The 56052-nt window shown below is 66.8% G+C and carries 53 protein-coding genes and 7 pseudogenes; 24 read left to right on the top strand and 36 right to left on the bottom strand.

The features are described from left to right. Positions 1-115 precede the first annotated feature (115 nt). Together ACZ3IC_RS30880 and ACZ3IC_RS30875 are read right to left on the bottom strand one after the other, a co-directional pair. Positions 116-574 carry a hypothetical protein gene (locus tag ACZ3IC_RS30880; RefSeq protein WP_467421568.1) on the bottom strand — a complete coding sequence of 153 codons (459 nt, stop codon included), beginning with the start codon at positions 572-574 and terminating at the stop codon, positions 116-118. Continuing rightward, positions 571-1179 carry a hypothetical protein gene (locus tag ACZ3IC_RS30875; protein WP_467421566.1) on the bottom strand — a complete coding sequence of 203 codons (609 nt, stop codon included), beginning with the start codon at positions 1177-1179 and terminating at the stop codon, positions 571-573. Before ACZ3IC_RS30875 ends, ACZ3IC_RS30880 begins: the two co-directional genes overlap by 4 nt. Positions 1180-1732: 553 nt before the next feature. On the opposite strand from ACZ3IC_RS30875, the gene ACZ3IC_RS30870 reads away from it, so the two are divergent. Beyond that, positions 1733-2134 (top strand): PDDEXK family nuclease, encoded by a 402-nt coding sequence (locus ACZ3IC_RS30870; RefSeq protein WP_467421563.1) that lies wholly within the window; start codon positions 1733-1735, stop codon positions 2132-2134. Between the two features lie 197 nt (positions 2135-2331). Here the strand turns inward: ACZ3IC_RS30870 and ACZ3IC_RS30865 are convergent, their stop codons facing one another. Next, positions 2332-2520 carry a hypothetical protein gene (locus tag ACZ3IC_RS30865; RefSeq protein ID WP_467421561.1) on the bottom strand — a complete coding sequence of 63 codons (189 nt, stop codon included), beginning with the start codon at positions 2518-2520 and terminating at the stop codon, positions 2332-2334. A 295-nt stretch (positions 2521-2815) separates the two neighbouring features. Between ACZ3IC_RS30865 and ACZ3IC_RS30860 the strand changes: the two genes are divergently transcribed. The 4 genes from ACZ3IC_RS30860 to ACZ3IC_RS30845 all read left to right on the top strand — a co-directional run bounded on the left by ACZ3IC_RS30860 (position 2816) and on the right by ACZ3IC_RS30845 (position 6171). Beyond that, positions 2816-4060, top strand: a complete 1245-nt coding sequence (locus tag ACZ3IC_RS30860) for an LLM class flavin-dependent oxidoreductase (RefSeq protein WP_467421559.1) — start codon at positions 2816-2818, stop codon at positions 4058-4060. A 31-nt stretch (positions 4061-4091) separates the two neighbouring features. Beyond that, positions 4092-5123, top strand: a complete 1032-nt coding sequence (locus ACZ3IC_RS30855; RefSeq protein ID WP_467421556.1) for a fumarylacetoacetate hydrolase family protein — start codon at positions 4092-4094, stop codon at positions 5121-5123. Beyond that, positions 5120-5674 (top strand): type II 3-dehydroquinate dehydratase, encoded by a 555-nt coding sequence (locus ACZ3IC_RS30850; protein ID WP_467421554.1) that lies wholly within the window; start codon positions 5120-5122, stop codon positions 5672-5674. Before ACZ3IC_RS30855 ends, ACZ3IC_RS30850 begins: the two co-directional genes overlap by 4 nt. 188 nt (positions 5675-5862) lie before the next feature. Further along, the gene (locus tag ACZ3IC_RS30845; RefSeq protein WP_467421593.1) at positions 5863-6171 is read left to right on the top strand and encodes an acetyl-coenzyme A synthetase N-terminal domain-containing protein; all 309 of its coding nucleotides are present in this window, start codon (positions 5863-5865) and stop codon (positions 6169-6171) included. 498 nt (positions 6172-6669) lie between these two features. On the opposite strand, the gene ACZ3IC_RS30840 is transcribed toward ACZ3IC_RS30845, so the two are convergent. Continuing rightward, complete coding sequence (locus tag ACZ3IC_RS30840) at positions 6670-6855, bottom strand: hypothetical protein (protein WP_467421552.1); 186 nt, start codon at positions 6853-6855, stop codon at positions 6670-6672. Here ACZ3IC_RS30840 and ACZ3IC_RS30835 point away from each other — a divergent pair. Continuing rightward, positions 6827-6988: pseudogene (locus ACZ3IC_RS30835) on the top strand (IS256 family transposase); the annotation flags it as partial. The gene ACZ3IC_RS30840 and the pseudogene ACZ3IC_RS30835 overlap by 29 nt on opposite strands. A gap of 66 nt (positions 6989-7054) precedes the next feature. Here ACZ3IC_RS30835 and ACZ3IC_RS30830 read toward each other — a convergent pair. From ACZ3IC_RS30830 to ACZ3IC_RS30790, 9 genes and pseudogenes are all read right to left on the bottom strand, one after another. Beyond that, positions 7055-8884 carry a helix-turn-helix domain-containing protein gene (locus ACZ3IC_RS30830; protein WP_467421550.1) on the bottom strand — a complete coding sequence of 610 codons (1830 nt, stop codon included), beginning with the start codon at positions 8882-8884 and terminating at the stop codon, positions 7055-7057. Between the two features lie 13 nt (positions 8885-8897). Next, positions 8898-9614, bottom strand: a complete 717-nt coding sequence (locus ACZ3IC_RS30825; protein ID WP_467421547.1) for an ABC transporter permease — start codon at positions 9612-9614, stop codon at positions 8898-8900. 161 nt (positions 9615-9775) lie between these two features. Continuing rightward, the gene (locus tag ACZ3IC_RS30820) at positions 9776-10642 is read right to left on the bottom strand and encodes an ABC transporter ATP-binding protein (RefSeq protein ID WP_467421545.1); all 867 of its coding nucleotides are present in this window, start codon (positions 10640-10642) and stop codon (positions 9776-9778) included. A 100-nt stretch (positions 10643-10742) separates the two neighbouring features. Beyond that, positions 10743-11792, bottom strand: a complete 1050-nt coding sequence (locus ACZ3IC_RS30815) for an ABC transporter substrate-binding protein (protein WP_467421591.1) — start codon at positions 11790-11792, stop codon at positions 10743-10745. 48 nt (positions 11793-11840) lie between these two features. Then, on the bottom strand, positions 11841-13601 hold the full coding sequence (locus tag ACZ3IC_RS30810; protein WP_467421589.1) for a helix-turn-helix domain-containing protein: 1761 nt from the start codon (positions 13599-13601) through the stop codon (positions 11841-11843). Between the two features lie 231 nt (positions 13602-13832). After that, complete coding sequence (locus ACZ3IC_RS30805; RefSeq protein ID WP_467421543.1) at positions 13833-14345, bottom strand: flavin reductase family protein; 513 nt, start codon at positions 14343-14345, stop codon at positions 13833-13835. Between the two features lie 452 nt (positions 14346-14797). After that, positions 14798-15953 (bottom strand): annotated as a pseudogene (locus ACZ3IC_RS30800) (IS3 family transposase); the annotation flags it as partial. A gap of 197 nt (positions 15954-16150) precedes the next feature. After that, positions 16151-17295 (bottom strand): annotated as a pseudogene (locus ACZ3IC_RS30795) (transposase); the annotation flags it as partial. 95 nt (positions 17296-17390) lie between these two features. Continuing rightward, on the bottom strand, positions 17391-18320 hold the full coding sequence (locus ACZ3IC_RS30790; RefSeq protein WP_467421541.1) for a Rieske (2Fe-2S) protein: 930 nt from the start codon (positions 18318-18320) through the stop codon (positions 17391-17393). On the opposite strand from ACZ3IC_RS30790, the pseudogene ACZ3IC_RS30785 reads away from it, so the two are divergent. Further along, positions 18270-18901 (top strand): annotated as a pseudogene (locus tag ACZ3IC_RS30785) (iron-containing redox enzyme family protein); the annotation flags it as partial. The gene ACZ3IC_RS30790 and the pseudogene ACZ3IC_RS30785 overlap by 51 nt on opposite strands. Here ACZ3IC_RS30785 and ACZ3IC_RS30780 read toward each other — a convergent pair. The 4 genes from ACZ3IC_RS30780 to ACZ3IC_RS30765 all read right to left on the bottom strand — a co-directional run bounded on the left by ACZ3IC_RS30780 (position 18881) and on the right by ACZ3IC_RS30765 (position 20476). Continuing rightward, entirely contained in the window at positions 18881-19066 is a 186-nt protein-coding gene (locus ACZ3IC_RS30780) for a CDGSH iron-sulfur domain-containing protein (protein ID WP_467421539.1), read from the bottom strand. The pseudogene ACZ3IC_RS30785 and the gene ACZ3IC_RS30780 overlap by 21 nt on opposite strands. A 58-nt stretch (positions 19067-19124) precedes the next feature. Then, the gene (locus ACZ3IC_RS30775) at positions 19125-19787 is read right to left on the bottom strand and encodes a HemK2/MTQ2 family protein methyltransferase (protein ID WP_467421537.1); all 663 of its coding nucleotides are present in this window, start codon (positions 19785-19787) and stop codon (positions 19125-19127) included. After that, positions 19784-19942, bottom strand: a complete 159-nt coding sequence (locus tag ACZ3IC_RS30770) for a hypothetical protein (protein ID WP_467421535.1) — start codon at positions 19940-19942, stop codon at positions 19784-19786. The genes ACZ3IC_RS30775 and ACZ3IC_RS30770 overlap by 4 nt, the downstream gene beginning before the upstream one ends. Before the next feature lie 150 nt (positions 19943-20092). Continuing rightward, a complete protein-coding gene (locus ACZ3IC_RS30765) occupies positions 20093-20476 on the bottom strand; it encodes a hypothetical protein (RefSeq protein WP_467421534.1) in 384 nt (127 codons plus the stop codon). A 529-nt stretch (positions 20477-21005) separates the two neighbouring features. Between ACZ3IC_RS30765 and ACZ3IC_RS30760 the strand changes: the two genes are divergently transcribed. The 8 genes and pseudogenes from ACZ3IC_RS30760 (at position 21006) to ACZ3IC_RS30725 (ending at position 25818) form a co-directional block, all read left to right on the top strand. Next, positions 21006-21437, top strand: coding sequence for an Asp23/Gls24 family envelope stress response protein (locus ACZ3IC_RS30760; protein WP_467421532.1), 432 nt, complete (start codon positions 21006-21008; stop codon positions 21435-21437). Positions 21438-21475: 38 nt separating this feature from the next. Next, complete coding sequence (locus ACZ3IC_RS30755; RefSeq protein ID WP_467421529.1) at positions 21476-21685, top strand: hypothetical protein; 210 nt, start codon at positions 21476-21478, stop codon at positions 21683-21685. 182 nt (positions 21686-21867) lie between these two features. Beyond that, entirely contained in the window at positions 21868-22152 is a 285-nt protein-coding gene (locus ACZ3IC_RS30750) for a hypothetical protein (protein WP_467421528.1), read from the top strand. Then, complete coding sequence (locus ACZ3IC_RS30745) at positions 22149-22832, top strand: DUF6286 domain-containing protein (protein WP_467421527.1); 684 nt, start codon at positions 22149-22151, stop codon at positions 22830-22832. Before ACZ3IC_RS30750 ends, ACZ3IC_RS30745 begins: the two co-directional genes overlap by 4 nt. Positions 22833-22840: 8 nt before the next feature. Next, positions 22841-23437 carry an alkaline shock response membrane anchor protein AmaP gene (gene amaP, locus ACZ3IC_RS30740; RefSeq protein ID WP_467421526.1) on the top strand — a complete coding sequence of 199 codons (597 nt, stop codon included), beginning with the start codon at positions 22841-22843 and terminating at the stop codon, positions 23435-23437. 99 nt (positions 23438-23536) lie between these two features. After that, positions 23537-24010: a hypothetical protein gene (locus ACZ3IC_RS30735; protein WP_467421525.1), complete on the top strand. Its 474-nt coding sequence runs from the start codon at positions 23537-23539 to the stop codon at positions 24008-24010. Between the two features lie 45 nt (positions 24011-24055). Next, positions 24056-24978: pseudogene (locus tag ACZ3IC_RS30730) on the top strand (IS5 family transposase). Between the two features lie 684 nt (positions 24979-25662). Further along, positions 25663-25818 (top strand): DUF6131 family protein, encoded by a 156-nt coding sequence (locus ACZ3IC_RS30725; protein ID WP_383059705.1) that lies wholly within the window; start codon positions 25663-25665, stop codon positions 25816-25818. Positions 25819-25932: 114 nt separating this feature from the next. Here the strand turns inward: ACZ3IC_RS30725 and ACZ3IC_RS30720 are convergent. Both ACZ3IC_RS30720 and ACZ3IC_RS30715 read right to left on the bottom strand, forming a co-directional pair. Continuing rightward, positions 25933-26365: pseudogene (locus tag ACZ3IC_RS30720) on the bottom strand (IS30 family transposase); the annotation flags it as partial. Positions 26366-26665: 300 nt separating this feature from the next. Then, entirely contained in the window at positions 26666-26854 is a 189-nt protein-coding gene (locus ACZ3IC_RS30715) for a hypothetical protein (protein ID WP_467421524.1), read from the bottom strand. Between the two features lie 149 nt (positions 26855-27003). On the opposite strand from ACZ3IC_RS30715, the gene ACZ3IC_RS30710 reads away from it, so the two are divergent. Next, the gene (locus ACZ3IC_RS30710) at positions 27004-27867 is read left to right on the top strand and encodes a histone protein (RefSeq protein ID WP_467421521.1); all 864 of its coding nucleotides are present in this window, start codon (positions 27004-27006) and stop codon (positions 27865-27867) included. Positions 27868-27873: 6 nt separating this feature from the next. Next, positions 27874-28932 carry an SRPBCC family protein gene (locus tag ACZ3IC_RS30705; RefSeq protein ID WP_467421520.1) on the top strand — a complete coding sequence of 353 codons (1059 nt, stop codon included), beginning with the start codon at positions 27874-27876 and terminating at the stop codon, positions 28930-28932. 542 nt (positions 28933-29474) lie between these two features. Here ACZ3IC_RS30705 and ACZ3IC_RS30700 read toward each other — a convergent pair. After that, positions 29475-30935: a M56 family metallopeptidase gene (locus ACZ3IC_RS30700; RefSeq protein ID WP_467421518.1), complete on the bottom strand. Its 1461-nt coding sequence runs from the start codon at positions 30933-30935 to the stop codon at positions 29475-29477. 71 nt (positions 30936-31006) lie between these two features. Further along, positions 31007-31462 (bottom strand): hypothetical protein, encoded by a 456-nt coding sequence (locus tag ACZ3IC_RS30695; protein ID WP_467421515.1) that lies wholly within the window; start codon positions 31460-31462, stop codon positions 31007-31009. 96 nt (positions 31463-31558) lie between these two features. Between ACZ3IC_RS30695 and ACZ3IC_RS30690 the strand changes: the two are divergent. Then, a pseudogene (locus tag ACZ3IC_RS30690) lies at positions 31559-31699 on the top strand (ISAs1 family transposase); the annotation flags it as partial. A 662-nt stretch (positions 31700-32361) separates the two neighbouring features. Continuing rightward, positions 32362-32802, top strand: coding sequence for a hypothetical protein (locus ACZ3IC_RS30685; protein WP_467421514.1), 441 nt, complete (start codon positions 32362-32364; stop codon positions 32800-32802). 49 nt (positions 32803-32851) lie between these two features. Here ACZ3IC_RS30685 and ACZ3IC_RS30680 read toward each other — a convergent pair whose 3' ends face one another. Beyond that, a complete protein-coding gene (locus ACZ3IC_RS30680) occupies positions 32852-34165 on the bottom strand; it encodes an LGFP repeat-containing protein (RefSeq protein WP_467421513.1) in 1314 nt (437 codons plus the stop codon). Positions 34166-34252: 87 nt separating this feature from the next. On the opposite strand from ACZ3IC_RS30680, the gene ACZ3IC_RS30675 reads away from it, so the two are divergent. After that, entirely contained in the window at positions 34253-34387 is a 135-nt protein-coding gene (locus ACZ3IC_RS30675; RefSeq protein WP_467421511.1) for a hypothetical protein, read from the top strand. A gap of 101 nt (positions 34388-34488) precedes the next feature. Here the strand turns inward: ACZ3IC_RS30675 and ACZ3IC_RS30670 are convergent, their stop codons facing one another. The 5 genes from ACZ3IC_RS30670 to ACZ3IC_RS30650 form a co-directional block, all read right to left on the bottom strand. Continuing rightward, complete coding sequence (locus tag ACZ3IC_RS30670) at positions 34489-35016, bottom strand: hypothetical protein (RefSeq protein ID WP_467421510.1); 528 nt, start codon at positions 35014-35016, stop codon at positions 34489-34491. A 37-nt stretch (positions 35017-35053) separates the two neighbouring features. Next, complete coding sequence (locus tag ACZ3IC_RS30665; RefSeq protein WP_467421508.1) at positions 35054-35368, bottom strand: hypothetical protein; 315 nt, start codon at positions 35366-35368, stop codon at positions 35054-35056. A 625-nt stretch (positions 35369-35993) separates the two neighbouring features. Further along, entirely contained in the window at positions 35994-37226 is a 1233-nt protein-coding gene (locus tag ACZ3IC_RS30660) for a cytochrome P450 family protein (protein WP_467421506.1), read from the bottom strand. A gap of 503 nt (positions 37227-37729) precedes the next feature. Then, positions 37730-38554, bottom strand: a complete 825-nt coding sequence (locus ACZ3IC_RS30655; protein ID WP_467421586.1) for a sigma-70 family RNA polymerase sigma factor — start codon at positions 38552-38554, stop codon at positions 37730-37732. Between the two features lie 20 nt (positions 38555-38574). After that, positions 38575-40872: an AAA family ATPase gene (locus ACZ3IC_RS30650; protein WP_467421505.1), complete on the bottom strand. Its 2298-nt coding sequence runs from the start codon at positions 40870-40872 to the stop codon at positions 38575-38577. 297 nt (positions 40873-41169) lie between these two features. Here ACZ3IC_RS30650 and ACZ3IC_RS30645 point away from each other — a divergent pair, with 297 nt between their 5' ends. After that, on the top strand, positions 41170-41505 hold the full coding sequence (locus tag ACZ3IC_RS30645) for a hypothetical protein (protein WP_467421502.1): 336 nt from the start codon (positions 41170-41172) through the stop codon (positions 41503-41505). A gap of 90 nt (positions 41506-41595) precedes the next feature. Here the strand turns inward: ACZ3IC_RS30645 and ACZ3IC_RS30640 are convergent, their stop codons facing one another. From ACZ3IC_RS30640 to ACZ3IC_RS30620, 5 genes are all read right to left on the bottom strand, one after another. After that, positions 41596-46266 (bottom strand): outer membrane protein assembly factor BamB family protein, encoded by a 4671-nt coding sequence (locus ACZ3IC_RS30640; protein ID WP_467421500.1) that lies wholly within the window; start codon positions 46264-46266, stop codon positions 41596-41598. A 61-nt stretch (positions 46267-46327) separates the two neighbouring features. Then, a complete protein-coding gene (locus ACZ3IC_RS30635) occupies positions 46328-47458 on the bottom strand; it encodes a HupE/UreJ family protein (protein ID WP_467421584.1) in 1131 nt (376 codons plus the stop codon). A gap of 168 nt (positions 47459-47626) precedes the next feature. Continuing rightward, positions 47627-47830: a hypothetical protein gene (locus ACZ3IC_RS30630; RefSeq protein WP_467421498.1), complete on the bottom strand. Its 204-nt coding sequence runs from the start codon at positions 47828-47830 to the stop codon at positions 47627-47629. Positions 47831-48092: 262 nt separating this feature from the next. Then, entirely contained in the window at positions 48093-48761 is a 669-nt protein-coding gene (locus ACZ3IC_RS30625) for a formylglycine-generating enzyme family protein (RefSeq protein WP_467421495.1), read from the bottom strand. A gap of 184 nt (positions 48762-48945) precedes the next feature. Continuing rightward, positions 48946-49326: a DUF4180 domain-containing protein gene (locus tag ACZ3IC_RS30620; RefSeq protein ID WP_467421494.1), complete on the bottom strand. Its 381-nt coding sequence runs from the start codon at positions 49324-49326 to the stop codon at positions 48946-48948. A 605-nt stretch (positions 49327-49931) separates the two neighbouring features. Between ACZ3IC_RS30620 and ACZ3IC_RS30615 the strand changes: the two genes are divergently transcribed. The 3 genes from ACZ3IC_RS30615 (at position 49932) to ACZ3IC_RS30605 (ending at position 52619) form a co-directional block, all read left to right on the top strand. Continuing rightward, entirely contained in the window at positions 49932-51296 is a 1365-nt protein-coding gene (locus ACZ3IC_RS30615) for an MFS transporter (RefSeq protein WP_467421582.1), read from the top strand. 4 nt (positions 51297-51300) lie between these two features. Then, positions 51301-51852: an isochorismatase family protein gene (locus ACZ3IC_RS30610; protein ID WP_467421491.1), complete on the top strand. Its 552-nt coding sequence runs from the start codon at positions 51301-51303 to the stop codon at positions 51850-51852. Between the two features lie 380 nt (positions 51853-52232). After that, positions 52233-52619: a recombinase family protein gene (locus ACZ3IC_RS30605; RefSeq protein WP_467421489.1), complete on the top strand. Its 387-nt coding sequence runs from the start codon at positions 52233-52235 to the stop codon at positions 52617-52619. A 134-nt stretch (positions 52620-52753) separates the two neighbouring features. Here ACZ3IC_RS30605 and ACZ3IC_RS30600 read toward each other — a convergent pair whose 3' ends face one another. From ACZ3IC_RS30600 to ACZ3IC_RS30585, 4 genes are all read right to left on the bottom strand, one after another. After that, a complete protein-coding gene (locus tag ACZ3IC_RS30600; protein ID WP_467421579.1) occupies positions 52754-53719 on the bottom strand; it encodes a CehA/McbA family metallohydrolase in 966 nt (321 codons plus the stop codon). Positions 53720-54148: 429 nt separating this feature from the next. Then, on the bottom strand, positions 54149-54541 hold the full coding sequence (locus ACZ3IC_RS30595) for a VOC family protein (protein ID WP_467421487.1): 393 nt from the start codon (positions 54539-54541) through the stop codon (positions 54149-54151). Beyond that, the gene (locus ACZ3IC_RS30590; RefSeq protein ID WP_467421484.1) at positions 54538-54840 is read right to left on the bottom strand and encodes an ArsR/SmtB family transcription factor; all 303 of its coding nucleotides are present in this window, start codon (positions 54838-54840) and stop codon (positions 54538-54540) included. Before ACZ3IC_RS30590 ends, ACZ3IC_RS30595 begins: the two co-directional genes overlap by 4 nt. 32 nt (positions 54841-54872) lie before the next feature. After that, a complete protein-coding gene (locus tag ACZ3IC_RS30585) occupies positions 54873-55034 on the bottom strand; it encodes a hypothetical protein (RefSeq protein WP_467421482.1) in 162 nt (53 codons plus the stop codon). Positions 55035-56052: the final 1018 nt, after the last annotated feature.

Below are 56052 nucleotides of genomic sequence, written 5' to 3'. Positions count from 1 at the left end.
ATGTCCTCTGACACCTGATCTTGACCGATTGCCATGGGAGTTTGACCGGCCTGTCGGCCTGCCGCCGGGACTCAGCGGTGAAAGTCGTTCGTGTCCGGGTCAGCCGGAAGGCGACTCAGTCGGTGCGGCTGCCCGGCGGGGGCCACGGCCCGTCGACAGCCGGCCCGCAATCCAGGGGTAGGTGAGCGACCACCACCGCGCCAGGGTCCGGGGCGAGGCGGCGGGCGGTCCGCGGACGCGCGGCCTCGATGAGGCAGCGGGCGAGGAGGGTGATCTGGTGCGGGGCCCGCCGCAGGCCGGTGGACCAGCGGCGGGAGGCGAAGACCCGACGGCCGGCCGCCGAGAGGACCGCCGCGGTGTTCGCCGCGACGAACAGCACCCGGGCCGCCGTGCCGACCGGCCCGGCGACACATGCCCCCGCCGTACGCAGAGCCGTGTCGGCTTCGGCCCCGACCCCGTACGGGGCGACCACCATGGCGTCGGGGCCTGTCCCGGCGAGTGCGACCAGGGCGTGCTGGTGGTGGCCGCCGAGCCGGTGGGCGTACGGCTCGATCAGCACTAGCGGCCCGGTCATCCGGCGACCGCCTGCTCGCCGTGCGCGGTGGTGAAGCGTTCCAGGAGCCAGGCCGGATCGTTCAGCGTCTCGAACCGCCCCGGCTCGCGGGCCGCGTCGCCCGCGAACGCGACGCCCTCGCGGGCGCCGGCGGTGGCGTAGTCGGCGAACTCGCCCTGCCCGCCGGAGGTCCAGGCCGCGATCCGCTGGGTGCTCTGTGCGTCGTCCATCCCGTACTCACTGCCACGCGCGAGCATCGCGCACTCGCGGAAACCGACCTTCCACGCGTGATACGGACTCTGGTTGATCCGCGTCGTCCCGGCCACCTCCTTCGAGAATTTGATCCGACCCGGAAGCGCGGCCAGCACGTCGACGGCCTCGCCGAGCTCCCGCAGTGCGGAGCGGCGGACCAGCTTGAGCCCGCCGTAGCCGTAGACCAGGCCGTTGAGCGGGTTCACCGCCCGCCACACCCGCAGCGACACCCCTTCGGCCAGCGGCTCGATGGCGCAGACGGCGAACTTGGTGTCGATGCGCCCTCCCAGGCCGGCCGACAGTACTGCTCCACCGCCTGTTTCCGGTCGCAGCAGGCCGAGGACACCGTATGGACGACGCGCGAATGCGTTCAATGCGGCACAGCGTTCCGTGTACGTGGGAAGGAGCACCGGGCCGGGAGCCGCTCCTACTGCTCGCGCGCCTGCCACCTCGCCGCGACTGCGGCGCCCTCCCACGCCTGCGCACAATGCGGGACCGAGTTCCGTCCGAAGAACGCCAGCAATCCGGCCGGCTCCCTCGGGGGCGCGGTTCTGCTCCAAGATCTGCTCGGGGCTTGCCCAGCGCACCCGTATCACCCGCACCTGTCTCCAGTGCAGTGCCCAGTTTGAGATCAAGCTGTCCCGTGTCGAGAACGGCCGCGGCTCGTATTGCAGCAAGGTGTGTCAGACGCTTGCCGAGGGGGCCCTCGACCGAATCTGCCGGGGCTGCGGCCAGCCGTTCCGAGCGCCGCGCAGCGTCATTGAGAAGGGCTGGGGCGCCTTCTGCTCCCAGCCCTGCACGGCCCGACGGGCCACCCGTAAGTGCCGCGTCTGCGGTGTCGAGTTCACCGTGAAGCAGTCCGTCGCCGACGAAGGTCGCGGAACCTGCTGCTCCAATGCATGCCGCCACCTCGCCAAACAGAATCGGGTGCGCAAGACGTGCCCTCACTGCGGTATCGAGTACACGGTTCCCGCGTCCCTCAAGGACAAGCGGCGTGTCTGCTCCTGTGCCTGCTGGGTGAAGATCATGGGCACCGATCCGGGACGATCGGCGATCCTCGCTCGCGCCCGCCACGACCAGCTCACCACCCGGGCCCCAACGCGCCCAGAGCGCATCCTGTACGCCCTTCTCGACGAGATGACGGCAGCCCATGCTCCGGATGCCCGATGGGAGCGCCAGTACCGACTCCTGGGCCGGTGGACCGTCGACGCGGCTATCCCGTCGCTCCGTCTCGTGCTCCAAGTCGACGGCGACTACTGGAACGGCCTCCTACCAAAATACCGAGAAGACCCGCGTGTTCTCGGCAACATGGCCAATGACGCCTACTAGGACCGCAAGCTCACCGAGGCTGGCTGGATCGTGCTCCGCTTCTGGGAATCTGACCTGATCCACGAACTGCCCACCTGCACCGAGCGCCTGCGGGCAGCCATCGCGGAGCGTTGAGCTACGGGCTGGCCTCCACCGTCGCCGCTTGCCGGGCTCTGGCCCGAGCGCCGACGCTGCCGACCCGGGGTTGGCCTGCGCTATCAGAGTTGGATGGACTCCGCAGGGGAGGGCAGGCGGCTCTGGATCAACAGGCTGAGCCGCCTCCTGCCAGCGTCGCCGCTGAATCCCGAGGCAACCGAGCCGACCTTCCAGAAGTCGGCGCCCGAGCGAGTCGACAGATGGCCGTCGTTGTCGACGGACTCACCTTCCAGGGTGGGAAGGTCCTTCATGACCCCCGCGTACGCTCCGGGCTGGCCGAGCCGTCCGCCATTGCTCCGGACGACTTCGGCTACTTGGGGCAGTACGCGGTGCAGTCTCGGTCACGGTCTGGTCGGAGGTGGCGCCAGCCCCACCGCCTCGCGCTTGAACTCCGTACATGCAGGCACGCGGTCACATGTGTGGGACACCAGATACGTGGCGAAAACCCTATGTTGGCGCCCAAAGAATCCATGCCGTCGCGAATCTAGGTTCTCGTGTCGAACCCACTGCCCACGTGCGGCAGACCATGAAGGGAACCGCATCGCCATGGTCAACGTCATTCTCCAGCTCTACCCCCAACTTGCCGCAACTCGCGAGGAGCGCGTCGCCAAGGCGCCGCTCGGCCGTGACTCGGGCCTCTACCAGCAGGCGGTCCGGGACATGACCGACATCGTCCTCGCCGCCGAAGAGCTCGGACTCTGGGGCGTGTCGGCGATCGAGCACCACTTCCACTCGGAGGGCTACGAGGTCGGCCCCAACCCCGGCCTCCTCAACGCGTACTGGGCCAGCTTCACCGACAGGATCCGGGTCGGCCAGCTCGGCTACACCATCACGACCCACAACCCGCTCCGGGTGGCTGAGGACATCGCCATCATCGACCATCTGACCCAGGGCCGGACGTTCGCCGGCTTCTCCCGCGGCTACCAGCAGCGCTGGACAAACGTCATTGGTCAGCACTACGGGAGCAAGGCGACCAAGTCGCCGACCGGCCTGACCGAAGACCAGCTCGCGGCCATGACGGACGCTGAGAAGCGGGCGCAGTTCTCCGACGACGCCATCAACCGGAGTCTGTTCGAGGAGAACGTCAAGCTGGTGATCGACTCGTGGACCCAGGACAGCGTGGAGCGCAAGGAAGGACGCTGGCAGGTCCCGTTCCCGTACGCCGACGGTATCGAGTGGGGGATGTCGGCCACCCGTGAGCTCGGCGCTCCTGGCGAGATGGACGACGACAACCGCATTCGTCGGGTCAGCGTCGTGCCCAGCCCGTATACCAAGCCGCACCCGCCCGTGTTCGTCGCGAGCAACGCGAGCATCGAGACCGTGACCTTCTGCGGTCCGAGGGGCTACATCCCGTCGTACTTCTCAGCCATCAGCACGGCGGAGCGGTTCGGCCAGGCGTACGTCGACGCGGCCGCCGAGGCAGGCCGGACCTACGCGCTGGGCCAGAACCAGGCGCTGTGCCGCTGGCTGCAGGTGGCTGAGACCGAGGCTGAGGCTCGCGAGAACATCGTGAAGTACGACCTCGACATCTTCCGAGACCTCTATACCGGGACGACTCCACTCAAGATCGGCGACGACCCGGTCGACTCGGTCATGAACTGTGGCATGTGGGTCGCCGGATCTATCGACCGGGTGCGCGACCAGTTCGTCGAGCAGTGGAGGCGGCTGCCCGCCGAGTACCTCGTGATGCCGTCGCACTTCGCGCAGCAGCCCAAGGAGGAGGTCATCAAGCAGCTCGAGATCTTCATGACCCAGATCAAGCCGGCGCTCGACGAGCTGACGCAGTACTGAGCAGCAGACAGACGGCAGGAGGGTCACGACGATGAAGTGGTGCACGTACAAGTCGCCGGAGGATGCGTCGCTGCGCACGGGCGTGCTCAGCGATGGCGGCGACTACATCTTCGGCCTCGACGCAGGCGTCACCCTGCTGGGCCTTCTGGAACGCGGCGCACTGGTACAAGCTGGGCGGGACGCGCTCCGCAACCCGGCTGGTGTCGTGGAGGTGGGGGACGTCGAGTTGGCGCCCCCCGTCCCCCGGCCGCCCTCGTTCAGGGACTTCATGTCCTTCGAGACGCATCTGCAGAACTCGGCGCGGGCTATGTGCGTCGACGTACCGGACGTCTGGTACCGCGCTCCTGCTTTCTACTTCTCCAACCCCGCGGCGCTGCTCGGGCCGCACGTACCAATGAAGCGGCCCCCTGGGACCGAGGCGCTCGACTACGAACTGGAGGTGGCCGCCATCGTCGGCCGTCCGGGCTCGGATCTCGGCCCGGATGAAGCAGAGGACCACATCGCCGGCTACGTCGTCCTCTGCGACTGGAGTGCGCGCGACGTCCAGAGTGAGGAGATCCCACTGACGATGGGGCCGTCCAAGAGCAAGGACTTCGCAACCAGCGTCAGCGGCTTCCTGGTCACGCCGGACGAGCTCGGTGGCCCAGGTGTCGGAGGACGGTACGGGCTACGGATGACCGCGCAGGTCAACGGGACTCTTTACAGCGAAGGGAATCTCGCCGACCTGCATTGGAGCTTCGCCGACATGCTCGCGGCCGCATCGAGGAACACGACCATTCTGCCGGGCGATCTCATCGGCAGTGGCACGGTCGGCACGGGCTGCATCCTCGAACTGTCCGGACTGCACGGAACTGATGCGTATCCGTTCCTCGCGACGGGCGACAGGGTACGCCTCAGCGTCGACGGCATCGGTGTGATCGAGACCGAGATCTGCGACTCCGGCGACGTGATCCCAGGATGTGGACTCTCCGCACCGAGGAAGGCTCCTCTCTTGACTCGAACGGAAGGCGACAAGTGGGATACGCCCGGGACTCGCACGACGAGATATGAGGAGACACAGTGAATCAAGCATCGACCGCCTACGACCCCAGCCGCTGGTCTTCGATCCGCACCGGTGACCAGAGGTACCGCATCGGTGTCATCGACGGACCCAACATGTCCAACATGCACAACCGGGACCGCAGTGTGTACGGCGGTGCCTCGATCCAGGAGCTCCAGAAGTTCGTCCAGGCGTTCGGTGAGAGCATCAACGTCGAGGTCGTGTCGATAGTCTCGAACCACGAGGGCGAGATCGTCGAGTGGATCCACGAAACCGCACCGACGGTTGACGGGTTCCTGATCAACCCCGCCGGGCTGACCTTCACGGGTGAGCCGACGAAGTGGGCGCTGGCCGACAGCAACAAGCCGTTCATCGAGGTGCACTTCCGCAACGTCGTCGCCGGCAAGGCGATGGCTCCGCTCGGCCACGAGCGGCGGTTCGTGTTCACGACCGCGGCGCGGGGCGAGGTTTTCGGGTTCCAGCAGTACAGCTACACGGCTGCGTTGCTCGGTCTTGTCTGGGTTCTGGACGACCCTGACCTCACGAACGAGCTCTCCGTCGGTCAGATCTGCTGAGCCAGCAGCCCTGCACGGGACCGTACGCACGGCGCCGCCTGTCCCGAAAGGGCGTGGCGGCGCCGTTGCCATGTGGGTCACCCCAACGCCATTACCCGACATCCGAAAGGACCGCGACAAGTCGGAACGCACAGCGGAGCGCTCGTCCTCCAACATGACGAACTTCTGCGCCTGGTTGGACGCGGAGCATCGACTCCGCTTCGACGACTACCAGTCGTTGCACCGGTGTCGACGGCCGCCCCGAGACGTTCTGGGACGTGGTGGCGGAGCACTTCGACGTGCCGATGAAGCGTGATCCCGCGGGCCCTGTTCTGCTCGACGCGAAGTTGCCCGATGCCCGTTGGTTCCGCGGGGCACGGCTCAACTACGTCGATCAGGTCATGCGGCACGCGGACCGCGACGGCGACGCCGTCGTGAGCCTCGACGAGTCGGGTGACCGCGACGAGTCACCTGGCGTGACCTCCGGGATCGTGTGGGTGCCCTGTCGGGCTGGTTGAGGGCGCAAGGTGTCGGCCCCGGGGGACGCCGTCGCGGCCTACCTCCCCAACATTGCCCAAACCGTCGTTGCCTTCACGGCGAGCATCGGCGCGACCTGGACCGCCTGCTCCCCCGAGTCCGCTCCCGCAGCCGCTGCGGATCGTTTCGCTCTTGTGCCGCCCGCCTGTTCACGGCCGACAGCTATCAGTACGCCGGCCGGACGTACCTCCGGGCTCGCGAATCGCGGGACCTGGCGAGGATGTTGCCGTCCGTCACGACGCACGTGATGGTCCGCCGCAGCAGCACCGACCTCGAGCAGGAGCACGACTTCGACCGAATCGTCGCGGGTGCGGCTGCGCTGACTGTCAGGCACCGACATACTCAACAACTTGACAGCGCCCTTCGGCGTCTCCGGCCGGGCGATGCTCGAAGCCCTCATCGCCGGGGAACGCAGCCCCAAGGCCCTCGCGGACCTGGTTCACGGCACCATCAAGGCCAGCCACGCCACCCTGGCCGAATCACTGACCGGCCGCTTCGAAGAACACCACGCCTTCATGTGCCGGATGCTGCTGGACACCGTCGACTACCTCACCATGCAGATCGACAAGCTCACCGCCCGCATCACCCTGCGCCTGGCCGGGCTGTCCACCACCGAGGACGACGAGGCCCCCGGACCACTTCCCCAACGAGACCGCCGCCCTCAAACGCCTCTACCTGGCCACCCTCGCCCTCGACCCCACCGGCCGCGGCCGCCAGCGCTGGAACAACCGCTGGAAGTCCGCCCTCAACGAGTTCGATGTCCTCTTCGATGGCCGCCTTACCGCCGGACGAGTGTAGGCCGAACAGCCCACCAAAGAACTTGTAGGCCAAACAGACGAATCACACCTAATGCCTGATAGACCCTCAGGCGAGGCCCAGTTGGTTGAGGCGGCGGTAGAACGTGGAACGGGACAACTCGAGCTCCTGCGCCGCTGCTGCCTTGTTGCCGTCGTGGGCGAGCAGTACGGCGGTGATCGCGTCGCGTTCTACACGCTCGAGCGGCGTCAGTCGGCGATGGGAGGGACGAACACGGGGCCGCAGCGGCAACTGGGTCGGCGTGATCGGTCCTTCGCCGGCAACGGCGCGAGCTCGAAACAGGACGCGCCTTAGCTGCTCGACGTTGCCTGGAAGCGACCGTTCCTGGATCGCCCGGACCGCGTCGTTGTCGATGACCGAGCCCAGCTGGGTGATATCGACGCCCATGATGTCGGCGATCAGCGCCGGAAGGTCCTGGGAGATCTCCGACACCGACGGGACCCTGAGGTATGCATCGAATGCCGGCTCGAGCCAGGTGGGGAGCTCACCGGGTGCCGGCGCGAGCCGGTAGGTGCCGATCACGGCCCCGAATTGTCGCGATGCCGTGTTCAGGGACCCTTCCATGAGCGGGATGTCGCACTCGGGAATCGCCTCGAGGTGGCGGACGAGCAGGCAGGCACGACCGTTCGCGTCAGGCGCGACAGCGTCCACGAAGGACCCGTCGACGAGCTGGCTGGCTTCGCAGGTGTGCACGTCGTACCCCAGCTTGTTGAGCACGCGCCGTGACACTGTGCTCTTCCCGGCGTGCCGCGGGCCGTATACGAGGCACGCCGGTGCGGTCTTCAGTATCCGCTCGGCCTCGTAGTAGAGGGCGTTGATTGGGCGCGAAGCGGCTGACGAGCCGCCCCGGCCGGTTGCCGACCGGGTTGGGGCCGTTGATCCCGTCGTGCGCGGTGGGCATCCGTCATGCGGGCTACAGAGCTGGACGACCCCTCCGATGAGTTCCTTGCTGGAGCGAACAGGGCGGACCGCGAGCCGCAGCCCTTGCGGCGTCTCGATTTCGTGGACACCGGTGCCCGTCGGTTCACCTTCGTCGGCTGACCTCTGGATGCATTCCCACAGGTCAGCGTGGCTTGGATACCCGCCGCGGGCTGACGCCTCCATGTTCGAGAGATACAGGCGCGCGTTGATGGCGATGACCGGTCGCCGAGGCCCCCTTCGCTCCACCTGGAGGTAAGCGTCCAGTAGCTCGCGATCAGCGCGGCTGTAGCCAGTGACCAGCGCCGCGCTGATGTCTCGGGCCGCCTGGTTCACCAGCGACGACACCAAGCCCAGCGGAATGGTCAGATCGCATCCGACCGACACCACCCCCTGGAGCACACCCGCTCCCGGATGGACGATCGGCGCGCCGGCGCCTGACAACAGGCTCAGATTCTCGTGGTAGTGCTCAGGCCCCCAGACTGTGATGGGTCGCTTTTCCTCCTTCACGGTCGCGAGGACGGTGGTGCCGACGAGGCTTTCGTCGATGACTGAGCCGACCTTGCAGATCCCTTCCAGCATGGCCTCGAAAGACTGCGAGGCCACCCAGCGACCGACGATCTGCGCATTGCGGTCTAGCAACTGTATCGAGACCTGGGCTTCTCCGAAGTCGTCGAGGAGCGAACGTACGACGGGGCGCGCGGCACGCAGCAGGGAGCTGTCCGGGTTGACGGCAGGCCCCGGGTGCAGGTCGAGGGGAGCTGTTGGGGACACGCCCGCCATCAACGACCGGTACCATGAGCGCAGGATCTCCGGCCGGACGACATCACTCGGATCATCGCCTCGAAGAAATGCCTCTCGCGCGCGACGTAGTCGCCGCAGCAGGTTGTCCTGTGCCGCGACCGCGACCCGATCAGGCATAGCCACCTCGCCAACTACAACGCGCACCACGCCCTGCATGCTCGCTCGTTGCTCACCGCTGCCAGCGCAACAGCCAGCGTTCGATCGAGGACATCAGGCCGTTGAGCATCAGGGCGAACACGAGCACAACCACCAGCACTGCGAACACCGAACCCGGCTGGAAGCTCTGCGACTCCAGAGCGATCTTCCGGCCCCATCCGTGGTCGGCCGCCAGCATCTCACCGAAGATTGCGGCCAACAAGGCGTACACCGCACCGAGCTTGAGCCCGGAGAACAGGGAGGGCACCGATGCCGGCAACACGATCTTGAGGAACATGTCCCGTTCGCTGGAGCCGATTGCGCGCCCCATCATGATGAAGTCCGGGTCGATGGTCCTGATGCCCGACTCGGTGGCGACCATGACGATGAAGAAGACGACGCTCGCGACCAGGTACACCTTCGAATCGGGACCGATGCCGAACCACAGGATGAACATCGGCGCCAGTGCAACCCGAGGCAGCGCGTTGAGTGCGGTGAAGAACGGCGTACTCACGGCACGGAACATCGGGTACCGCCCCAGCATCAAGCCCACTGGCACGCCGAGCACCGCACCCAGCGCGAATCCGAGCAGTGTTTCGCTGATCGTGGTCAGGCTGTCGGTGACGATCTCCGAACTCGTCACGTACGCCACGAGCTGGTCCCAGATGGTGCTCGGCCTGGAGTAGAAAACTTCCTTGCCCCAGCTGCGGCGAACGGCGATCTCCCAGAAGGCCAGGAAGCCACCGAGCACGCACAACTGGATCGCGAGGACCGAAGCGTTGCGTGCCGAGAGCCATGCGGGACGACGCCGGCGATCCTTCCTTACCGCACTGTCCCGAGGTCGCCCGATCGCGGCGGGACCGGGCCGTTGGATTTCGTCTTGGAGTGATGTCGTCATGTCCGTGACTCCGATCAGATCTGTGCGATGTCGAGCTGAGCGATCTCACCGCGGAGAAGTTCCCATACGCCCTGAGTGATCTCGCGGAAGCGCGGGTCATAGCGGATCTCCGCCGCATCCCGGGGACGAGGCAGATCCACGCGGATGTCCGCGATGACTCGGCCGGGCCGGTGCGACAGCATGACGACTCGATCAGCCATCGCAACCGCCTCTTCGATGTCGTGGGTGACCATGACGACCGTGCGATGCGCCTTCTCCCAGATCTCGATGAAGGTGGTCTCCAGGAGCATCTTCGTCTGCTGGTCCAGAGCGGAGAATGGCTCGTCGAGGAGCAGCAGCTCCGGATCGGTCGCAAGGGTTCGGGCAATTGCCACTCGCTGGCGCATGCCTTGGGAGAGCTGGGACCGGTAGGTCTTCTCGAACCCGGCCAGCCCGACCACTTCGAGCATGCGACGCGCGGTGGCCAGGCGATCCCGCTTCGGAACGCCGCGGACCTCGAGTCCGTAGGCGACGTTCGCCACTGCCGTACGCCATGGCAGAAGCGAGTCACGGGCCGAGATGTATCCGACCTGCCGGCTGGGCTTTTCGACGCGATCCCCCCGGACTTCGATCATTCCGTCTTGCAGGGGAATCAGTCCGGCGACGAGGTTCAGCAGGCTGGTTTTCCCGCAACCACTCGGACCGACGAGTGCGATGTACTCGCGTTCGCCGACGTCGAGGGAAACGCCATCGATCGCGAGCGTCGGCTCGGAGCCCCGTCGGACGAATTGGTGCGTCACGTTGCGAACCGAGATGGCGGGGATGGTCGAGCTTGCTCCACCAGCCGTGGGACGCCCCTCCAGCGAGCTGCGCTGTCGTCCAGCATCGGTGCCCGATGACATGCAATCAGAGTCAGTCACGTTCTGTCTCCCATTCCTGCCGGTCTGAGGCTCCTCCGTGCGGGGTCAGCGCTGGAGGAGCCCCAATGGTTCGCTGGCGTCACTACGAGAGCCCAGCGGTCTTCCATGCGATGTCGTGGCACGTGGCTGGACCCTTGCCGGCCGCCATCTGGTTCGTCTTGGTCAGCCACTCGGTGATGTTGTCAATACTGCTGCAGGTCGCGGTCGTGCCGAAGTAGCCCTTGCTCATCGAGATCACGGCATCGATAGTGGCGTCACTCGTGATCGGCGAGTTCTTCTTGTAGATGGCTCTCGCCTCGGCGGCGTTGGCCGGGTCGTCGATCCAGACCACGGCATCCGCTATAGCGTCGGCGAACTTCTGGAACTTTTCGGGCGACTGCTTGAGCTGGGGCTCGAGAGCCCAGGCCCCGTTGCCGAACCAGTCGGAGAACCTTCCGTCACGCTTGAGATCGACGAGCGGACGGCCGACCTTGATGATCTGCGTGGTGTAGGTGGCGGCAGTGTCCTCGGCGAACATAATGTCGATCTGCTTGGCCTTCATTGCGCTGCCGATCATCTCGCCGGCGCTGGCCGGCACGAAGGTCACGTCGGATTCCTTGAGTCCGGCTTCCTTGAGGACGGAGATGCCGGCAATGTGGCTCTCGGCTCCGAGGCCGACGACCCCGATCCGCTTGCCCTTCGCACAGAGGATCGGCTTCGGGTAGGGATCGTTGACGTAAGGGCAGGAGTCCATCACTTCGTTCGAGGCGATCATGTTGTAGATGGACTTCGGAATCGTGGTGGTGACCAGCTTGATCGGCTGGCCGGTGGCACGGGCGGTCTCTGCGATTGTTGCGCCGCTCAGCATCACGTCGATGCTCTTGGAGTTCAGCGCCGAGATCATCGTCGGCCCCGCAAGGATCGTCTTCAGTTCGACGTCGAGCCCGTGACTCTTGAACAATCCCTGTTCCTCGGCAGCCCAGACCGGCATGCTGACGTACAACGGGAAGACGCCGACCTTGAGCTTGTTCGACGACGCGCTGCCTGATCCGCCGTCGCAGGCTGAGAGTGCGATCGCCAGCACTGAGCACAGGCCGAACGCCATGGCGCGTCTGACGCGCCCACTGAATGCGAAGGTTTCGCGAGTGTACATGTTCACAACAGATCCATCCTTGTGCACTCCGAGTTATCCGGTGCCGTGCTACCCGAGCTGTTCGTCGTCCATCGATGCGTCGAGAGGAACCTCGTGCACCGGCGGTTCCGAGTCCGACCAGGCGGACCGCGGTACGAGTCGGTCGATGGACATGGCGAGCTCAAGGCGTAGCAGGACCTTGGGCTCGCTCAGACTGGAGAGCCCCAGAATCTGGCTGATGCGCTTAAGCCTGTAGCCGACCGAGTTGTGATGGAGGTGGAGTCGCTTGCCGGTCTCGATGGCGCTGCAGTCCGAGTCCAGGTAGGTGCGCAATGTATCGACCAGGTCGGACCGACGCTTGGCGTCGTAATCGCGAAGCGGGCCCAGAGTCCGTTCCGCGAAGTGAACGAGATCGCGCGGCTGCTTCACTGCGAGCAAGAGACGAAAGATGCCGAACTGCTCGACCGTCACTGTGCGATCCGGCTCAGCAGAATCGCTGACGAGGTCCAGCAGTGCGACCGCGTGCCGGTAGGCATCGCGGTGCCCCTCGACGGTGTCGCTCGGATCGGCGACGGCAACCGTCATCGTCGAGCCACCTGCGTAGGCGCTGACCTCGCGCCGTAGTGCGTCTGCGAATTCCCGGGCCGCCTGGAGCGGTCCGTCGGCGAGCAGGACGACGAGCTGCTGGTCGAACTCGGCGACGAGGTGCGCGTCGGGCGTGCGCCGGACCAGGTCCTCAGCTGCGGCGAGCAACGAGCGATGGATCCGGCGCGGAGCCTCGGCAGACCCGACCGCCGACGCACCGGTGATGCGGCCAACGACCAAACGGTTGCTGACAGTCAGGTCGATCCCCCACCGGCCGCGCGCATGTGCAGCGAGTGCCAGTTCCCCCACTCCCGGCGCCGCGAGCAGCTCCTCGACGAGATCACCGCGGAGCCTGGCCTCGGCGTCGAGCGCCGCCCATCGGCGCATTAACATCATCGCGACCAGGACGGGAGCCATGTGCAGCATGCTGGCCACCTCCGGACGCGAGGCATCGGCTTCGGCACAACGGATCAGCAGTGTTGCCACGACTTCGTCGTCGAGCACGACGTCGCGCAGTGCCTTCAGCCCGTCCCCCTCGTCAGTCGGCGCCTCGCCGGCCAAGGAACGCTCGAACGCGTCCGACACGTGCAGACGGGCGCCAGTCATCTGCTCGAGGCGCCCGAGCAACCGGTCGAGGCCGGCTTCCTGGATCACGAGGCCGTGGAGTTCATCGAGGTTGGCCTGAGCGACGCGCATCGCATGACACTTCGTCTGGAGTGCGTTGATCTGGCGACGCTGAGCATCGGCTTCGGCCTGCTGGGCACGTGCTGCGAGGTGGTTGTCAAGCAACAGGCTGATGAGGTTCGCGAAGTTCTCCATCGTGAGGACTGTCGCGTCGTCGAAGCAAGCAACGTCGGAGCAGTACACGTTGACGACGTACCCGGCGTCCTGCCCAACCAGCAGCGGTAGCGAGAGCATCGAGCCGATGCCTTCGCGCGAGGCCGGTCGGCCCCAAACGACGGGCAGGTTCTCCTTGGGTCCGGTGGCCACGACAGGACGTCGCGAACGGAAGGCGCGGCTCGTCGGAGCTTCGCCTCGGTCCCCGGTGCTCGTCATCACCGGGTGCCGCGTGATCGTGTCGATGTAGGTGGCGGAGACTCCGTGCGCGGCGACGACGTCGAGCGCCGCGGTGACGTCGTTGGGCTGCATCACCAGGGCCATCGTGTGCCCGGTCGTCTGGGCGACCTTGGCAGCAGCCAGCTCCAGGAGTTCGATCGTGGCGATGCCCCGATTGACTGCCCCCATGAGTTCGGCGAAGGCGCTGACAGTCGAGTTGACGGTCGGGGCCTCCGAGGTGTCGGTCCGCCGGTTGGGTGCGGCGGGGTGGGCTAGGACGGTCATCGGCTCTACCTCCTTTCGATGGCTCCGGTGTGATTCCCTGAAGGCAACAGGGTTCCTGTGCGCCTTCGGGGCAGCACTCTCGAATGCTGGGACCGGTGCACCAACGGTGTGGTATCCGGCTCTCAGACTCGACGCTCAGCGCTCAGAGGCCGCTCGCAACTGTCGTCGGTGGAAGATCAAAGGGGTGTCGGCTGCCTCGCCTCCCAGGGCAACGACCCTGCCGATGACGACTGCGTGATCGCCGATGATGTTTGTCTCGTCCAGAACACATTCCAGGTAGGCATCCGCTTCGGCCAGGACCGGGCCGCCGGTCGACCCAGGCCTGTGGAGCACGCCGGCGAATCGGTCGACTCCGGAAGCTGCGAACGTCTGCGCCAACTCCATGGCACGGTGCGAGATGAGGTTCACCACGAAGCGTTCGGCACTGCGGATCTTGGGCCACGTCGACGAGGTCAGCGCAGCGCAGAACAGAACCATCGGGGGTTCGAGGGAAACGGAGGTGAACGAGTTCGCCGTCATGCCGACCGGGCCCGCATCCGTCTTCGCGGTTATGATCGTGACCCCGGTCGGGTAGGCAGCCATCACCCTCCGGAACTGTCCAGGATCGACAATCGGGGCTCGATCCATCTCAAGGTCACTGGCAGTCATGGGGTGTTCCTCCCTGTTCGGCAAGCTGCCCAATCGAGCTGGAGGGCCGCGCCGCCCACTGTCCTCGACTTGGTGGCGTACATCACGCTAGGTCGCTCCAGCAGGGCCGATGTGTCTCAATTGTGGGACGCTCGTCAGAGCCCGAACGACCCTGGCACCGCTCGCGCAGGCAGGTCTGCATCCAGCGCTCCATGACAGATTTCACTCGGGTATCTGGATGCCGGTGATGACGACCTTCAATCCGGCGTCGGACAGCAGGGCGTCGAAGGCGGCCGTGACCTTGGAGTCGCGATCGGGCCGCCCGCCCACCATCCGAGCCCTGGTGCTGCGCCTGGCCAGAGAGAACAGCTCGTGGGGCTACCTGGCATCGGGCCTTGACCCCGGAGTTTGAACACGTCTATGCGGCTCGGGTCAGGGTAGTTGATGTTGTGTGGAAGGCGTCCTCGTAGGCAGACGGGGATCGCTGGGCCGAGGCGGGAGTGTCGGCGTCGTGTGTTGTATCGATGGAGCCAGCGGAAGGCGTCGAGTCGGGCTTCGCGCTCGTTTGACCAGCCCTTTCGTCCTTTCAGCGTCTCTCTTTTGAAGGTTGCGTTGAACGATTCCGCAGCGGCGTTGTCCGTGCTGCTGCCGATCGCGCTCATGCTCTGACGGACACCGGCGAGGCGGCAGGCTTCGGTGAACGCCCGACTCGTGTACTGGGCTCCGTGATCGGTGTGCATCACGGCTCCGGCGAGGCTGCCGCGGGTCCGGATCGCGGCGGCGAGGGCGTCAGTGACGAGTTCGGAACGCATGTGGTCGGCGATCGCCCACCCGGCCAGACGCCGTGAACACAGATCGATGACGGTCGCGAGATAGCAGAACTTCCCGCCGCCGACGCTCAGGTAGGTGATGTCGCCGACGTACTTCGTGTTCACCTCGGTCGCGGTGAAGTCGCGGCCGATCAGGTCCGGCGCCTTCACTGCGACCGGGTCGGAGATGGTGGTGCGATGCCGGCGCCTCAGGCGGACCCCTTCGAGGCCGATGGTCCGCATGATCCTTGCCACGCGCTTGTGGTTGACCACCTGGCCGCCCTCGTCGCGGAGCTCGGCGGTGATCCTTGGGGCGCCGTAGGTGCCGTCGGAGTCGCGGTGGGCCTTGCGTATCCGGGCCGCAAGGCGGTCGTCGGCGGCCTGGCGGGCCGCCCGGTCCGGGGCGGTGCGGCGCCAGTAGTAGAAACTCGAGCGCGCGATCCCCAGGATCGAGCACAACCGCTTCACGCCGGACCGGCGCTGGTGATCGTCACGAACTGGCAGCGGTTCACCAGCGCGTCTCCCCTGCGAAATACCGAGCCGCTTTGCGGAGAATGTCCCGCTCCTCCTCGAGCTCCCGGATCCTCTTCCGTGCGGCGGCCAGCTCCGCCTGAACCGCGTCACCGTCAGGCTGCGGCGCCACCGCGGGTACGGAGTGGGCACCGGGGCGACGTCCGTCGGCGGCCCGGATCCAGTTGCGCAGCGTCTCGGTGTTCACCCCGAGGTCGGCGGCGAGCGACTTGATCGTCGCTCCCGGACGGGACCGGTACAACGCCACAGCGTCCGCCTTGGACTCGGCGGGGTAGTGCTTCATCCCCACGGGGACTCCGTTCTCCTGGACCATCAAGATCCAAGTCTCTCCGGTGTCCAAACTCCGGGGTCAGGGCCCGCCCTGGTCGCACTCCTTACCGGATCACGCGAGGCGGACGACGGTCCATTCAGAAGATCGCCGGGCCCGCCAGCGCAGGAATGCCGCGGCGCCGGTCAGGCTGACGGCAAGGCCGGCGGTCACGATGCCTTCGGGGCGGTCCAGCCGAGGGTCTGCTTCATCAGCCTGAAGGTGTGCTCGAGGTCGAATCTGCGAAGGAACGACTGCCACCAGCGGTCGACGTCCGCAGGAGTGGCGGCGGTGGTCGAGCACCACAGCCAGACCGGTTTCGGGTTGCGGTCGCCCGGTAGGCGCGCGACCCTCAGCCGCACCAACGTGCCGTGCAGGATGGGCAGTTCCTCCTTCGCGTGTTCCAGCCAGGGCCACGGTGGGTGAGCCGGGGGTGCATCCGGTTCCAGGCCATCGCCTCGGCAGTGCCGTAGCGGGTGGTGTCGGTGACCGTGGTGACGTCGGGCTGGTGCCAGCTTTCGGGCTTGGCGAAAGTGAGGACACCGCCATGGCGGCGGGGGCGTCCGCCCTTGGGTCCGGGGCGGACCGGGCCGGGGTCGCGGAGCATGACACGGTCCGAGCGCAGGCGCCCGATCAGTACGACCGGCAGGTCGGCCAGAGCGTGGGAGAGGTAGGCGACGTCGTAGCCGGCGTCCATCACGATCCCGATCTCCGGGTCGCCCGGCCGCCAGTGCCCAGCCTGCTTCAACCGCTCGACAACACAGCGGAGTTGGGCAGCGGTCACGATGGTGGCGTCGTCCTCGGGCCCCATGCGTGCGGCATCGAGCCGCGCGGTCCACGAGGTGCGGCCGGATTCCAGCGCGGCGACGAAGGAGTAGGGCCAGCCCGGCACGAACTGGTCCGTCTTGCGGTCACCGCGCCCGTGAACGTGACAGAACAGCCTCTCGTCGCTGGTCGGAGCGTCGGGACGAAGCCAGTTCGAGACGTCCACGGCCAGCACGATCCGCCCATCGGCCGCCCTCGACAGCGGCAGTTTGGCCAACACGCGGCGCAGCCGGGCCGGCTCGGCCCAGCCTCGCTCCAGCGCTTGGTAAAGAGCGCCGTGCCCCCTGCGGTGCTCGACCGCCAGCCACAGCTCGACCAAGGTCTTGACCGGTCCGTCTGTACACAACACCGCGTCCGTGAGCTCGAAGAGCGCATCCGCCCGTTTGTAGAGGCACTCGTAGAACTCAACCCGAAAGCGGGACAAGACGCGCCCAACGCCTCGCCTGCGGGCCCAGAGACGGGGAGACTCATACACAGCGGCCGTTCTCTCGTGCTTCATGACTCGACATCTCGAAGCGTGGAGAAACGGCCGCCTCCGCTGTCGCGGGAAGAACCGCAGATCAGCAGGTCGAGTGACAGGCGAGGTTAACGCCATTAGCCGGCGTCGGGCAGCTGTACGTGGACGGTGCCGTCGCTGTCCACGCTCACCTGGAAGGACGGCTGCGGTGCGGTGGCCGGCCCGCGTACGTTCGCGCCGTCCGACAGTCGGAAGACACTGCCGTGCCAGGGGCATTCCACGCAGCCGTCGGCGATCTTCCCGTCCGACAGGGGTCCTGACAGGTGGCTGCATCGCTCCGCGATGACATGAATGCGGCCGCCCGGCTGACGGAACACCAGCAAAGGCACCTCGCCCAGCTCCCGCCGCACGGCCTCGCCGACTGGGAAGTCCTCCACTCTGCCGACCGGGTGCCAACCCTCTTCCAACAGGTGCGGGACCGCTGCCGTCTTGTTGGCGCCTGCGGCTTGTCGATAGGCGAGGTGGCCACCGAGCATCCCGCCGGTACCAGCCATGCACAGCCCCGTAAAGCCGAGCGCTTTGCCCCATGCCGTATGGCCACGGCCGCGATGCACCCAGGATCCCGTGTAGAGGCCGATGGCCGCGGCGATCGACGTCGCGTGCACCAGGCCGGTACGCATCTGGTCCTCGTGCTGCTCAGCCCAGTCCACCCAGCCGGCCAAGGCAGCCGGCGCGGCTGCCAGTACGCCCACCCCCACCAGGATGCGGGCACTGCGCCGGGTGCCGGGCACGACGTCCAGCACTGCGGCGGAAAACCACGCGCCCATCGGAACCGGCACCAGCGCGGGATGTAGGGGATGGCCGATCGGCAGACCGTGCAGCACATCGCGCCAGCGCCCCAGAGGCACGCCGCGCACCAACCCGCGCACGGGGCTGATCACCACATCAAGCTTCTTCAGGCGGCCCAGCGCGTCGAGGGATCTCAGAAAGAGGTCCTCGGTGCGGACGGCCTCCCCTTCCTGCGGGACGAGGGCGAGCTGTGGCATCTGCGCGAGTACGCCGCCCACCGCTCGCTTTACCACCTCAAGGAGGCCGATCCGCACGTGTGGGTGATCCCGCGCCTGACGGGCCGGGCCAAGGCAGGAATGGCCGCTGTGGAGTACGACGAATTCGGAGCGGGACGGGCGGAACAGGTCCACTCGAAGCTGTTCGCCGATCTGATGGCGGACCTCAACCTGGACACCTCGTACGGGCGCTACCTCGACGCCGGATCGCGGCAGATGCTCGCGACCGTCAACCTCATGTCACTCTTTGGACTCTACTGCTCACACCGTGGTGCGCTGGTCGGTCACTTCGCCTCGGTGGAGACCACATCGCCACCAGGGTCGCGACGCCTTGCTCAGGCATTGAAGCGGGCCGGTGCCGGGCCTGCGGCCATCCACTTCTACGCGGAGCATGTGGAGGCACACGCCGTGCATGAGCAGCTCGTACGGCATGAGGTCGTCGCCGGTCTGCTCCAGGAGGAGCCGGATCTGGCACCGGACGTCGCCTTCGGTATCGGGGCCACCGGACGGTTGGAAGACCGGTTCGGGGAGCAGTTGCTCGGCGCATGGCGGGCGGCGAGTCCTCACTCCGTGTGCCGCTCTGAGGCCGGCGGCGGGGCTTTCTTCGGCCTCTTTCGGCCGCGGTGGCTCGTGTCGCACCAAGGGAAGATGAGGCTCCGCCGGCAGGTACACAGTGCGACGACAGGCCGGTCCGAGCGGGCAATGGTGCCGTCCTCCTGGACCACTTCGACCGGCCCCTCTACGAGCATAGGTCCGCCCGGCTCCTGCATGACGCGCCGTGCAGCTGCCCGCGGTGCGGTCTCCGGTTCAGTACGGCCGTTCTGCGCGGATCACCACCAGTTCCTCTTTCTCCTGGCCGGGTTCGATCAGGCCCTGGGTCTCCAGCCAGCCGGCCCGTTCACGCAGGACAGGACCGAAGGGAACGAACCGGCGGTCGGTCACAGCCACGTCCAATCCGGCTTCAGTCAGCCGCGCCAGCGTCATCGCTGGGTGACTCAGCGCGGAGTGGACCGCGAGCAGTACACCTCCGGGGCGCAGCAGAGCGGGGACCTTGGCACAGAGTCGGTCGATCACCGCCCGGCCGTCGATTCCCGCCTCCCAGGCCCGAGCAATACCGCGACGCGGTACGCGGGCGCTCGCGGACGGTACGTACGGCGGGTTCGCCAGCACCAGGTCGAACCTCAGGCCGATCACAGGCTCCGTCAAGTCGCCCAGGCTGGTCCGGATCACCCGTGCATACCCGGACAGCAGTGCGTTGAGTCGTGTGGTGAGCACCGCCGCGGCCGAAGTGTCGATGGCGGTCACGCGGGCGGCGCCGTAGCGGGCGGCGGCGATCGCCACTGCGCCGGTACCGGTACCCACGTCGAGTACCTCCGCTCCCCGTGACAGATGCTCGCGCCGAAGAGCGGATATCAACATGGCTGTGTCTTCCTGCGGCGCGTAAACACCCGGAGGCTGGAGGAACTTCAATGTCGCGACCGACTTTCAGAGATCACGCAGGGCGGGCAGCCTCCCAGTTCGTGCGCCCGGACGACATCAGTTGCGCTGCAGGCGTTGGTGAGAACGCCGACCACGGCGACGACTACCGCGGCGATCAGGATGACGAGCCCCAAGATGACGATCATGGCGTGCTCCGAGAATTTGCGGCGTACAACCACGCTAAGTCCGCAGAAGCCAAGGGGGCGTCAGACCTCGACGTCAGGCTCGGCGAGAAGGAGGTTGCGCGCTCCGCACCGTCGGCTCGCCAGGGACGGCGCCGTTCGGGGTCGGTGGGTTCAGTCGGAGTCGGAGCGCGGTTCCTGCGGGTCGACCCCTGTGGATGCGGAGGCGTCCCGGGTGCCGCTGGGGCGCTGGGACCGGCCCCGGGGGCCGGTGTCGTGCATGCCGCTCTCACCGGATTTCCCGGCGCGTTCCTGACCCGGGCGATGTGTGCTCTTGACCGTGTTGCCGGGGACCTCTTCGGTTTCCTCCTTGGAGATCTTCCTGCCAGGGCCGGGCTTCGGCGCATACTCGTTGGGATGGAAGGACCGGTGCGCGCTGTCGTTGGCCTCCTGATGGGTCTCTTCCACATCCGACGCCCGGCCGTGCTGGTGGGCGCCCTTGTGGCGGCTCGGTCCCTCGCCGTGCGAGGGCTGGGACGACCTCTCGTTCTTCGGCATGACCGGGCTTCCTTTCGAGTCTCCGCGACCGCGCGGATGCGGCGCAGTAGCCGACTCCAAGCATAACTAAATAGAAAAATTCTGGCATTTGTTGCACACGGGGGTGCGCGGATCGGTCGAGATTGTAGGGGCTCTGGGCGAAACAGTAAGAAGCTGCGGACGGAGATCGGCCGGTAGATTTACTGCGCCCCACCGAGTAGTCGACTTTGGCCCATCCCTGCTTCCGCTTGCCCCTCATCTGCGCCAGCTCGACTGGCTGCGCCTCGCTGAGCAGTGGTTCACCTAACTCGCGTGCAAGTAAGAGGCCTGTCTGCATCCACGCCTCGGTTTTCACCGGCCTCTCGCCCTCTAGCGTGGCCGCGGTTTCTTCCTGCTTGCACCCCGACTCCGCGGGGCTCTGGGCAGGGGCACTTCGTACCACTCGTTGGGCCACCCCGTCTCATGGTTTGCGCCTCTGATAAAACCCACTAAAAGGAATATAATCCGATCAAAGAGTGCTAGGTGATCTCCTTCAGGGAGGAATAGCCCGATGACTGAGAACACCGGCGGAAAGCACGGCGGTGCGCCCGGCTCTCGCGGTCGGACGACCATTGCCGACGTAGTGGTAGAGAAGATCGCCGGGATGGCGGCACGCGATGTGCCCGGCGTCCATGCCCTGGGCAGTGGATTCGCACGCTCGATGGGATCCATGCGGGAGCGGATTCCCGGCGCCGGTAGTGGCAAATCCGTCACGCGCGGGGTCAGCGTCGAGGTGGGAGAGGTACAGGCGGCCATCGATCTGGAGATCGTCGTCGACTACGGCGTCTCCATCACGGACGTGGCCAGTGACGTGCGCGAGAACGTGATCTCCGCAGTGGAGCGGATGGCGGGCCTGGAAGTCGTGGAAGTCAACATCGCGGTCAGTGATGTGAAGCTGCCCGACGAGGAGGACGAAGAGGAAGAGCGGCAGCGGGTTCAGTAGCCAAGGGGGAGCAGCCCGCTTGAGCGAAGGAGCGCGTGATGAGCAAGGCTGTGATCGGCTTGATTGCCGGAATGGCGCTGGGCTTCGCCGGATACTTCGGTGGTTTCTGGGCCTTCCTGCTCGTGCTGGCACTGGGCGCCGTCGGACTTGTCGCCGGGCGCTTGATGGAAGGTGATCTCGAACCGGGTGACTTCATCCGCCGCCGTGACGACCACCAGCGGATGCGCGATGACCGGCGACAGGCTTAGGGAGACTGGCGGCAGTGACCAGTGACGTCGATCGTCGTCCGGGCATTCCTCGCGGGGAGCGGGGTGCGACCATCGTCTCCGACCGAGTCGTTGCGAAGATTGCTTCCCACGTGGCCTGCGAGGCGCTGAGCCGGTTCACCGAGTCGGCCGGCCACGTACCGCCCGGCCGCCGGAAACCACGCGTGACGGCGTCTGTGCGGCGGGCACCGGAGCGGAACGAGAACGACGCAGGACGGGACGGCGATCCTGCCAATAGCCGTCCGGCCGTGCTCGGCGAAGTACGGATGCACATCGCCGTGGAGCTGGGCTATCCGTCCGACATCGGGGCTCAGTGCGCTGCGGTGCGCCGCGAGGTCATCGAGCGGCTCAGGACATGGGCCGGCATGGCTGTGTCCGAACTCACGGTGTCGGTTGAGAGGCTGCACTCGGTGTACTCGCGGCATGGAGACCGGGAGAGAGTGAGATGAGCGCGAACACCTGGCGGCATCCGACCGGCGATGGCGACATTCCCTCCGGTACGGGGCAGGCAACTACGTCTGCGGGAAATCCCCCAGGCAAGGGCGCGACGGCAGCAGTCCATAGAGCGGGCCGGCCGGCGCGCCGCTTCTGGTCCGCACGGCGGATCCCGGCAGCCATTGTGGCGCTGCTGTCCGTCGCAGCCATTGGGCTGCTCCTGTACGACGTGGTCTCGGTGCGGGCAGACCGGCCAGGGATGAGCTGGCGACGGCGTCTCGCCGAGGAACTGGCCACACGACCACTGCATGACATCTGGATGACCGTCGGGGCCGCAGTGGCGATGGCGCTTGGCCTGTGGCTTTTCCTGCTGGCGGTGACGCCGGGACTTCGCAGACTGCTACCCATGCGGCATCCCACCGGAATCCCCAGAAAAGCGGAGGTCCGCGCCGGGCTCGACCGCCACGCAGCCGCCCTGATTCTGCGCGACCGAGCCGTACGGGTGTCCGGTGTGCAATCGGCACGGGTCGATGTCGGCCGCCGGAAGGTCAAAGCCCGGGCACAGGCCCATTTCCGCGATCTCGACGAAGCCCACGCGGATCTGGACGCCGCGCTGAGCGAAGCCGCGACGAACTTGGAGCTCGCCCACCAGCCCACGCTGGACGTGCGCGTCCGGCGCCCGAAGAAGGGGTGAAGTGTCCCATGCTCAAGGCGGTGAACCGGGTGCTGCTGGGGCTACTCGGCCTTGGACTGTTCGCCCTGGGTGGCGGCGTGCTGCTGGGTGGGCTGGATCTGCAGCGCCGCTGGGGGTTCGACGTGCCGGGCTGGTGGCCTTTCCGAGGTCCGAACGATGTCGTGCTGGGCACCGAGGGACGCACCCGGTGGCGGGAAGAGGACTGGTGGTGGCCGGCCGTCATTGCGGTGCTCGCCGTGCTTCTCGCGCTGCTGCTGTGGTGGCTTCTGGCGCAACTGCGCAGACACCGGCTGGGCCAGGTCCTCATCGAGAGCGAAGACGACTCGACGGCTCGACTCAATGGCCATGCGCTGGAGGAGGCAATCGAGGAAGAGGCGCAGGTCCTGGACGGGATCTCGCGGGCTCATGTGCGGCTGACGGGTCGGCGTACTGCTCCGGCCGTACGAGTACGGTTGTTGCTAGAGCCTCACGTGGAACCGGCGCGAGCTCTGGAGCAACTGAGCCGGGAAACGCTCGAACACGCACGGGACTCGGCAGGCCTGGACTGCCTCCCGTCGGAGGTCCGACTCCGGGAAGTCCGCCACCGCGCCCGCCGCGTCGCCTAGAGCCTGTCCGGGCGATCATCTTGTCGGCGCCATTCCCCGACGTTGTCAGTCCCCGCCGCTACTGTTCGGCCATTCACGATCTTCAGGGAGGGTGGCTCGATGGGTGCCAGTGGATGGGACTACGTCACCAGGTACGACGGTGATGTAGAGGCGGCATTGGGAACTTTGCAGGCCAAGGTGTTCCAGGAGGAGTACGGCGACGGTGCCCGCTACCCAAGCCTGAAGGACCTGTATGCGGACGAGGAGTTCATGGGCACAGAAGGCACCCATACGATCCTCGACATCGACAGGGTTGTTGCCACGGATGAACCGCCGACGCGGTCCGGTGTCGCTGACTACGGCACCCTGCGTCCTCTGGCACTCAACCGCGTGGCGCACCACTTCGGCACCGACCGCCCGACGGTCGAGCAGTACGAAGAGCTCGCTGCCGCTGCCAATGAGGCTGCGAGCCATGAGGAACACGAACGGAGCCTTTTCGGCGAGTGCCAGATGCGGTGGACCGGCTACTACGTCGTCCTCTACTCCGATGACAGGCCGACTCACCTGGGAATCTTCGGATTCTCTGGAGACTAGGACTGGTGCGGCGCATGTGACTGCCTTGAGTGCCGCGATGTGGACATGGGGCGGGGTGATCTGAGTGATGCCGAGTGGGAACGGCTGCGGCCGTTCCTGCCGGTCAGTAACGGTCGTTGTGGCCGGTGGCGGGATCACCGTCAGGTCCTGCACCGGGTGCGGACCGGCGTGCAGTGGCGTGACCTGCCTGAACGGTTCGGGCCGTGGAAGACGGTCTATGAACGCCATCGGCTGTGGTCGGCCGACGGAACGTGGGAACGCCTGCTCCAGCAGGTCCAGGCCGCGGCCGATGCGGCGGGTGAGATCGACTGGGACATCTCGGTCGACTCCACTATCGCGCGGGCGCATCAGCACGCGGCCGGCGCCCGCATCGAACCGCCGCTTGCTCGCCCCACATCAAAGGGGGCCGCAGTGAGGGAACACCAGAGCGAGACGCCGTGGCAAAGTCTCCTCGCCTGCCTGGTCGAGGTGGTGCAGGAGGTGAGGGACTGGGCCGCTCTCGCGGCGGGTTCACCAGCAAGCTCCATCTGAGCGCGGACGGTCGCTGCCGCCCCCTCTCCCTGGTCGTCACACCAGGCCAGCGGGCGGACTGCACCCAGTTCCAACCGGTCCTGGAGAAGATTCGCGTTCCGAAGATCGGGCCGGGCAAGCCACGCAAGAAGCCGGACAGCGTGGCGGCCGACAAGGCATACAGCAACGGTCCCTGCCGCGAGTACCTGCGGCGGCGGGGCATCCAGCACACGATCCCCGGAGAAGACCGATAGCCAGACAGCCCGCCTACGCAAAGGCTCACGCGGCGGACGGCCGCCCAGCTTCGACGAAGAGCGGTACAAGAAACGCAACACCGTCGAACGGGCCGTCAACCGCCTCAAACAGCACCGAGCGGTGGCCACCGCTACGACAAGCGTCTTTACGTCTACCTCGGCAGCGCGACTGCCGCAGCGCTCACTATCTGGCTTCGAACGTGATCGGCCGGACAGGTCCTAGGTGTTCTGTCCATGGGGGTTGGTGAGGGTAATGGCACGAGTGTGGTGATCTTGAACGAGTGAGGCCTTCTGGGTCGGTGTGGACTGCGATACCTCCACCGGCAGGAGGCTCTCCTGCGGGGCTGCCAAACGAGCGGTGCAGCTAACGTTGTTGAGGTATCTGGGCTGCTGAGAGACGGCCTGCCTTCGAGGGTGATGTCGAAGGCGTTCAGTGCGCGCTTCAGCGCGGCCTTTGTTGGGGAAGGGCCGCGGGCCTTGACCGCCCGGCAGAGGCTTCTGCCGCTGGCGCACGGTCTTCGGCTCGAACACGCCTTCACGATCCATGGGCACGGCGGTCTTCATGGGGTCGAAATGTCGGTCAGTACCGTCTTGGAGTAAGTTCCGTTACGCGAGGTGCCGCCATAGAGCCTCGTGCAGACGGGGCCATGCCCCTTAGATTTGAACCGCGCTTTTCAGGACGGTTGTCGGAAGCTGATGAGTTGCGTCACGGCGCCTCTGGTGCCGAGCGCACTGGCGATGATGACGGCCAGGCGGAAGCGCAGGATGTGCCTGTCCTCGTGACATGGCCTTTTCCCTGGTCTGGTGGACGATCGCCTCGCGCGGTCTGCATCGCCGTGTGTATGTGTGAGGCGCATACTGAAAGGACCTGGGAGAACGGAGGACGCCATGATCATCCTCGGCGTCATTCTGCTGGTCATCGGTCTGGTGGCTGGCATATCGATCCTGTGGACCATCGGTATCGTGCTCGTCGCGATCGGCATCGTCCTTTGGATCCTGGGTGCCGTCGGGCATGGGGTGGGCGGTCGACGGCATTACTGGTAGGGCTGATTGTTCCGGCTCCCCGTGCGGCCAAGTGATGTCCAGCGGTGGCTGTGATCTCGGTGTGCTCGGGTGCCGCATGCTCGATGCGGATGTTGGTGCCCAGCCCGCAGATCGCTACCAGGACACGGGGTGAGCGGCAGGCCGAGAGAACCATCCCCAACAGTTCGCGAGACGCTCGGCTGGGGCTTCCCAGTCGAGCATCTTTGGTGGTCGGCTGTTGAGTTCGGCGGCCACCACCTCCAACTGCTCAAAGGCGCGGGACAGAGGTCAATGCCCTTGGGGAAGTACTGTCGCAGCAGGAGGTCGCTGGTGTCCCTGTTCGAACTTCGCTGCCAGGGCTCGCCGGGTTGCAGAAGTAGACCGGAATATCCGTGGCCCTGGTGAATGACTGGTGGGCCGCCATTTCCCTGCCCTGGTCCCAGGGCAGGGAAAGCCACGGGTGCGGCGGAGGGGGTTGGACGGTCGCGGTGAGAGCGTTGCGGGTGGCCAGGGCGCTGTGGCCGCACGGCAGATGTACGAGCATCAGATAGCGGGTGGGGCGTTCGACCGCCAGGTGGCGACGAGAGTGGTGCTCCTGGCTGCGATGTGGCGCGCCGCAGTTACACGAAGTGTCTCGCCCTTGCCCGGCGTGGACTCGCGCACGCCGCGACCACAGCCGTGGAACAGCCCTTCGTGCGGCCGGCAGCGTGACCGTACGTACGACCGGCACCTGGACCCCGCAGTCATGAAAAGGATGGGCTCGTGCACCGTCGTCCGCTACACCGCCAAAGCATCGATCACCAAGGCAGTCGCCCACCCCGGCTGGTGCGCCCGACAGCTCCTCAAGGTGCGAGGCGCCCGATACCGATCAGACTTGGATGCATGGCAGAAGAACGTCAGCCGCGCGGCGGGAAAACTTCAACGACAGCCGCGTGGCGAAAGCGACGGCTTCCGAAGCGCGGCGGAGCGATTCGGAAGCACGCACCGCGAACACGTCGAGCTGAGTCTTGCGGGCCCGCTGCCCTGATGCAATTTCGTCACCGCTGTAGGCACTCACGTGCAGGCCGTCGGAGTCTGACAGGGACTGATCACGGGACGGACTGCTCGCGCTCCTCAACACACCGGTCCGCGGTCTGATCGGGGTGGCGGAAGCTCAGCGACGCTGCCGAGCGCGAGCTGCACGACTCAGGATCGCTCCGTGCCCAAATGGCTGTACTGAACCGGGAGTTTGAAGACGGAGATATGAACACGGAGGGAGTTCGAACCGGGAAGAGGAAAGGCTGCTCGACCGGCTGGATGCTGCACAGGTCGGCCCCGCGCCGAACGATCGAAGGTGACGCACTCATGGATGACACAGCCAAGGTGACCCTCGCGGCCGCAATAGTGGGCGGCTACGTGCTGGGTCGGACGAAGAAGGGCCGGCTGGCGCTGACAATTGCGACGTATCTGGCAGGGAGACGATTCGGCCTTGAACCCCGCCAGCTTGCCGCCGAAGGGATGCGCAGACTCGGAGAGATTCCCCAGTTCGCCGAGCTGCAGGAGCAGCTGAAAGGGGAAGTCTTCGACGCGGGCCGCAAGGCAGTGGCTGCCGCCGCCGACCGGGGCATGAGTTCGCTGGCTGACGCCATCAGCGACCGCACGGCGCGGCTCGGCGAGAAGCAGGATGAGGGGGAGGAAGAGGAGTACGAGCCGGAAGAGGGAGGCGCGGAGTACGAGGAAGAGGAGGAACCGGAAGAGGAAGAGGAAGAGGAAGAGCCGGAGGCCGAGTACGAAGAGGGCCAGGCTGAGGAAGAGGAGGAAGAGGAGGAGGAGGAAGAGCCAGAAGAGAGGCAGCCGAAGCGGCGCCGCAGTACTCGCCAACCAGCCCAGCCCAGAAGAGGCGCGGCACGCAAGAAGGCCGCTCCCGCCCACGGAGAGAAGCCTCGGACGGCCAAGAAGTCTGCCGCTCGGAAGACGGCCCCGCCAAAGAAGACGGCTGCGAAGAAAACTGCTCCGGCCAAGGAGTCCGCCACCCGGAAGACGACGTCGTCGAAGCGAACAGCGTCCACGCGCGCAGATCGTCGGAGGTAGCCAGCCATGACTAGGACGGAAACAGACCAGCCCACGGCACAAATGTCGGGTGCGGACCGGCTTCGCGAAGAGGCGTCCAACTTCCTCAGTGCACAGGTGGAGAGGCTCGCCGAGAAGGCGGGTGACAAACTGACCGATGTCACTGGGCAGCTCACCGATGTGGCCGAGAGTGGATCGCTTCCTGCGATCGGCTCCCGTATTCTCCAGGGCGATTCCCCGCTGAAGGCATTCGTCGGAGAGAAAGCCAAGGGCGTCAAGGATAAAGTCGTGGGGAAGGCCAAGGAAGCGTTCGGCGGCGGAAAGGGTAAACGCAAGTCGAGCGGTGGCAAGGTCATGAACATCATCGAGGTAATCGATGTGGGAGTGCCCCTGCGAGTCGCGTACGACTACTGGACGCAGTACGACCAGTTCAGCAGCTTCGCGAAGGGCGTTCGCGACGTCTCGAAGAGCGATGAGATGTCCAGTGACTGGAAGGTCAAAGTCGGCCCTTCCTCGCGCAGCTTCAAAGCGACTGTCCAGGAACAGATTCCCGACGAACGCATCGTTTGGACATCCGAGGGAGCCAAGGGAACTACCCGTGGTGCCGTCAGCTTCCATGAGCTGGCACCCAGCCTGACTCGAATCGTCCTGCTCGTGGAGTACTACCCGTCCGGCTTCTTCGAGAAGACGGGCAACCTGTGGCGCGCCCAAGGGCGCCGAATGCGACTCGACTTCAAGAACTTTCAGCGATACGTCACCCTCGCCCAGGAAGAGCCCGAGGGCTGGCGCGGTGAAATCCGGGACGGTGAAGTCGTCGTATCCCACGAAGACGCCATGGAAGAAGAAGAAGAGGCCGCCGAGCAGGAGGACGCACAAGGCGAGGAGTCCGAAGACGAGGAAGACGAGGACGAGGGCGAGGAGGAAGACGAGGACGAGGGCGAGGAGGAAGACGAGGACGAGGGCGAGGAGGACGAGCACGAAGAAGAAAGCGAATACGAGGAAGACGAAGGGGAAGAGGGAGAGGAAGGAGACGAGGGCGAGGAAGAGGGAGAGGAAGTAACCCCCTCCAGGAGTCAAAGAGGATAGAGGCGACGCCGTGACTGACGTCGATTCATGACCGGACTTCCTTTCGAGTCTCCGCGACCGCGCGGATGCGGTGCAGTATCCAGCTGCAAGCATATTTGGATCGAACATCCGGGCATCTATTGCGCACAACCGGGAGCACGAGGAGCTCTCGGAGAAATACAAGTAGCTGCGAACGGATACCGCCCGGCAGATTCGTTGCCCCGCTGAGTAGGCGACTCCTGCCCCAGGGCGGCGTCATTCAGTGAGTCTGTCCGATTTGATCATGTGATGCCGAGGTGGCAAGGCCCCGGTTCGTCGCGGGCGTGGTGGCGGCCATCCCATCGGCTCCTCCATGACAGCCATACCCGGAGCCCCCAGGCCCACCGATCTTACGAATGACCAGTGGAAACCCACGCTTGAAAGGTAGGACTCCATGATCTACAGATGTCGTGTTCGCTTGCTCCCGGAGCCCGCCACCGCGATCAAGCAGCCCAAGCCAGGACGTGCCGGGCAAATGCCGGGGCCCTGGAGTCGATGGGGGTGCGCTTTCCTGCGGAGATAATCTATGGGACTCTGTATTGGGAGGGCAGTTCGTCCCAGCGGTCCGTAAATTTGACAAGGTCCGTCAGCGAGTCGTCACTTATCCAGCTGACCGGATTCACAATTGCCAGTACGGCGACACAACCTGCCATTAGCGCCAAGCGCTGACTGATCGACATTGTGGTGTACCGAACCAACAGGCCGACGGTGAAACCCTGTCGGGGAGGTCTTTTCAATGCGCCCCGGGGAATGTCCACCGGGACAGCAGGGGTCACTGCTAGCCACAGCGCTGCAAATAAAAGCAGCATAGTAGTGTAGAAAAACCCCCGGTGCAGCCAATTGGGGCCCAACGTCAACACCCCAGAAGTCAACAGTGCGCCTGTGGCGATAAATAGAAGATACTGAACGCCTTCGAAACCATTGACGGGGCCCGGCTGCACAAGGCGTCTATATCTTTGCTCCCACGTCGGATGGGTGCGCCACAGGTCGGCGAACCAGTGTCCTATGGTTCTCCACCGGCCCCGATGGCAGCCGATGTGCTTGCCGCGGCCCTGGCCCTGTGCCATCTGCATGAAACGCCAGAGAATCAGATCGGCGCCTGTAGCGACGGCGTCGAAATCGGCGACAAGTTCACGGCGACGCAGGATGTCAGCCCGACCGAGATACACGGTGATGACAAGCAGGGCAGAGAGTGCTGTTGCTTCCAAGCTGGGTTGGGCTTGTGCCCAGTAGATACCGCCCGCGTCCAGCAGCTCCTCTTTCCAAAAGAGCCAGCCGTTGAAGATCGTGCAGGGAACCAGTACGGCCGGGAGTACGACCCGCCAGAGGGCAATGACGATGTAGGTTATGTCGATATCGCCGTTACGGATGTGCGCAAGTTCGTGAAGCACCACGGCTTCGAACAGCTCCGGATGCGTCTCACGGGAAGTGACCAAGCCGACGTGCAGACACACCGTATATCTGCCGCCTCGACCGAAGACAACAGCGCCAGGGGACAGTGTGCGCGGGTCGATGGCGAAGTCGGGGGGTTTTCGGAGACCGGCCTGGTTTGACAGGCGTGCCAAGTGCTGCGAAAGAGGCTCCCGGCGCGGGCAATGTGGTCGGGCATTCTTCCCCCGCCATTCCCGGGTGGTCCACGCCCGCCCGGTGGGCGTGTGCGCCGGGAGAGGCTGAGGGTGCGACGGCAGTTGATCGGCGGGAATGAGGTGTCGCCGACGCCAGAGGGGCAGCAGCCAGTACGTTGACAGAGTGACGCACAGTACCACTCCTGTTACGGCCAGCGCGGACAGTAGTGCCGCGGACGCCGCTTCCAGCCGGCAGTCCTGGAACTCGTCACTCAATACGAGGTAGAGGCGTTGTTCGGAAACGGGTGCGTTGAGGTCCGCTCCGGTGACGCGGGCACAGCTCAGGAACGTCGACTCGGACCAGATGGCCAGCACCGCGTTGTGTATTTGGGAAATGCTGGACGCCAGCAGAGTGATCACCAGCAAAGTGAAGCGCCGCGTGGTGCCCCGTCCAAGCACGTAGCGGTCGTCCCAGGGGAGCACGGGGCGGCCTACGTGCTGGTCTCGCGTGCGAGCCGTGAGACCACCGCGTCGGCGAGCGCCTGGGCCTGCTGACCCTCGATACCGGCATCAGCCGCCCGCTCTAGTACTTTGCTGTGCACAGCTTCCAACTGCTCGGACGAAAGCGGCAGCATAGCTTCCACCTGCGGCGGTGAACGCCGCAGCACCCTGTCCGTACCAGACCGCAGGCGAGCCAGCAGGCCGTCAGCCGCCATGCCCGCACCGCGGGTAGCCACTTCGTTCACCACCAGCCAGACAACGGGAACGACTAGAGCAGTGACCTCCGTCAGGCCAAAGCCCAGTGGATCCTCTCCGCCATTGCGGCGAGCGAACAGGCGTGTCACCTGTGCGTCGTTCAGCGGCTCCAGACCATCGAGTACGACGAGTTCATGCGGGGCAGAAGCGGTCACGATGTCGCGGACGGCTTGGCGCATTGTCGTAGCCATACGTCAACTCTAGCCTTATGTAGGGCAGTTCTGGTCGTCTCGTGGGACCGAACGGAACGGGGGACAGCCTCAGGGCCCCGGCGTTTGCCCGGCTACCACAACACGCCCGCCGTGCTCGCCGCCGTCCGCGATCTGATCCGCAGTGCACTCAAGCTCGCCAGGTACGCCAACTCCGCCGCCGCCCGCCGAGACCACACCGAACGGCCCCTCGTCCTTGGCCTCTACGGCATCACGTGATCAAACCGGACGAGCCAGGCAAACGCCGGGGCCCTGACCCAGAAGACGTGATTTCCCATCACCGGGTCCTTCGTCGCCCGCCGCAGAACCGAGCGGACCAGCCAGGAGCACCGCGAGTCCACCGCCACAGAGTGGGATGAGTTCCTTGCCCACTTCGAACTTCGCCAGGTCGCTCTGGGAACCTGCGGCCGCGACTACGCGACCCCGCGCCAGCACTAGAAACGCCTGCATCAGGTGCCCCTACTTCTCGTGGACGCGGACCAGATGCCTCGCCCTGAGGAGATCAACACCAACCTCATCGTCGGCCTTCAAGAGGTCAAGGACCAGGGCTGATTGGGCGAGGACACCGCGATTGAGACCACATGGCCGCCGCGCAGATGCTGGAGGCCATGGGCGACCGCACTGCGCAACCTTCCACCGTTCACCTCGGCATGCCCGACTTCCGAACCAGCGCCAGCAGAGTCACCCTGAGCACTGGCAGCGACTGACAACTACCGGGCCACCACCCACCAGCACTTGGGTCCACGGGGGTGGACTCAGACGCAGGGCGTATGCCACGGCGCGGGCGCGGTTCTCCAGCTGTTGCTGGCGGCCCGGATACGCGAGCGGCATGCGGAGATCACTGTGTTCCTGCGCAACAACCAGCGCGAAGAGACGTTGACGTGACCTCAATCACCGAGGCCCTGGTCCGCAAGAAAATCCAGCAGATGCTTGTGTCCTGCGAGCAGCGGAATCGGCGTCCGAGCGTTCTCGCCCTGGCTCAACAGGTCGGCATGAGCAACACCACGTTCCGCCGGAACTCCCCGGACATCGCCGCCGAGATCAGCCAGCGCCGCTCGGAACCCGCCAGGCCTCCGAGCGGCGCCCGCAGCGAGTTCGACCGGCTCTCCGCCAGAAACGCCAAACTCCGTCGACGGAACCGTGAGCTGCAGGATCAGCTCGCTCATGCCGCAGCCCAGATTCAGTTCCTCGCCCTCCGAGTCGCTGAATTCAAACAGAGCATTGAAGTTCAGGCGAAGATCACCAATCTCGGTGACCGGCGCGACCGGGATGAAAGGCGAGGAGCGAATTCGCGTACGGCGAAGCCCCGTTCTCCTTCATGAAGGAGAACGGGGCTTTACGCCAATTGAATTGATTGAGCTGTTGAAGGACTCAGGCGCAGCTCATGTCGACGGGGGCGGTATCCGGACCAATCCGGGTGCAGGTGTGCTGCGGAGCTTTCAGATCGGAGACGGCGCCTTGCCAGACGGTGGCCTGCCAAAGGGCCTCTAGTCCGCCGGAATTCTCCTTGAGGCGCGGATAGCGCAGGACTTCCCAGGAAGGGAACTTGTCCTTCTGTGTCTTGCTGTCGAAGCCGGTGAAATTCCGGTTCTTGTCGTCGTATCCGTGCGGCCACACGTAGAACGTCGCGTTAATCCGCCCAAGATTTTGGGTGTCCGCGAGCGGTGCGTCAACGAATGCGTTGACCATCGACACGTCGATCCGGATACCGCCGTCACCGTACGGCTCGACCCAGTACTCATTCGTCGGCGCGGTGCTGTCGTCCACCACCCGGGCGTGCTGGGTGCGAACCAAAGGCTTGGCGTCACGGCACCACCCGGTCCCCTGGATGCAGGAGTGCTCGACGTAGACGCCGACCTGGCCCGTGGCCGTGTCCCAAGCGAACGTTGCCTTCGCGCCGGCTTCAGGGTCGGTGCTCCATTTGCGATGCTCGCCGATGGCGTTTGTCAGCGGGGTGCCCTCGCCGATGAAGCCGCGCACGAGGACGATTCCGCGATCGGCTCCCTTGGGCAGCAGCGTTGCGGTCTCGTGCTGATCGCCCGCGTTCGCGTTGCCGTCGATGTGCTTTGCTTTCGCCCGTGCCCACTGCGGGTTGGGGGTCTCGCCCGGTGACCATCGGATCGGACCACGCTCAAACATCTGGGTGACGCCCTCCTGGGAGAGCTCGTCGGTGATGGGGTAGCCGTACGGGCCGCCCTCCCAGCCTGCGTCACCCCAGCGCTGCCCGATGACGCCCCAGACGGGGTGTACGCCGTTCGACCGGGTGGGGTGCCAGTAGAGCGAGCCGCCCGCGAAGACCTGACGCTTACCGACGCCGTCCGGAAGGGTCAGTTCGTCACTCGTGGGGTATCCGAGTGATCCCCCCTCCCAACCCAAGGCTCCCCACTTGTCGCCGATCAGGCCCCAGATCGCGTGGGCGCCGGTGTTCGGGCTCCAGTAAATCGAGCCGTGCTCGAAGACCTGGCGCCGTCCGGCACCGTCGGGAAGGCCGAGTTCATCGGAGGTGGGGCAGCCGAGGGATTGCTGCACACCGGGTGTCTGGGTGTACTCCGTCCAGATGGCGCCGTCTACTGAGTGGGTACCGCAGAAGGTTTCTGCGGACGCGGGAGCGGCTTGTATGCCCAGCATCAGGAAGAGGCTTGCGGTGAGCGTGGCGAGGTACCGTGTAGCTCTTGATCTGATCACGACCAGCAGTATCTACGGATGCAGATGGTGCGGGCTACGGGAGAACGAGACAGAGTTCGGGCTGAAGACAAGCCGAAAAAGCGAGCCATGTCGTTCATGGCCGTCATCGACGAGCGGCTCTCCACTGGTCCGCCGCTGCCCCCACTGCTGGAGCACCAGCTGCGGGACCGCCGGGACGAACTCGTCCGCTTCCTCACCCGCCACCACCCGGAGGCCCCGTGAGCCGCAAGGTCGCCCTCCCCAGCGAAGAACGGGCCCGCCAAGCCCTGGCCGAGCTCACCGCTGAGACCGTCGCCACCGGACGCCGGCCTCGTTCGACAGGCCTACTCGACTCCCACCCTCTCCAACTCGGCAAGTCGGGCAAGTACGCGCTTGGGGAGTTCTGCAGCCGTCAGCCGGAACGGGCTCCAGCGATCCTTGGAGTCCGGCTTCATCGAAGCCGAGAACCGGAAGCGCCCCTTGCTGTTGGGCTCGGTCACCATCTCGCCGAACGTGCCGCTCGGTATCAGCCAGGCCATCATGATCGCCCCCAGCTCTACATCCACGGCGATGAACAGCATGTCCAGGTCGGTCCGCGGCTGAAACGTCTGCGACCGCACGAAGGCCATCAGCCTGCCCTGCTGAACTTGCGTTCCAGTGGACATCCGGGCCTTCACCTGCACCGCCAGAGTCGCGGAGCTTCCGCGCCGGTGGAAGACAAGGTCCACTCCCTCGTCGTCCACGAGCGAGGTGGAGACGTTCAACTCACCGCCCGTGGCAAGGATGCACGAGGTCGCAACCAGATACTCGGCTGCCTTCCCCATCCGTGCGGCAGCTGGGCTCTTTTCCAGGTAGTCCTCGTCATCACTCATGGCGGGAATCTACCGAGTGCCCGCCGGCGGTGACCATCTATCCGGACAGGTCCGTGCGCCCCGGGAAACCACTGCTGTGATCCTCTGGTGGCGCGAGACCGTCTGGAGGACGTGCTGCTGTGGCTTCCCTGTGGTGCTCGGGCTGACCTTGCCTCGCCAGGCCGGGCTGGGCGTCCCGGATCGACGAGGCTTCCGCGACGAGTTGCCGGGACGGGGCCAGGAGTGTCTGGGCGCGTGCGCTGTTGCGTCGGCTGTTGGCGGTGATACCGCCGGTCACGGCGATGAGCAGCAGTGCGGCGAGCACGCTGACCGTCGCCTTGATCCAGCGGACCGTACGGCGGTGCTGTCGCACATGGTCGCCGATGAGGTCGGTTTTTGGACCTTGCCGGTGAGGGGGGCGACGAACTCCGCCACGCACTCGAGCAGCCGGGGATCCGCCGAGCTGGCCTGATGTGGGCTGCGTAAACCAGCGCAGGTCCACCCAGCGAGGCTCCTCGGCGAATGCCTCGGCCATTTCCTCGCGTGGGAGGGCGTCGGTGCGCGACCAGTCGAACGACGGCGGCCGTCGTCCGTATCAGGCAGAGCGGTGCGGCGTTCCGCCAACCGCAGGACCGCCATCTGAAGGCCGATCAGGCGGCCTGTGCCGCAGTTCAGAATACGCAGAGGTCCTGCTCGGATTCCGGCCCAGACCGATGTCGAACCCTTGCGGCCTGTGCATAGGCCGGCGCGCCGAGGACGCATTGGGCCCGGGGCTGGACCGTGGTCATGTCGATCGGCGGCGATGCTCCTCGCCGTGGTGACCCTTGCACGGTGCGGAGACAGATGTACGCAGGGTCGAGCGACAGCGGTGCGGCGGTGGCGATCCGGCGAGCTGTGAGCCCGTATACGAGGTGTCGGGCGATGAGGCCGTCCGCCGGAGTGAGCGGTGTGGTCGCGGGCAGGCGAGGTCGTGGCCGTTCTTCTCGCAGGTGGAGCCATCACTGCGCCACCGGGCGCAGGCGAACGGGAAGGGCCACGTGCCCGTTGCTGATCAAGGTCGGCAGAGGCCGCAGTTCCCTGGCGGGTACCGCGAGTCGGACCTTGGGAAAGCGCGAGAACAACTGACGCAGGGCGGCGGCGACTTCGACGCGGGCGAGGGGGGCGCCGAGGCAGTAGTGGACGCCGTGCCCGAAAGCCAGGTGATCCTTGGTGGTTCGGGTGGCGTCGAAGAGGTCGGCGTCGTCACCGTGCCAGTCCGGGTGGCGGTTGGCGGCTGCGTAGGAGGCGAGGATCGCCTCCCCGGTCCGGATGGTCCGCCCGCCGGGCAGTGGGATGTCCTCGAGCGCGTAGCGCAGAGGCAGGTGCTTGAGGGCCGGTTCGTGGCGCAGCGTTTCCTCGACGACGTCATCCCAGTCGCACCGGCCGGTACGGACGTGGGAAAGCTGCTCCGGGTCGGTCAGCAGGGATGTGATCGCCTGATCGATGACGTTGACGGTCGTCTCGTATCCGGCACTGATCATCAACACGAGGGTGCCGCGCAATTCGGAGTCGCTGAGCGCACTGCCGTCGCCCTCCTCGTCGCGGGCGGCGATCAGGAGAGAGGTCATGTCGTCGCCGGGCGAAGCCCGCTTCACGGCGATCAACTCGTCGAGAAGCTGGTAGAGGGTGGCCGTGTTCGCCGCGGCCTCGTCAGCGGAGAGGGTAGTGGCGAACACCCGGTCCACCACCGTACGGAGCCCGTTCAGCTGGGCGGAGGACAGACCCATCATCCGACCGATGACCGCGATCGGCAGTGGATAGGCCAAGTGCTCGCGCAGGTCGACCACTTCACCGGCCGGAAGGGCGTCCAGATCGTCGAGGATGCCTGTGACGAGGTTCTCGACGACGGGCGCCAGGGCAGCGATACGTCGGGCCGAGAAGGCCGGGGCGATCAGACGACGCAGGCGACGGTGGTCGCTGCCGTAAGCGGTGAACATGTTGTCGACCGTCACCCAGAGAGCGAGTGGCCAGGTCGGAACTGTGTCGGCGAAGGCCGGCCAGTGCGCGCGGGCATCCTTGGAGACGTATGTGCGCGTCAGGAGCTGCTTCAGGAGGCCGGGATCGGAGACGGACCACGCGGTCACCCCGAGGATGTCCACGAGAGTGGCTGCCCCGCGGGCGCGCAGGGCCCGGTCCTCGGCGTGGTGGTCGGCACCGGCGGGGTCGAGGACGAGTGGCTGCTCATCGGGCATGTCCAGGGTTCCTTTCTGGCATGAGGCATACGTATTGTCGACGGAGCGCGTGGCATGTGCTGCGTGGCGGAATGATGTCGGCCGTCCGGTGACGGAGGCTTCGTCCTCAAGCCGACGCTGTGTTGCGGCGACTCCGTCCGATGAGACAACGCCCCTTCGTCCAGGGCCGCCGAGACCGGGCCGGGCCGTTGCGCTCCTTCACACCGACTGACCGAGCAGCTGACGGATCTGTGACACGCACCAGCACCTGCTTCTCGACGAGTTCCCGCCGGACAGAACCGAGATGGGCGACGACCGCGGCCGGCTCCTTTTCCAGCGCCTGCCCCGGCTGCTCCATCGCGTCGGCTCCCCGCCACAGGCTCGGGGCGAGGAGCCGGTCATGTGTCCGGCCGAGCCGCGCGGCTCAGCCGAACTGGCCGGGCGGGTGAGCCGGTCGCCCCGGTCGGTTGCGACTGGGGCTGCATCCTCGGTCCGGTGAGGACGCCGGCGGACAGCCGTTGACGTCAGCCGCCAGAAATGACGCCGGCAGCGGCCGGGCCGTGCCGGTGGGCGGAGGCCCGTGACGGTTGGCTCCGGGCGCCGCGATGCGGACCGCGGGAGGAGGTCCGGACGTTCGCCACGTGGGCGGGGCCCGGTGCGGAGTCGCGGGCGGAGCCGCGCGTGCCGTGCCCGGCGGAGCGGCCGATGGTGTCCGGGGCGAGGAATGTTTCCAAGGAGGTGACGTCTCCGGTCCGGGCCGCCGCGACGAAGGCTTCCCGAAGCCGTCGATGCTGCACTGCGTCCACGACCTCCCGTTGCTCGGTCAGGAGATGCCGGCGGGCGCGGCTTGCGATTTTGCGGGCGTTGACAGCGCTGAGCCGAAGTATGTCGGCAATATCTGCATAGGTGTATACGAAGGCCTCGCGCAATATGTAAACGGCCCGCTCGACAGGGGTCAGCCTCTCCAGTACGTGCAGCAGCGCGAGGTCCAGCTCCTCCGCCTGCTGCACGCCGGCCTCGGGGTCGCTGCTGGTGTCGATGGGTTCGGGCAGCCATGGGTCGATGTAGTTCTGTCGGCGAACCCGGGCGGACTGGGCCACGTTGATGGTCAGCCGGGCGGTGGCGCACGACAAGAAGGCCGCGGGGTTGACCACTGCCGAACGGTCGGTCTTCTGCCAACGCAACCACACTTCCTGGAGCACGTCCTCGGCCTCGGTCGCACTTCCCAGCATCCGGTACGCAATGCCGAAAAGACGTGGCTGCAGCCCCACGAAGACAGAGGCAGCCTCGTCCAGGGAGACATCCGCGGGGGGCGACGGGTGGTCCGCATACGGCTTCGGCAGAATCATGGACACGGTCAGGGCTCCGTTCACACTCGGCATCCGTCGATGCCACTGCGAACACGCTCGCGCCGCGGCCCCCTGTATCGCGCCCAGGAAATCCCTGGTCCACACCCCGGTGTCCGGGCGATCCCTGGTCCTCCGACCGGCGTGCGGCCGGCACTCGTCCACAGATCCTTGTGCTCCACTGCCCGTTCGGCGTTGGCCAGGGCGTCCTGGTACCGGCCGAGGCCGTTGTACAAGATCGTGCGCAAGTAGTGCTCCAGACCGATCGCCCGCCCCTCGCCCCAGGTGATCGCGTCGCGAGCGGCGCTCTGGATCAGCTCCGCCGCCTGGGCGTCGTCGCCACGCCAGGCCATGAGCAGAAGCGAGGGGTATGCGATGGGCGAGTGACCGGTTGCTTCCGTGATCGTGTCGGACTCGTCGATCAACGCCGAGGCGACATCGAACTCACCCGCGTGCACGTGCACGGCGGCCCGGTAACCGAGCGCCAGGGGAAGGAAATTGAGCGCACCGGTCTCGCGAGCCGACCGGACCGCGTGTGTAGTCAGAACATGCCACGTCTCGTCGTCCCACATGTCACCGGCGACCAGCCACGTCAGCCAGAGCCAGCGCATGACGTCGTCCTCGCCGTGTCCGGCGGCTCGCCTGAACGCCCGCAGCGTGGGCTTCAACAGCGACGCGCCTTCGACGCAGCCTTCGGCGAGGTACGTCGCCAGGCCATCGAGAAGTATGTCCGTCAGCTGCGGAGGTTGTGGCCCGCGCGGCGCAGAGCGGGCGGCCTCGGCCACCTCCCGCACCCCGATACGTTCTTGGAGGCGACCGGCGAAGACCGCCGCTCCGATCGCATCGAGGTACGCCTCACGCGCTTGTTGGTCATCGACCCGTGCCAGCCGGTCGGCTGCGTCGAGCAGTAACGGCAGAGCCTCACCGCCGCGTCGGCGCGCGAACACGATCTGGGCGCGCAGCCGGGTCAGCCGGGCGTGCTGAATCTTGTCCGACGGACTCAGCTCCGCGACGGCGAGGAGTTCGAGTGCCGTGTCGGGAGCCCCAGCCTCGAACGCGGCCTGCGCTGCCACCGCCGCTCTCGTTCCCCGTCTGACCGAATCGGGCGTCAGCTCGGTCGCACGTTTCAGAAACGCGGCCGCCGCCGCGATACCGCCGCGGGTCTGGGCCCGGCCCGCTGAACGTTCCAACTCGCCGGCCAGGACCTCGTCGGGCTCGACCGCCGCGTGGGCACGATGCCAGGCTCGGCGATCCGAGTCGGCATCGGGATCGGTCACCTCGGCCAGCGCACGATGCACTTCCCGACGTTCTTCGGGGTCGGCCGCGCGATAGGCCGCCGAGCGCACCAGCGGATGACGAAACCGCACCCGCGCACCGAACTCGATCAGCCCCGCCGCTTCGACCGCCCCCGCGGCGTCAGCGCCTATGCCGAGCCGCTCGGCTACCCGCCTCAGCAACGGCACGTCCCCCACCGGCTCCGCGGCTGCCGCCAGCAGCAACCGTTGCGCCGCATCCGGAAGCGACCCGATCCGCCGCAGGAAGCTCTGTTCGACCTGACTCGCCAGCGGCCGCGCGTCCGGCCGCCCGAAACCGCCGGCCAGTTCGGCCGCGGTGGACCCCCGGGTCAATTCCAGTAGAGCCAGCGGGTTGCCGCGGGTCTCGGCGACAATCCGATCCCGGATGCGTTCATCCAACCGTCCGGGGACCACCGACTCCAGAAGTGCACGCGCATCGTCGTCGCGCAGCCCTTGGACCACGATCTCCCGCAGACCCACCAGCGGGTCGTCGCCCGGAGCAGGCGTCGACGTACGCACCGCGAAAACCAACGCCACCCGCTCCGCGAGCAGTCGGCGCGCGACGAAGGCCAGTGTTTGCGCGGAGACCCGATCGAGCCACTGGGCATCGTCCACCACGCAGACGAGCGGCTGCTCTTCCGCCACCTCGGCCAGCAGGCTGAGCACCGCCAGACCGACCAGGAAGCGGTTCGGTGTGCTCCCCGCCCTCAGCCCGAACGCGACGGACAAGGCATCGCGCTGTGGGCCGGGAAGGCGATCGAGCTGCCCCATCATCGGCATGCACAGTTGGTGCAATCCGGCGAATGCCAGCTCCATCTCGGACTCGACGCCGACAGCCCGTAGGACCTGACACCCTGTCGCGCTCCGCACCAGGTACTGAGCCAACGCGGACTTGCCGACTCCGGGTTCGCCGCGCAGCACCAGTACCTGGCTCCGGCCCTTCCGGGCGCCGACGATCACCTGATCCAACGCCCCGCACTCGCTGCGCCGGCCATGCAGCCCGCGCCGAGGAGCGCCGCTCGCCATCCACCACCCACCGTGCAGGTCAAGAGTCGGACCCTGATCAACTCGGGTCGTCCCCATCATGCATCAGCGCGCGCGGCCTGGACAATCACCAGCCGGACAGCCACCGTTGGAGATCGGCTGATCGTTCCTCAGCTGCCCGTGACAAAAGGGTGGCCAAGGGTCTTCGAGGCTTTGACCGGGAGTACCGAGCCGTGGTTCGTCCCGCCGCCGTTGCCCGCTCCGTCGCGGGGCGCAAGCGGCTGGACGGCCGACGGGACCTCGACGGGACCGGGTGGGAGTTCCGCACCCGTTTCCGGCGTGAGCCATGGACGGCACGTTCGAACGGACATCGGCTTCTGCGAGACACTGCGGAACTGGCTGAAGCAGCACGAGATCGACGCGGGGCCCCCGGGCACCCTGCCGGACCTGCGCGACGACTCACCGAGCCCCACACCCCCTCCGAGCAGAGCGATGAGTTTCCGAACGGCACACTCCGCCGAGCCGATCGACATCGTGCTGCCCGAGCACGACTGGGCCCAGCGCGGGTTCGTTGTGCTGTCGACCGACGCCGCCCTCTGCGTGGGAACGCCGCTGGCCGCGGGGCAGTCGATCACGGGCGGCCCGCGCACCGTCGTGGTGATGCAGTCCACCTGACGCGACCCGCCGCGTTGTTCTGACGGATCGGCGCACAGGGCCGGCCCGGTGGGAGTCCGGGCCGGCCCCGTGTGGTGGGGTGGGTGTGCGTTACGGCGCGGGGACCTCGTCGAGGATGCCCACCGGGTCGGTGCCCGGGGTGACAACGAGCTTGCGGGTGAGGGTGTAGGAGCCCTCCGCCGGCACGTCGACCTTGAACCGGCTCATCACCCAGTTGCCCGCGGCGTAGACGTCGAAGGCGCTCGCCGGCGTGCCGTAGACGAGACCGAATACCTGCGGGTCGGTCCCGCTCATGCCGATGTACGGCTTCGTCGGGGTGTACGCCGCCGGCGCACCCGGCGTCACGATGCCGGCGCCCGGGATGACACTGGCCGTGCCGGCCGCGTCGTGGTCCATCGCGTCACCGGTCCACACGCTGAGTGGAACCGAGCCGGAGTTGCTCAGCTCCGTCGAGACCGTGGCGAAGTTGTCGCCCGGCTTCAGCGTGTACGTCGTCCTCGCCGTCAGACCCGTGAAGCCGTCGACCGGCCCGGATACCCGGACGACGGCCTTGTCGCCGGTCGCCTGGACGATCTCGACGTCGGTCGCCCCCACCGTCCGGACGTCCCACGCGTTACCGCCGGTCGGCTGGGTCGCCGAGACGTAGGGCAGGTTGATCCAGTCGAACTGGTCGGCCTTGCCGCGGACGGCGATGTCGACCGGCTTGCCGCGGGTGCTACCGGAGAGCTGCGAGTCGTTGAAAGCGTCGGCGATCGCCATCGAGAGCTTGTCGTTCTCGAGCATGACGTCGCCGTGGCCTGCCTCGACCAGACCCGAGCCGATCTGCTTGCCGTAGCTCGCCTCGACCTTGACCGGGCTCAGCGCGACATCAGCGACGCCGCTGCCCGCCGCCGGCACGGTGACCTTGTCGGCGGCCGTCCGGTAGCCCAGCTTGGACACCCGGACGTCGTACTGACCGGCCGGGGCCTTGACGCGGTACTTGCCCTGGGCGTCGGTGCTCGTGGTCGCGACCACCTTGCCGTCCTGCTCGAGGGCGACCCGGGCACCGGAGACGGCGGAGCCGTCCGCGGTGATCGTGCCGGTCGCGCGAGCGGCATCCGGGACGGCCTCGTCGTGCAGGTCGATCTCGTCGGCCCACTTCGCGATGTTGCGGGTGGGGTCGCCACCGGCGGTCGCGTAGTCGGTCAGGTGGTAGAAGCTGAACTGCTTGGTGGCACCGGGCTCCATCGTCGCGTCGTAGTAGAGACCCTCGATGTAGCCGAACGCACCGACTGCGGCCGGCGTGTCCTGTGCCCAGGCGAGACCATGAGCGGCCTGGCCGTTCGTGGTAGCCGTGTCAGCACCGACGTAGACGTAGTTCCCGGTCCAGCCCGAGGTCTTCAGACCCGGGTTGGTGCCGCTGACCCCAGGGATCCGGCCGTTGTCGACCGAGTTGTCGGGGTCGATCATGTAGTTGAAGTAGCCCTGGTAGCCCGTGGTGCCGGTGTTGGTCAGCTTGACCGTCATCTTCACGATCGGAGCGTCGGGCAGGGTCTCGTAGCGGACCTGCGCCTTGATGGCCCCGTTCCCCCGGTGCTGACCCTTGCCGACCACGGCCGCGCCGTCGACCGCGAGGTCGGGCAGGTCGAGCTGGTCGTTCGGCCGGTCCCACGAGTCGGGCGGCGTGAGGCTCGGACGCAGCAGCATCTCGCCCCAGTCAAGGGTCTCGGCGCCGTTGGCGTCGTTGAGCATGACGTCCGACAGCTCGCCCTGGCCCAGACCGCCGACACCGTTGTTGCCGCCGGTGTACGGCGTCACGGACGCCCGGACCTTGTCGTTGGCCAGGTAGTAGTACTCCCTGCCCGTGACGACGTCCTTGCGCGTGCTGCCATTGCCGTAGTCCGGCGCGTACGTCGACTTGCCGGCGACCGGGTGGTTCACCTTGATCAGCTTCAGGTCGGCCTTCTCGTTGCCGGTGGTGCCGACCGTGACGCTGACCTCCGAGCGGTCGTCGGCGATCAGGCCGCGCTTGGCCGCCGTGACGGTCCAAGTCGACGCCGGCAGACCCATCAGGTAGCGGCCCTTGGCGTCGGTGCTGGTCACCGCGGTGTCCTGACCGGAGGCGACGGCGGTGACCTTCGCGCCGGCGATCGGAGCGCCCGTCTCCGGGTCGCTGACCGTACCGGTCACGGTCGCCCAGCGCTGCGCGGACTCGCCGCCCGGCACGTAGGCGTAGAGGTTGCCGTCCCAGGCGCCCGTCACAACGGTGTTGCCGCTGACGGCAGGGCCGGCGCCCACCCAGGTGCCGGTCTCGTGGTTCCACAGGATCTGGCCGGTGTCGGTGGCCAGGGCGTAGAACCTGCCGTTGTTGGCGCCGACGAAGAGCGTGTCACCGGCCACGACCGGGCTGGACATGACGCCACCGTGGTAGATGTCGCCGGGCAGCAGCCGCTCCCAGAGGACGTTGCCGGTCTGGGCGTCGAGGGCGACGACGGCGCCGCTCGGGAAGCCCATGTAGACGACGCCGTTCTTGACGGCCGCGGCGCTCGGGGTCGAGCCGCTCGAGACGAGCGAGGAACGCGAGCTCCGGTAGGTCCACAGCGTCTCGCCGGTCTTGGCGTCACGGGCGGCGATGCCGTTGTTGGAGCCGATGAAGACCTTTCCCTCGGCCGCGGTCGGCACGCCGTCCTGCCAGCCGCCGAGCGACTCGGTTCCGGTCCACTTGCGGGCGCCGGTGGCCAGGTCGTAGGCGAGCACGCGGTCGGCGGTCTGGTTGCCGACGTACACGGTGCCGTCCATGACGGCGGGCGTGCCGTCGCTCATGGTTGCGCCGGACATCGGGGAGGCCCAGATCTGCTTGCCGGTGCGGGTGTCGAGCGCCTTGAGGACGCCCTGGCTGCCGATGCCGAAGCGGGTCTGGTAGGGCCAGAGCACGGTGTGGCCGGAGACGGTCGGCGAGTAGTAGCCGTAGGTGCGCTGGTTGTTCGGGGCCGGCGCCTCCTCGGGCTCGGCCTTCCAGCGCAGCTCGCCGGTCTTCGCGTCCACGGCGTACAGCTCCGAGCCCAGGGTCGGCGCGAAGATCAAACCGTCGCCGTAGGCGAGGCTGCCGTGGATGGACTGCGGCACCTCGAAGTTCCACAGCTCCTTGCCGTTCTTGAGCTGGACGGCGTGGATCCGGCTGTTGCCGTCGCCGTTCTCGTCGCGGGTGCCCGCGTAGACGACGCCGTCGTGGATGACCGGCGACCCGGTGAGGAAGGTGCCGTCGGTGCGGAAGCTCCAGGCCAGGCGGCGGCCGGCCTCCTGCGCCGGCGCGACACCGGAGTGGCCCTCGTTGCCGTGGTGCTGGTCCCAGTCACCGTCGGCGACCGGATTGAGCGCCGGCTCGTCGGTGAGGGTGAAGTCCGCGGACTTGGTCCAGGTCTTGCCCGCCGCGTCGGTCACCTTCACCTCGACGCTGTGCTGACCGGCCGTCTGCAGGCTGTCGGGCAAGTTGCTCTGCCAGGTGAACTCGCCGCTGCGGTGCAGCGGCCTCCACTTCTTGTCGCCGGCGATCCGGTAGCGCGCCGAGACGACCTCGTCGCCGGTGTCGTAGGCGTTGATCTGGATGCCGGGGAACTTCTCGGCCGGCACCTTCGAGCCCGGCGCGGGGCTGACGATGGTGAGGTGCTCGTTCTCGCCGTACATCCGGAACGGGTTCTCGAACCCCGGACCCGCCATGTGGATGTAGCGGAAGCCGCGGGGCGCGTTGTCGATCGTGTAGGAGCTCGACACGGTCTGGATGTGCTTGGCGGTCGAGGCGAACGCCGACTTGTTCTCGACGTGGTTGGAGTGCTCGTGGCCGACCAGGATCAGCTGCGCCTTGTACTGCTCGAGCACCTCACCGAAGGCGTCGTACGTCGACGGCGAGCCGAACGGAACGTTCATCGGCTGGTGGGTGAGGACGACGACCTCGATGTCGTTGGCCGGGTCGTCGTCCAGCGGAACGCTCGCGGCGAGGTCGTCCTTGAGCCAGTTCAGCTCCTCCTCGAACGGCGCCGCGCCATTGTTCTCCAGCACTACGAAGTGCCGGTTGCCGTAGTTGAACGAGTACCACTCCGGACCGAGGTTCTTGCGGTAGTTGTCGATCCTGTCCGCGTACGCCGACCCGCCCGCGTACTCGTGGTTGCCGACGGCCGGCCAGACGCCGACGGCCGACTGCTGGGTGCCGCGACGGTACGTGTCGAACTGCCCCTGGCTGGCGTTGTTGGTGAGGTCGCCGCTGACCGCGATGAACCGCAGGTCGGTGCCCGTGGAGTTGATCTCGCGTACCTGGTCGGGCAGCTGTGCGTTGACGTGCGGGTCGGCGATGTTGGCCCAGGAGAAGGTGTCGCCGTCGGAGAGTTCGTCACGGACGAGCGCGAAGTCCGCGGTCGGGGTGGCGTCGTCGGCGAGCTGGCCGAGGTTGGCCCAGAACCTCGGCTCCTTGTACTCGTCCAGGTCGAACCGGTAGCCCCGCGGCTGGCCGGCCCACACGATGTCCGTCTTGCGACGGTCGGTGGATATCGTCAGCGAGTAGGAACCGTCGGCGGCGGTCGTGGTGGCGACCGTGCCGTCGGAGACGCGCACACCGGCCAGGCCGGCCTCGTCGGAGCTGCGCCGACCGTCGCCGTCGGCGTCGACGTACGCGACGCCGCTGACGGTGGCTTCCGGCGGGTCGATGGCGGTCGCCGCGTACAACGTGAGCGGGCCCGCCACCACACTGGAGGCGAGCCCCAGCATGGTGGTGTACATGACAGCGCGCACGCGTGCGCGTGTCCAGGTGAACACGGACATCAAGATCCTTGGGAGTGCGGGTGGGTGGGTGTCAGGTCAGGAGCGGGGAACGTTCTACGAACCAGACCAGACCGGTACCTGCGACGACGACGGTCGCCGCGACGGTGCCGAGCTTGAGGGCGCGGGCGGCGACCGGCGTGGTCGCGACCCTGCGCAGGAACAGCAGCGCCGGGAAGGCGAGCGCGATAATCGTCAACTGGGCGAGTTCGATGCCGACGTTGAAGGCGACCAGGTTGGCCAGCATCGAAACCGACAGCGGCCCGTCGATGCTGAGCGAGCCCGCGAAGCCCAGCCCGTGCAGCAGCCCGAAGCCGAAGACCACGGGCAGCCGGTGCCTCGTCCTCGTCGAAAGCAGGTTGTCGAGCGCGACGAACGCGATCGACAGCGCGATGAGCGGCTCGACGATCCACCCGGGCACGCTGACCCAGCCGATCGCGGCCGGCACCAGGGTCACCGAGTGCGCGACCGTGAAGGCCGTGACGACCCCGACGACGTCGCGCAGCCGCTTCGCGCCCAGCAGCAGCGCCAGCAGGAACAGCACATGGTCGAGCCCGAAGTACAGGTGCTCTGCCCCGAGCTTGACGAACCGCGGGATCTCACTGAGCAGATCGGTGTGCCCCACCGTGACGCTGGTGCGGGCGGTGTCGAGCAGCGTCGAACCGCGGCTGCCATCGATGTCGTAGACCACCTTCGTGGTGGTGCCGTCGATGACGCCGTCGGAGGGGCGGAAGATGTCATTGCGGACGGTGAGCGCCCCGGACGCCGGGCAGTCGTAGGCGAGCGCGACCCGCGCGGCGCCGGAGTCGGCGAGTTCGACGCGGGCGCCGTCCTCAGCGGTGCACCCGATCGAGCCGCGGCTCAGCCGCAGCCGCTCGCCGACGTACTGCGCCACATCGCTCGCGTGCGCGTCCAGCGAACTGCGCCGCACCCCGGTCGGCACCTCGGCGGCCGCGCCGTCCACGCCGACCGCGTCCGGGCTCAGGGCGCCATCGAGGCTCAGCAGCCGGGCGAGGACGTCGTACTCCATGTCTACGACAGCCGCGACGCCGTCGCGCTGGCTGCGCAGGTCGACCGAGACCGAGGTCTCGCGGACGTGCGCCTGTGCCGGAGTGGCGACGAAGAGGACAGCAACAAGGGAGGCGAGAAACGTCAGCAGACGCACAGTCAAGAACTTCCGTGGTGAGGAGATCGGCGGTCGGCCCCAACCCTGCAGTGCTCGCACCACACCCGGCAACCAGAGATGACTGAGTTTCACCGAGCCTTCCACTGCCGGTCACCCGCCGGCCGAAAGCCGGGTTTCTGAGCGTCGGAAACCGGACTTTGGGCAAGGCTACGAGGCCCGCGTACGAATCCGGGTGAGCCCGGCGCCCAGGACCCACCCGCACGAGGTGAGCATGACGTCGTTGACGTCGGCGGCGCGGCTCAACAGCAACTGGCCGAGCCCGATGAGCAGCGACAGGCCCGCACCTACGGGCTCCCGGTGGCTATCGACGCGGCGTGAACCGTCCGTCGGGCCGTTTGTGCAGCCAGCCACGATCGGCGAGTTTGGTCATCTTCGCCCGCGGCGGCTCCAGCACGCTGCTCACTGGGCGATGGCGGGGTGGTCGGTCTCGGCATCGCTGAAAAGTGCGGGTACGACGGACATCGGCATAGCGTAGTTGGCGCGCCCGGATGAGCCCGGATCCACCGGCTTGATTGCGGAGTGATCGCGGGTCGTCTTGCGAACGTGTGGCCGCGCTGCTCGTAGTGGCTGCGGCGGACGCGTGCTTGGTGGCGGCGACGCCAGTGGGACCACGTCATCCCGATCGAGCGAGCCGGAAGCCCAGGTCGTCGATACGGAATGTCGGGTGGCTCTTGCGCCTGCAAGACGCCCTGCATGCCCGGGGCGGGTCGTAAGCGCCTCCGCCGCGAAAGACACGGTAAGGCCCGTAGACGGCCGGGTCGTAGACGTCCCAGCACCACTCCCACACGTTGCCGATCATGTCGTGGAATCCCCAGGCATTCGGGATCCGGGTGGCGACGTCATGCACCTCGTCGCCGGAATTTCCCCGGTACCAAGCGATGTCGTCCAGCTCGCCATGGCGGACGTCGGGACTGCCGGCCCGACATGCGTACTCCCATTCCGCCTCGGACGGGAGGCGGTAGCCGTCGGCCGTCCAATCGCAGACCACTTTTTCCGCGTCCGGTTCGTCGATCTCTGGATAGCAAGGCTCGAGCCCTGCCGAGTGCGACAGCAGATTGCAGAAGCGCACGGCGTCGATCCACGACACCTCGGTCACCGGCTTCCCCCGCCCTGTGGGGGTGGAATCCGGGGCTTCCGCCAGCACGGTTGCGTACAGCTCACGGGTGACGGGAGCTGCCGCCAACCGAAAGGCCGCCACCTCGACCCTCCAATCCGTCATGGTGCCCTCGTCGCGCAGCGTGATCTCACCGGCGGGCAGACTGATCAGAGGTTCGGTGGGCACCGGGTACAGCATCCGATCAATGCACATGGCGGCTATCTTCCTTACGGTCGAGTTGAGTCGGTTCACGGTTACTGAGGCGACAAGTCCTACCGAGCCAACTCTCGGATTCATGAGCGTCGTTCAAGTGAAATTGCGGTCAGAAAGAGACCCTTGCGGCAGAGCCGGCGCCGTATCAGTTCGTCGATCACGGCCTGCGCGCAGACCTGGCCTTCAGCCGTGCGTCGAGAGTCTCGATGTCGGGCAGGAACCAGATGTGGTCTGCCGTGTTGGATTCGTGAACGAGGGCGCGCAGTGCGCCACTGACCTCCAGATGGCGGGAAATGTCGCCGATGACGGCCAAGCGGAGCCGGTAGTTGACGAACTTCTGCATGATCTCTCCCGCGAAGCGGGTGTCCAGCGCGAAGAACTGGTCGTCAAAGCGGTCTGCAGGCACAGCCACGATCTCGGCGCCGAGGAAGACCGAGCCGATGAGGTCCTGCGCATCCTGCGTGGTGACCACCTTGGGCCCTGCCGGATCGCACATGAGTACCTGAAATCCGTGCCGTTCCTGCAGTTGGTCTTCCACTTCGATCTCCAACTCGTGTGAGTGCGGTTGCCATCTTTCATGTTAGTGCCCGTGGTTGATGCAAATCGGTGCCGCCTCGCCGTTAGCCCTTCAGCTGTAGTTCGCTGATCAGGCTCGTCGAGTAACTCCCATTCCTGGACGCCTGGTTCGGCGATTCGGTGCAAGTGCTTCAGTGGGATGCTCAGTTGGAGGAGTCGCTGCTGCAGGTCGGCGACGTCCAGCCGCAGGCGGATCTGCGGCGGCGAGCGAAGGCGTGTGTGCGTGGGCTGTTGGGCCCGGTCTTCCGCAAGAACGGCTGTCAGTTGGCCGAGTGCGTTGGCCGGCTCTGCCCAGACGGGCAGCAGCATTCGCTGGACCGGGCGAAGTGGGACGTCGATGAGCTGCGTGAACCGCCCCGGATGAAATGGAGACTCGATGCCATGTATGGATCAGAGTCAGGGCACGTCCCTCCCCTTACCCGCCCGAGCTCCGCAAGCGTGCGGTTGGAGTTGGGCCGTACCTTGCTTCCGGTGACAGGTGACCGCCGTGAACCGTCGGACCCCCTTCCCACTGCCGGACTCTTCTCCCGTACGTATCTGACGCTTACGGCGAGTTTCGCCGCGGTGATGTTCCTGACCGGTTTCGCAGCGCTGGCGGTGATGCCAGTGCTGCCGGTGGCCGCCCGAGACCTCGAAGGAGTCGGTCTCTACCCGCTGGTGGCAGGGTCGTTCGTGGCGGCGAGCCTGCTCGGTGGTGTGCTGGGCGGGACATGGGCGGATCGCGACGGGGCCCGGCGACCGCTGGCAGCCGGGGTGATCCTGACCGTCGCGACGCTCCTCGTCTCCGCAACTAGTACCACCATCTGGCAACTGGTCCTGGGACGCTTCACCGACGGGATCGCAGCGGGCCTGGTAGCGGTGTCCGTCAACACAGCCATCGGGCAGTCCTACCCGGATCACCTGCGCGCCCGCGCCCTGTCCCTCATGAGTGCGTGCTGGATCGTACCGTCACTAGCCGGCCCCCCGCTCGCTGGGTTCGTGGCCGCGTCGTGGTCATGGCGAGCGGTGTTCTTCGGCGTCGCCGGGCTCACCCTGATCCCTGCCGCGGTCGCTGTGCTGCTCCTTCGCGGACGACCAGCACAGCCAGGAGCATCGCAAGAATCTGGAAGTCCCGAGGCACCCGTGCGGCGGCCCGCCCTGCCCGCCACAGTGGCAGTGAGCGTGGCCGCGGCTCTCACCCAGTACGGCGTTTCCACCTGGAATGTATGGCACGCGGTGTGCGCGTCGGTTGGTGTAGTGGTGATCGTGGCGTTCGCCCCGAGGCTGCTGCCGCCGCATACCTGGCGAGCCGGGGGCGGATTGCCCGCTACGGTGCTCCTGCGGGCGCTGACCTCGGGCGCGTTCTTCACGCTGGAAGCCTTCGTCCCCCTGATGCTCAGCACAGCCCGACATGTGCCAGGCGTTGTTACAGGGTTCGCGTTCACCGGGGCGGCACTTGCCTGGGCCGGAGCCTCCTGGGTGCAGGGTCGCCTGCAGAACCGGGTGTCGCGGCACCGGCTGGTCGCCATCGGGGCCGGAATCATGGCGGCCGCGGTGGCGGTGGCGGCACTGTGCACCATGCCGGCGATGCCTCCGGCCGCAGCGGTGTCCTCAATGGCGATGGCCGCCGTCGGCATGGGGCTCGTGACGCCGTCACTCACACTGCTGTCGCTCGCGCACACTTCGGCTGACCGGCAGGGCTACGCAAGCGGCGCGATGCAGACCTCGCAAAACCTCGGCCAGACCCTGGTCCTGGCCGTGACGTCGGCTCTGTTCACGGCAGTCTCAGCGGCGTCAACGAACCGGCTCCCGGCATTTGCCGGAGCATTCGCGCTCCTGATCCTTCCGATTGCGGGTGCCGCCTGCCTAGCAGGCCGGACGCGAGTCGCGGATGCAGGCCAACACGATGCCTCGGGAGTGTCCGTCGCCACGGCAGAGGGAGAGCTACGGTAGGCCGATGCCACCGACGCCGCACCGTGCCGCGCTCCTCGTCATCGACATGCAGCACAACATGAGGCCCATCATGCACCGCCCTGACCAAACTGTCGGAACCATCGCGGGACTCAGCTCTCGGGCGCGTGCTGCGAACGTTCCCGTCATCACGGTTCAGCAGCAAGGGTGCGGCGATGCCTTGCCGGGACTGGCGCCGCGGAACGGAGAGCCGGTGGTGACGAAGACCTGTGCGGACGCCTTCTTGGACACCGATCTCGACGAGACGCTGATCCGGCTCGGAGTGACCGAGGTCGTGGTCACCGGCTTTGCCACCGAGAACTGCGTGGAGACGACCGCCCGCCAGGCCCTCAGCCACGGCTACGACCTGATGCTGGTGGCGGACGGGCACACCACATCGGTCCGCTCCCAGCCAACGGACTTCGCCCTTCCAGACCAGTCGATCGCCCATCACAACGAAATCTACCGGCACATCGACTTTCCCGATCGCAGCGTTCGGGTCCTGCCTGCCACAAAGATTGACTTCATGGCGCCGAAGCTGGATGCACCCGAGGGGTAAGGCTGGGGACGCTCGCCACCGCACCCATGGCGGAGGGGGTAACGGTTGGTCGTCGGAGCAACGCGTTTCATAGGTGATCGCCTGTGAAACGCCGCGCCGCGCGTCGGCCCATCTGCGGCGATCAGTGCCGACCCCCGCCGTACGCAAGCCGGGGTCCGTGTGGACCGTGCTGCCCCGGCCGGTGAGCGCCGGGGCCGAACCGGTCGGGCGCGTCCGCCTCGGATACGCCCGCGCCTCGACCGCCAGGCAGTCCCTCGACGCACAGCTCGACTCCCTCGCCGAGGCCAGGGTGACGCGGGTCTTCTCTCCGCTCCTCCGGCGTTGCCGTCACGCTCGTCGTCCATGAGCACAAGCGGCTTGGCCGCGGCATTGAACTCGCCATGCTCGCCGAGGAGCTCAAGGCGAGCGACGTCGGGCTGGAGTTCCTCACCGGAGAGCTGAAGGGCTCGCACGACCCGTCCAGCATCGTGTTCACCGTGCTCGAGGCCATGTCCGGCATGTCGCGCGAGTACATCCGCGACCGCACCTTTGAAGGCCACGAGTCCGCCCGCAATCGCGGCAAGACCATCGGCGGCGCGGGCGTCACCGACGATTCCATGCTGTCCATGGCCCTCCACCTGCGCGACCAGGAGATGAGCCTGCGCGACATCGCCAAGAAGCTCGTCATCACCACAGGTGCGAAGAAGGGCCAGCACCCCTCGTCTGCCACCGTCATGCGGATGCTCCGCGAACATGACGAACAGACCGCCGCAGCGGTGAATACGTGATCGCCCCGCTACTTTGCGGCTGGTGTCTGCCATTGATCGCCCGACGCGGCACGTCCATTCGTGCCTGCTCCAGCTGGCCTGCAGCCTTATCTGCCTTCGACGCCGCCGCAAGCCGTCCCGAGGCAATCTGGAGGTCAAGTCAGAACGATCGGGTTGGTGAGAGCGGCCATATGGCCATGCGGATGGCGTACCTCGATCCGGACGAACGCCGAGTCTGCCGATGTCGTGTGCCACTTGGTGGTGCCCACGCCGGAGTCTGGCAGCGTTTCGCGGTGGACTTTGCCCCGGTCGGTGTGGAAGCTGACGGTCGCCGATGGGACACCGCGTATGTGCGCGCGCACCATGACGGGTTCCCCGTGAGTTGCCAGTCGTTCGCCGATCCCCGCGTTGTTGCCGGCGGCGACGGCCGTGAGCGACAGATCGACGGCAGCCGATTCGGCGATCCAACTGCGGCCCGCACGGATCCCGGCGAGGATGGACGGCGTGCTCAGATCCTCGGCGAGTACGACGGTGTGCGGGATGCCTATCTGACCGTCAAGGTGGGTATCGCTGTTGCCCATGGCCGGCTGCCAGCGCCCCGCGTGTATTCCTTCCGCCAGGCCTCGACCCCACTCGGCGAGGGCGGCCTCGTTGTCGGCGTTCCATGGCCGGTCCGACGTCCACAGCCCGTTCCATACTTCGACCACATCGAGGCCCTGGTAGGGGTACATGAAGCTGCCTGAGGGATAGGGCGCGTGCGGGTGCGCGGCCACGCACAGTCCACCGGATTCGCGGACCTGGCCCAGGCATCGGTCGATGAGTCCGTCCCCCACGCGATAGTCCCAGTCGATCACCTGCCCTGGGGCGATGCCGAGAGCGAGCCAGTGCCCGGTCTTGGTGGTCACCTCCTCACCTAGGAGGATCAAGAAGTCATCTGTGGCATGGCGCCCCCAGGCGCTGTGCGCGTTCGCCGAGTTGTGCTCCGTGGTGGCGATGAAGTCGAGTCCTACTGTGCGAGCGTCGGCTGCCAACTGCTCAGGGGTGAGCTCGCCGTCCGAGTACACGGAGTGGATGTGGCAGTCTCCGCGATACCAGCTGGCTCCTCGGCCACGCGCTTGCATAGGCGGGAATCCCGAGTCCGGCATCGCTCTCCTTATTGTGGGACGACCCAACAGCCGAACGAACGAGCACAGTCGGCACGGTGTTCCCAGCGTCGACTCGGCCGGGCGTGCGCATCGAGCACGCCCGCCTCGGCTTCATTCTGGAACCATCAGTTGGGTACGGCAGCTGTAGTTCCTGATCACGCGGGGTCGAATTGCCGGTGGCAGGCCCGCGCGGTGGCCTGGTGGTGGCGCGACGCCAGGCGGTCCAGGGTCCAGCCCCAGCAGCAGGCCGATGGACGTCGACTTCCCCGCCCCGTTGCGCGCCAGTAGGGCGCACGTGCACGTTCACTTGTACGCCGACATTCGGCGCCTGGGCCACTCGAAAACGGTGCGCGGCTCGCTGTCCTCGAACCTCGCCGCGGCCGAGCCCCGCACGCGGGCGACCGGCTACTGCGGCTGTGTCGCGATCTGGATCAGGTTGCCGCAGGTGTCGTCGAAGACAGCGGTGGTGACGGCGCCCATGTCCAGGGGCTCCTGGGTGAAGCGGACGCCGAGGCCGCGCAGGCGCTCGTACTCCGCCTTCACGTCGTCGACGGCGAACTGGGCGAGCGGGATGCCGTCCTTGACGAGCGCGTCGCGGTAGGGCTTGACGACCGGGTGGCCGGCGGGCTCCAGGAGGAGTTCGGTGCCGCCGGGCTCGTCGGGCGAGACAACGGTCAGCCACCGGTCCTTCTCGCCCACCGGGACGTCGTGCTTCTTCACGAAGCCGAGGATCTCGGTGTAGAAGTGCAGGGCCTTGGCCTGGTCGTCGACGAAGATGCTGGTCAGATGGATCTTCATGGGGTGCTCTTCTCCGGTCCGGATGTGTCGGGCACGAGCCATCGCTCGGCGATCTGCCGCAGCGGGGCTGTGTTCAGGTTGTGGAACTTGTAGCGGCCTTCCCGCGTGGTTTCGACGAGCCCGGCAGCCTCCAGCGCGGCGAGGTGCTGGGAGACCGCCTGGCGCGAGATACCGAGCTGATGCTTCATGCTCGGTCGCGAGCAGATCTTGAACAGTGTCTGTCCGGACCTCTCTGCGAGCTCGTCGAGGATGGTGCGGCGGGTGGGGTCGGCCAAGGCCTGGAAAAGCTCGTCGGCCACGACCACAGGATAGGCAACTGCTTACTTGCCTATCAGGTCGAGGTGCGCTGAGTCCCGAGCCGGCTTGCCGTCGGTGGGCGCAGGCCCGCGGGCAGCGAGGGCGTGGTAGGGGGCTGGGCGGCTTCGAGGCGGCCGGTGGCGAGCTGGATGGCGGTGAGCTGCTCGTCCAGGGCGACGGCGCGGTCACCGCGCACTCGGGAAGAGGCGCTCCTGGCGGTGAAGATGGTCGGGCGCTGACCCAGCGACGCACCGCTGACACTGAGCCCGGACCACGATGACGCGGCGCCGGGCGCCGATCCGCACCGCAACAACGACTTCCTGTACCGGGAGTACGACGATCGCGGCTTCCGGTGCCCCGCCGGTGCGCACATCCGGCGTACCAACCCCCGCGATGCCACCATCGTCAGCGACGCACGGATGCACCGCCTCGTCCGCCGCGGCACCAGCCCGTTGCCGACGCCGACCGGCTTCGCCGTGCCCGGCTCCGAGGCCCAGCGCGCCACCGACCTGCTCGACGAGCGCTTTCAGGACCTGAACGCCGACGGAGCCTGCCGCGTCCCGGGCCTGCCTCGGCCGCGCTGTGCCGGTGCTGCCTCGGGGCGCGATTCGCTTCGGTCGCTGTTCTTCCTGGCTGGTCGGGCTGCGGGTCCGGGCCGGTTGTGCCGCCGCTGTCCTGTCCTTCGCTCGGGGGCGCCGAAAGTCCGGTCGAGGCCCTCGATATGGCCCTGTCGGTGTGATGCCTCCCATAGGAGCTGTGTCACATCCTAGGGCGGGTAGTAGGAGTGGGGCCGCCAGAAAGGCGCAGAAACGGTGCAGAGCGTCTCATTTCGGACATTTCTCCGTGGTTGGGTAGTACGTCACATCATTGCGCCGTGGTCCGTCCGCCGCTAACCATGGCTGTCGTTGCAGGGAGCCATGACCGGGCCGGGCGGATTGCGCCGGGCCTGTTCGCTCCGGCCCGCAGCGCGGGGTTCTGCTCCGCAAGCCGCTGTGACCGAGTCCGGTCGGCGACATCACGACGTTCCCCTTTGGAGGGTTTCTTCCGTATGACCACGCACACGCAGGTCCGTACCGGCCGCATCGTCCGCTTCCGTAAGCTGTCCGTCGCCGGGATCGCCACCGTGGGTGCCGCGGCGGCGGCCCTCACGCTGACGTCGACTTCCGCGCAGGCTGCCGGGACGACGCCGGCGGGCGCCTCCGTGGCCCCGGCGG

The organism is Streptomyces sp. NPDC002958 (assembly GCF_055563255.1).
Note: the sequence above shows the minus strand (reverse complement) of the source record. Positions and strands in the feature narration are given on the sequence as shown.

Excerpts from the sequence above, each read along its gene's own strand:
- ACZ3IC_RS30880 (WP_467421568.1), bottom strand. The coding sequence starts at position 574 with ATGACCGGGCCGCTAGTGCTGATCGAGCCGTACGCCCACCGGCTCGGC.
- ACZ3IC_RS30865 (WP_467421561.1), bottom strand. The coding sequence starts at position 2,520 with ATGAAGGACCTTCCCACCCTGGAAGGTGAGTCCGTCGACAACGACGGC.
- ACZ3IC_RS30860 (WP_467421559.1), top strand. The coding sequence starts at position 2,816 with ATGGTCAACGTCATTCTCCAGCTCTACCCCCAACTTGCCGCAACTCGC.
- ACZ3IC_RS30855 (WP_467421556.1), top strand. The coding sequence starts at position 4,092 with ATGAAGTGGTGCACGTACAAGTCGCCGGAGGATGCGTCGCTGCGCACG.
- ACZ3IC_RS30830 (WP_467421550.1), bottom strand. The coding sequence starts at position 8,884 with ATGCAGGGCGTGGTGCGCGTTGTAGTTGGCGAGGTGGCTATGCCTGAT.
- ACZ3IC_RS30820 (WP_467421545.1), bottom strand. The coding sequence starts at position 10,642 with ATGTCATCGGGCACCGATGCTGGACGACAGCGCAGCTCGCTGGAGGGG.
- ACZ3IC_RS30815 (WP_467421591.1), bottom strand. The coding sequence starts at position 11,792 with ATGTACACTCGCGAAACCTTCGCATTCAGTGGGCGCGTCAGACGCGCC.
- ACZ3IC_RS30810 (WP_467421589.1), bottom strand. The coding sequence starts at position 13,601 with ATGGGGGCAGTCAATCGGGGCATCGCCACGATCGAACTCCTGGAGCTG.
- ACZ3IC_RS30805 (WP_467421543.1), bottom strand. The coding sequence starts at position 14,345 with ATGACTGCCAGTGACCTTGAGATGGATCGAGCCCCGATTGTCGATCCT.
- ACZ3IC_RS30780 (WP_467421539.1), bottom strand. The coding sequence starts at position 19,066 with ATGCTCGTAGAGGGGCCGGTCGAAGTGGTCCAGGAGGACGGCACCATT.
- ACZ3IC_RS30770 (WP_467421535.1), bottom strand. The coding sequence starts at position 19,942 with ATGATCGTCATCTTGGGGCTCGTCATCCTGATCGCCGCGGTAGTCGTC.
- ACZ3IC_RS30765 (WP_467421534.1), bottom strand. The coding sequence starts at position 20,476 with ATGCCGAAGAACGAGAGGTCGTCCCAGCCCTCGCACGGCGAGGGACCG.
- ACZ3IC_RS30760 (WP_467421532.1), top strand. The coding sequence starts at position 21,006 with ATGACTGAGAACACCGGCGGAAAGCACGGCGGTGCGCCCGGCTCTCGC.
- ACZ3IC_RS30755 (WP_467421529.1), top strand. The coding sequence starts at position 21,476 with ATGAGCAAGGCTGTGATCGGCTTGATTGCCGGAATGGCGCTGGGCTTC.
- ACZ3IC_RS30745 (WP_467421527.1), top strand. The coding sequence starts at position 22,149 with ATGAGCGCGAACACCTGGCGGCATCCGACCGGCGATGGCGACATTCCC.
- amaP (WP_467421526.1), top strand. The coding sequence starts at position 22,841 with ATGCTCAAGGCGGTGAACCGGGTGCTGCTGGGGCTACTCGGCCTTGGA.
- ACZ3IC_RS30735 (WP_467421525.1), top strand. The coding sequence starts at position 23,537 with ATGGGTGCCAGTGGATGGGACTACGTCACCAGGTACGACGGTGATGTA.
- ACZ3IC_RS30725 (WP_383059705.1), top strand. The coding sequence starts at position 25,663 with ATGATCATCCTCGGCGTCATTCTGCTGGTCATCGGTCTGGTGGCTGGC.
- ACZ3IC_RS30710 (WP_467421521.1), top strand. The coding sequence starts at position 27,004 with ATGGCTGTACTGAACCGGGAGTTTGAAGACGGAGATATGAACACGGAG.
- ACZ3IC_RS30705 (WP_467421520.1), top strand. The coding sequence starts at position 27,874 with ATGACTAGGACGGAAACAGACCAGCCCACGGCACAAATGTCGGGTGCG.
- ACZ3IC_RS30695 (WP_467421515.1), bottom strand. The coding sequence starts at position 31,462 with ATGGCTACGACAATGCGCCAAGCCGTCCGCGACATCGTGACCGCTTCT.
- ACZ3IC_RS30675 (WP_467421511.1), top strand. The coding sequence starts at position 34,253 with ATGTCGTTCATGGCCGTCATCGACGAGCGGCTCTCCACTGGTCCGCCG.
- ACZ3IC_RS30670 (WP_467421510.1), bottom strand. The coding sequence starts at position 35,016 with ATGAGTGATGACGAGGACTACCTGGAAAAGAGCCCAGCTGCCGCACGG.
- ACZ3IC_RS30660 (WP_467421506.1), bottom strand. The coding sequence starts at position 37,226 with ATGCCCGATGAGCAGCCACTCGTCCTCGACCCCGCCGGTGCCGACCAC.
- ACZ3IC_RS30655 (WP_467421586.1), bottom strand. The coding sequence starts at position 38,554 with ATGATTCTGCCGAAGCCGTATGCGGACCACCCGTCGCCCCCCGCGGAT.
- ACZ3IC_RS30650 (WP_467421505.1), bottom strand. The coding sequence starts at position 40,872 with ATGGCGAGCGGCGCTCCTCGGCGCGGGCTGCATGGCCGGCGCAGCGAG.
- ACZ3IC_RS30615 (WP_467421582.1), top strand. The coding sequence starts at position 49,932 with ATGTTCCTGACCGGTTTCGCAGCGCTGGCGGTGATGCCAGTGCTGCCG.
- ACZ3IC_RS30610 (WP_467421491.1), top strand. The coding sequence starts at position 51,301 with ATGCCACCGACGCCGCACCGTGCCGCGCTCCTCGTCATCGACATGCAG.
- ACZ3IC_RS30605 (WP_467421489.1), top strand. The coding sequence starts at position 52,233 with ATGCTCGCCGAGGAGCTCAAGGCGAGCGACGTCGGGCTGGAGTTCCTC.
- ACZ3IC_RS30600 (WP_467421579.1), bottom strand. The coding sequence starts at position 53,719 with ATGCAAGCGCGTGGCCGAGGAGCCAGCTGGTATCGCGGAGACTGCCAC.
- ACZ3IC_RS30595 (WP_467421487.1), bottom strand. The coding sequence starts at position 54,541 with ATGAAGATCCATCTGACCAGCATCTTCGTCGACGACCAGGCCAAGGCC.